Genomic DNA, 57,671 nt, shown 5'->3' with positions numbered 1-57,671 from the left:
ATGCGGCGGCCTTCTTCGGATCGCACGGGAATGTTCTGCAGGTTCGGATCGGTCGAGGCCAGTCGCCCGGTATTCGCCCCCGCGATGGAATAGGATGTATGCACCCGTCCGGTTTCGGGGTTGATGTGTTCCTGCAGGGCGTCGGTATAGGTCGATTTCAGCTTTGACAGTTGCCGCCAGTCCAGCACCCGGGCGGGCAGATCGTGTTCGGTGGCCAGGTCTTCCAGCACGTCCGCCCCGGTGGCATAGGCCCCGGTCTTGCCCTTCTTGCCGCCCTCCAGCGACATCTTGTCGAACAGGATCTCGCCCAGCTGCTTTGGTGAGCCGACGTTGAACCGCTCGCCCGCGAGCGCGTGGATTTCCTCTTCCAAAGCCGCCATTTTCTGCGCAAAGGCCCCGGACATCCGGCTCAGCGTGTTGCGGTCGACCTTCACGCCCGCGCGCTCCATGTCGGCCAGCACCGGCACCAGCGGGCGTTCGAGGGTTTCGTAGACGCGCGTGACCTTCTGGCGGTGCAGTTGCGGCTTCAGCAGTTTCCACAGGCGCAGGGTGATGTCCGCATCCTCGGCGGCGTATGCGATGGCCGCGTCCAGCGGCACGCGGTCGAAGGTGATCTGGCTCTTGCCCGACCCGATCAGCTCCTTGATGGGAATCGGCTTGTGGCCGAGATACCGTTCGGAGAGCAGGTCCATGCCGTGCCCGTGCAGGCCGCCATGCAGCGCGTAGGATATCAGCATGGTGTCGTCGATGGGGGCGATGTCGATGCCGTTGCGCGACAGGATCTTGGCGTCGTATTTCATGTTCTGGCCGATCTTCATCACGGAAGGATCTTCCAAGAGCGGCTTCAGCAGCGCCAGCGCCGCGTCCCGGTCCATCTGGCCCGCGACAAGGTCGTCGGAGGTGAACAGGTCGCCATCGGACGCGCCGCGATGCGCCAGCGGCAGATAGGCCGCCTCGCCCGGCGCGATGCAGAGCGACACGCCCACAAGACCGGCGGTCATCTCGTTCAGCCCCGTGGTTTCGGTGTCGATGGCGAGGTAGCCACGCGCCTGGGCCCGGTCGATCCATTCCTGCAGCGTCGCGGCATCGCGGATCGCGATATAGGTGGCGTCCGCGAAATCGGGCTGCTTCTCGGCCGCGTCCGCGCCATCGGGGCCTTGCGGGGCGGCGTCGGGAATGACCGGAACCTCCTGGCCCAGCGTCTCCGCGATGCGGCGTGACAGCGTGCGGAATTCCATCTCGGCCAGAAAGCCCAGCAGCGTGTCCGGATCCGGATCGCGCGCCTCCAGATCGTCGAGAGTGAACGGCAGCTCCATGTCGCAATCGAGCTGCACCAGTTTCTTCGACAGCTCGATCTGGTCGCGTTTGTCGATCAGGGTCTCGCGGCGCTTGGGTTGCTTGATTTCGCCGGCGCGGTCCAGCAGGTCTTCCAGCGAGCCGAACTCGTTGATGAGCAGGGCCGCGGTTTTTATCCCGATGCCCGGAGCGCCCGGCACGTTGTCGACCGAATCGCCTGCCAGCGCCTGCACGTCGACGACCCGGTCGGGCCCGACGCCGAACTTTTCGATCACGCCGTCGGTGTCGATCACGCGGTTCTTCATGGCGTCGAACATCTCGACCCCGCCGCCGACCAACTGCATCAGATCCTTGTCGGATGAAACGATGGTCACTCGCGCCTCGAGGTCGCGGGCCTGACAGGCCAGCGTGGCGATGATGTCGTCGGCCTCATAGCCTTCGATTTCCTTGCAGGCGATATTGAAGGCTTCGGTGGCGCGGCGGGTCAGCGGGATCTGCGGCCGCAGGTCTTCGGGCATGGCATCGCGATTGGCCTTGTACTGGTCGTACATGTCGTTGCGAAAGGTGTGGCTGCCCTTGTCGAAGATCACCGCGATATGGGTCGGTGCGTCGCGCCCGTGATCCTTGGCGATATAGCGCCGCAGCATGTCGCAGAACCCCTGCACCGCGCCAACCGGCAGGCCGTCGGATTTCCGCGTCAGCGGCGGCAACGCGTGAAAGGCGCGGAAGATGAAGGCCGATCCGTCGATCAGGTGCAGGTGCGATCCCTTGCCGAAGCTCATCTCGGGCGTCTCCTCAGGTCACGGGCATCCGTCCGGAACGCCGGGCCAGAAGCGCGCGTCCCGGACGAGATTACGTCTTGGGTGTTCCGGCGGTCTTGGCAGTCTCGGCGGTCTTCGCGGTTTCGGCGAAGTCGCGATGGATGAAGCGGGCATCGCAATAGCCGCATTCCACCCAGCCACGATCCTCGGGGATCTTGTACCAGACGCGGGGATGCCCCTGGCCCCCCTCGCCGCCATCACAGGCGACGCGGTAGCTGTCCACGATCTTGGTTTCCGGCGCGTCTTGGGGCATCGGGAGATTTCCCATTCGATTGTCTTTGCACTAAGAGCCTTATGTCGGATGAGAGACCAAGGAGCAAGACAGGCATGGCCACGGATGCGATCCGGATCGAAGGTCTGAGAAAGACCTATGGCGGGCAGGGCAAGGCACCGGCCAAGGACGCGTTGAAGGGGATCGACCTGACGGTGCCGCAGGGGTCGGTCTTCGGGCTTCTGGGGCCGAACGGCGCGGGCAAGTCGACCCTGATCAACATTCTGGCGGGGCTTGTGGTGAAAACCTCGGGCAAGGTCGACATCTGGGGTTTCGATCAGGACAAGAACCCGCGCCAGTCGCGCGCCTCGATCGGGGTGATGCCGCAGGAGTTGAATCTCGATCCGTTCTTCACACCGCGCGGCGCGCTCGAGGTGCAGGCGGGGCTCTATGGCGTGCCAAAGGGTCAGCGCCGCTCGGACGAGATCCTTGCGATGATCGGCCTGTCGGACAAGGCCGAGGCCTATGCCCGCACGCTGTCGGGCGGCATGCGGCGGCGGCTGCTCTTGGGCAAGGCGCTGGTGCACCGCCCGCATATCCTGGTGCTCGACGAGCCGACCGCGGGGGTCGACATCGAGTTGCGCCAGATGCTGTGGCAGAACGTCCGCCGCCTGAACCGCGAAGAGGGCATGACGATCATCCTGACGACGCATTATCTCGAAGAGGCCGAGGAAATGTGTGACGAGATCGCCATCATCAACCAGGGCGAACTTGTCGCACGCGACACCACGCGCAACCTTCTGGGCGAGCTGGACGCGCGGACCATGGTGATCGAACCCGAGGAGACGCCGAAGACCTTGCCGCAGCTTGACGGCGTGGAGGTCGAAACCCGCGAGGACGGCGTGCTGGCACTGACCTACCACGCGCGGGAAACCCGTGCCGAACAGGTGCTCGACGCGGTGCGACAGGCGGGCATCCGCATTTCCGACGTGCGCACCGAGCAGCCGGACCTCGAGGACGTGTTCATGGCCCTGACCAAGGGCGCACACGGCTAGCACAGCGAAGACGGGGAACACGGACGCGATGGTGGCGTCGGGTTTTTCGTTTCTCAACAGCGCCCTGCCGTGGGTGACAGGCGCGGGACAGCGCGGGGCGGCCTTGTTGCAATAGCTTGTTGCGCATGGGGTCGCACCCGGAGGCCCCGGATCAAGTCCGGGGCGGCGGTGTTGCGCGGGTGTTGGGGCGTGAGGCCCCGGATCGGGTCCGGGGCGGCGGTATGGAGCCGCTTTTGGCCTATGCCTTTGACAGCATCCGCCCCAGCCGACGGCCCGCAAGAATGTGCACGTGCAGATGCATCACGTCCTGCACGCCGTCGCGCCCGGAATTGGCGATCAACCGGAAGCCATCGTCGGACACGCCCTCGAGGCGGCAAACCTCGCCCACCGCGCGGGTGTAATCGACGATCTCGGCGTCGGACGCCTCCTGGGCGAAATGATCGTAGGACACGTAGGGCCCCTTGGGGATCACCAGCACATGCGTCGGTGCCTGGGGCTGGATATCGCGGAAGGCCAGCGAATGCTCGGTTTCGAGCACCGTGTCGTTCGGAATCTCGCCTCGCAGGATCTTGGCGAAGATGTTCTGGTCGTCATAGGTGAAAGCCATGGGGTTCCTCAGTCGGCAAAAAGGTGGTCGGTCTGCGCAATCTCCTGCGCCTTGTCGATGGGGACGCTCAGGAACTGGGCAATGGCCTGCGCATTTGCATCGGCGGAATCGATCTCGCGGATGCGCAGATGATTGTCGAACTCCGCATCGCGGATGTGGTCGCTTTCGTGCAGCATGTCGTTGCGGATCGTCGGCAGCAGCCGGGCCAGCGTTTCGGCGGGCGTACGGTCGCCCGCCAGCCCTACCCGCATGGCATGGCCGGTCAGGTAGGCGTCCGAGAACTGGCATTCCACCTCGAGGATGCGGGTCACCGCGCGGTCGCGGCAGAAATCTTCGAGCAGGTCGAGGTTGACCGGATCGAGGCAGACGATCATGCGATCCGTTTCGAAGTAGTCGAACAGCATCCGCATCAGCGCGCGGCGGTGGCGGTGGCGTTTGGACATCGTGGCCTGGATGCCGCCCAGATCGGGCAGCGCCGTGGCGTCTTCGTTGAACAGGTATTCGATGCAGGGCACATTGGTCAGCTGCCGGATCCGTTCGAGCAGGCGCTTGGCGACGTGCCATTTCTTGCACACCACGATCAGAAGCTCGCGTTCGCGCCCGAGCGAGCTTTCCGTTTCCCAGAAGCGCGGGGCGAAGCGTCGCCCGATCCGTCCCTTGCCGGTGAGGAACTTGAACAGCTCGCGCCCCTCGTTCGAGATCTGGAACTTCACCCTCTCGGCGGAATAAAGCACGCCGAGACGCCGCTTTAGGTCGTGCGCCTCGGGGCTGATCTTGCGCGCGAACAGGTAATCCTGGCTGAGCAGAACGTCGTAGTGATCGTTGTAAAAGACCGTCGGCATGCCGTAATCGGTGAACAGCAGGAAGGTCAGCGTGCGGCTGTCGATCTCGCGCTCGGGCACCAGATGGCGCACGAGGGTCTGGAAAAACGTCTCGTCCGGAATCCAGGTGGTGCGGAAAAAGCGCAGCACGTCGGGGCGTTTGCGGACAAAATCCAGCAGCGCCTCGACGGTGCGGCGACGCAGGCACCACCATTGGCTGCCGATCATCATGTCGATGTCCTGCGGCACCTTGCGGGTGATGCCCAGCCGTTTCTGTGCCTCGAACATGGCATAGAACAGCTTCTTGTTGGTGCGTTCGTTGAACCAGTGCCGGTAGATCAGCCGCTCTTCCTTCCAGCCGGTCTTGATCCAGTCGGATTTGAAGTAATCGAAGCTTTCGATGTAGTCGATTTCGCGCCGGTCGAGGAAATCATGCGCGTATTCGGCCGATTTGATCGCCATGCAATCGCCTGAAAGCATGTAGAAATGCGTGGCCCGCGGGAAGGCATCCACCGCCGAGGTCAGCGCCTCGAGCGTGGCGGCGACCAGGCTCCATTCCCCCCAGCCACACTTCACCCGCCGCCGCGCGAAGGTGACGTTGGGGTTGTCGTCCAGGGCCTTGCGGATCTTGGCATAGGCCGCGGCAGGCGCGCTCTTGTCGAAATGGATCGACATGTAGTCGCCCACAGCCGTCAGCGATTGCGCCTGACGGATGATCGCGTCCGGGTCCTTGTGACACAGCAGAATGAAGGCGATTTTTGCCATAGAAGAAACGGACTGCCCTTTTTTCGCCCGATTGTTTAGCTTGATATCCTAAACGGGCGTTGAATGAACAAGCTTTCTTTGCTTTTTTGGGCGAAAGACCGTGACACAGGCAATCACGGGTTGAAGAGGCAGCAGTAGAACATGGGGTTTCCCGGGACTTGGATGACCGAGAGCGAGAGCGTCGTTTATCGCGTCGTTCCCAAATGTGCGTGCTCGACCATCGGGCAGATCATGTACTATTCGGATCACGGCACGTTTTTCGACGGCGACATCCACGATGCCACCAAAGGCCTGCACAAATGGGCCCGCGAAGACAGCCAGGCGGCGATCAAGGCCAACGTCAAGACCCGCTCGTCCTACGCCTTCACCTGCGTGCGCAACCCCTACACCCGCATCCTGTCGTCGTTCTTCGACAAGATCTGCGGCATCCAGCGCAACGGCAAACGCTACCGGGGCAACCTCGTGCCGCTCCTGATCCAGAAATACGGCATCGAGGTCGGCGGCGATGACGGCACCGAGGAATTCGATCAGGTCAAATCCTTCCGCCGCTTCCTGCTGTTCGCCCGCGACACCATCCGCTGGCGCCGCCCGATGGAGCCGGACATCCACTGGTCGGCGATGTCGGGCCATGTCTCGACCTTCATCGTCAACGGCGGGCGCTACAACAAGATCTTCTGGACCGAGCAGTTCAACGACGGCATGCAACAGGTGCTGAGCGCGATCCCGTCGCCGCAGAAGGTGGTGCTGAAGGACGTGCCGCGCTTCAACGAAAGCGAAGGCCACGGACCCAAGCGCCTGCATCCGGTCGAGGATTACTTCGACGATCTGTCGATGCATCTGATCTACGAGATCTACAAACGCGATTTCGACCTGTTCAAGTACGACTTCGAAAACCCCGGCAACAAGATGCCCATCGGCGAAATCGACCTCGACGAGGTGCACGCCAAGCTTGGCGACTGACCGTCAGGCGCGGGCCAGCATCCCGCCCGACAACCGGGCGCGCAGCGTCGCCAGCCAGTCAAAGCCCGCACCGCGGTCGAAATACTCCGCGCTGATCCAACCGTCATAACCGCTGGCCGCCAAGGCGTCGTGAAACGCGGCCTCGTCCGGGGCGTCGGGGTCGGGTTCCGCCCGCGATCCAAGCCCCGCGATCTGCACATGCCGCGCCAGGTGGCCGTGGCGCGCCCAGACCCGTGCGGCGTCGCCATGGATCCGTGCGGCGTGCCAGACGTCGAATTGCAGACCCAGGTTGGGCAGCGCTACCCGGTCGATGATATCCGCCGCCTGATCGAAATCGTTGAGGAAATAGCCCGGCACGTCGCCCGCGTTCAGCGGTTCGATCAGCATCGTCAGATCCGGTGCCGCAAGACAGGCGGCGCGCAGATTGGCCTTGAAGCGCGCCGCCGCCTCGGGACCGCTGCCCTTGCCCGCCATCACATGGATGCGTGGCGTGCCCGTGGCCCGCGCGTAGTCGATGGCGCGCTGCATGTCGGTCGCGAATCGGGCCACCTCTCCGGGAACGGCGGCCCGGCCGCGCGCGCCGTCCTCCCAGTCATCGACCGGGGTATTGATCAACACCAGTGGCGCCCCGTTCAACGCGTGGGTCATCGCCGTCGTCGGCAGGTCATAGGGAAACAGGCACTCGACGCCGTCGAACCCCGCGGCGCGCGCGGCGACCGGACGGTCCTGCACCGCGGTGTCGAAGCGCAAGAGCGTGATGTTCGCGGCAATCTTCATGGGCAAAGCCTAGCACGGAGCAGGCGATGCGGGAATTTATGTTACGGCAGTTCGCGCGCCGGGATGATCGGGAAAAACGCGCCCGAGGACCAGAGGCCGAACCACTCGGTGCCATCGACCTCTTTTGTCGCGCCGATCTCGACCAGCCGGTAAAAGGACTTGCGGTCGATCAGCGCCTCGAGGTTGCGGCGGATCAGCACATAGGGCGACGGCTCGCCGGTCTCGGGGTCGCGCACCACCCGGATCGGATGATCGGGGCCCGCGACGGCGGTGTCGCCCACATGCGTCGTGAAGGTCAGCACCTGAGCCTCGCCGCTGCCCTCGGCCTCGAAATCGACGGCGACGAACGGCGCGTCCTCGACCGTGATGCCGACCTTTTCGACCGGTGTGACAAGGAAATAGTCGTCGCCTTCCTTCTTCAGGATCGACGAGAACAGCCTGACCAGACCCTGCCGTCCGATCGGCGTGCCCAGGTAAAACCACGTGCCGTCACGCGCGATCCGCATGTCCAGATCGCCGCAGAAAGGCGGGTTCCACTTGTCGACGGGGGGCAGCCCCCGGTCTTTCCCGGCGGCTTTTGCGGCGGCAGCAATGCCGTCAGCCGACGGCGGCACGCGATTTTGTGACGTCATAGCTTTTGCCATTTCCGTGCTGAGGAATACTGTGCCTACAACAGATAGCCGAAATGAGGAGCTTTGCCATGGCCGACACCGAAGATCTTGTCGCCGAAATCGAGGTGCTTGAGCGCAAGCTGGCCGAGGCGAAAACCGCGATCACGCGGCGGTTCATCGGGCAGGAACGGGTGGTTGACCTGACCCTGTCGGCGCTGCTCTGCGGTGGCCACGCGCTGTTGATCGGCCTGCCCGGGCTGGGCAAGACGCGGCTGGTCGAGACGTTGTCGACGGTGATGGGCCTGAACGGCAACCGGGTGCAGTTCACGCCCGACCTGATGCCGGCCGACATTCTGGGCTCCGAAGTGCTCGAGACCGGGCCGGATGGCAGCCGGGCGTTCAAGTTCATCGCCGGGCCGATCTTCTGCCAGCTGCTGATGGCCGACGAGATCAACCGCGCCAGCCCGCGCACCCAGTCGGCACTGTTGCAGGCGATGCAGGAAAAGGTCGTCACCGTGGCCGGCGAGACGCGTGCGCTCGAGGCCCCGTTCCACGTTCTGGCGACGCAGAATCCGATCGAGCAGGAAGGCACCTACCCGCTGCCCGAGGCGCAGCTTGACCGGTTCCTGGTCCAGGTCGACGTGGCCTATCCCGACCGCGACACCGAAAAGGACATCCTTCTGGCCACGACCGGTGCCGAGGAAGCCCAGGCCTACCAGGTCTTCGATGGCCCGACGCTGATCGCCGCGCAGCAGCTTCTGCGCCGGATGCCGGTGGGCGACAACGTGGTCGAGACGATCCTCGATCTGGTGCGCACCTTCCGCCCCGACGATGCCTCCGCGCCCGAACGGGTGCGCGACGTGGTGGCCTGGGGTCCGGGACCGCGCGCCGCGCAGGCGCTGATGCTGACGGTCCGGGCCCGCGCGCTGCTGCAGGGCCGCCTTGCCCCCTCGATCGACGATGTCACGGCCATGGCGCGACCGGTGCTGGTGCACCGCATGGCGCTGTCCTTCTCGGCCCGGGCGCGCGGTGAGGATCTGGGCGCGCTGATCGACGAGGTCGCCGCTGCCGCGACCCGCAGCGAGGCCGCCGCTTGACCCCTGACCTGACCCTTCGGACACGCGCCCGCGCCGAACAGGAGGCCAGCCGCCTGCCGCCGCTTCTGGCCCGCGCCGAGCAGTTGGCGGGCACGGTGCTTCTGGGCGAACACGGGCGCAGGCGCGCCGGTCTCGGCGACGATTTCTGGCAGTACCGCCCGCTGATGCCGGGCGATACCTACCGGTCAATCGACTGGCGCCGCTCGGCCCGGGGCGACGCGCAATACGTCCGCGACCGGGAATGGCAGATTGCCCAAAGCGTCATGCTTTGGGTCGACCGCGCCGCCTCGATGCGATTCTCTTCGGACGACGACATCCCGCAGAAAGCCGACCGCGCCCGCCTGCTGGGTCTGGCCACGGCGATCCTGCTCAATCGCGGCGGCGAACGGGTCGGTCTGACCGGCTTCACCCTTCCGCCCCGGCGCGGGGCCGCGCAGATGCAGCGGCTGGCCGAATACTTCTCGGACGAGGATGCCACCGACTACGCCACCCCCGAAGCGCGCGGCATGATCCCGCAGGCCCGCGCGGTCTTCATCTCGGACTTTCTCGGTGATTTCGACGCCGTCGAGGCGGCGCTGACCAAGGCCGCCGATCGCGGTGTTCGGGGGGTTCTGTTGCAGGTTCTCGACCCGTCCGAGGAAAGCTTTCCGTTCCGCGGGCGCACCATCTTCGAATCGGTCGGCAAGTCGATGGTGCACGAGACGCTGAAGGCCAATGACCTGCGCGACCGCTATCTCGCGCGGCTGGCCGAGCGCAAGGACCGCCTCGCCGGGATCGCCCGCGCGACCGGCTGGCTCTACACCTGCCACCACACGTCCGATTCGGCGCAATCGGCCCTGCTCTGGCTTTGGCGCGCGCTGGATGGGAGCCACGGATGACACTCTTTGGCAGCATCGGTTTCGCGACGCCCTGGCTTTTGCTGGGCCTTCTGGCATTGCCGATCCTCTGGCTGATCCTGCGCGCGGTGCCACCCGCGCCGATGCGGCGGCTGTTTCCCGGCGTCGTGCTTCTGCTGGGTCTGAAGGACGACGAACAGGTCAGCGACCGCACCCCGTGGTGGCTGTTGCTGCTGCGCATGCTGGCGGTTGCCGCGATCATCACCGGGCTGGCCGGTCCGGTCCTCAACCCCGAGGAAGACACCGCCGATAGCGGCAACGCGCCGCTGTTGATCGTGCTGGACGGCAGCTGGGCCTCGGCGGCGCACTGGCGTGCCAAGACGCAGACCCTGGACGGCATCCTGGCGCAGGCGGGACGCGACGACCGCGCGGTGGCCACGCTGATGCTGACACGCCCCGAAGCGGCGGTCTTTCAGGCCGCGAGCGATGTGCAGCGGCGCATCGCCGGCATGCGTCCCGCACCCTGGACCCCGGATGCCGCGCGTGGCGCGACCGCCCTTGCCGCGCTGCCGGACGGCGCATTCGACACCTACTGGTTCTCGGACGGGCTGGCCCGCGACAGCCGCGCGGCGCTGCTGGCCGCGCTCGAGGATCGCGGCGCGGTGACCGTCTTTGAAAGCCCGGCGGCGCTGTTCGCGTTGGAGCCTGCCACATTTGCCGACGGAGAGGTGCAACTGACCGCGCATCGCCTGCGCCCCGCGGGGTCGCGCGACATCCGCATCCTGGCGCAGGGCCGGGACCCGGCGGGCAACCCCGCGCTGCTGGCCGAACGCACCCTGAGCTTCGAGGACGGCGCGACCAGCGCCACAGGCCCGCTGTCCCTGCCCGCCGAACTGCGCGCCCGGATCGACCGGTTCGAGGTGGCGGCGGCGTCCTCTGCCGGGGCGGTGACCCTGCCCGATGACAGCCTGCGCCGCCGCGAGGTGGCCCTGATCGCGGGCTCGGACAACCGCGAGGGGCTCGAGCTCTTGTCGCCGCTGCACTATCTCACCCGCGCGCTGGCCCCCTCTGCCGATCTGATCGACGGCGCGCTTCTTGATATCCTGCCCGCCAATCCGGACGTGATCGTACTGGCCGATGTGGCCACCGTCGGACCCGCCGAAGAGCAGGCCCTGCGCGACTGGATCGACAGCGGCGGCATGTTGCTGCGCTTTGCCGGGCAGCGCCTTGCCGCGAGCGAGCTCAGCCGCGCCGAGGAAGACCCGCTGATGCCCGTGCGCCTGCGCGCCGGGGGCCGCACCGTCGGCGGCGCGATGAGTTGGGGCGAGCCCAAGACGCTGGCCCCGTTCGACACCGAAAGCCCGTTCTTCGGCCTGACCATTCCGGACGATGTCAGCGTCACGGCGCAGGTCATGGCGCAGCCCGACCCGACGCTGGCGTCGCGGGTGATCGCGCAACTGACCGACGGCACGCCGCTGGTCACCCGCAAGCGCGAGGGCCAGGGCCAGATCGTGCTGTTCCACGTCACCGCCAATGCCGAATGGTCGAGCCTGCCGCTGTCGGGTCTGTTCGTGCAGATGCTCGAACGTCTGGCGGTGTCCTCGATGGCCAGCCAACCCGAGCCCGGCGATCTGGCGGGCACCACCTGGACGCCGCTGCGCGTGCTGGACGCCTTTGGCCAGATCTCGGGCGCCGACACGCTGCCCGGCGTGCCGGGCGAAGACCTCGTGGCCGCACCGCTTGGCCCCGACCTGCGCCCCGGCCTCTATCAGGGCGCGGACCGCAGCCTGGCGCGCAACGTCATCCCGGCGGGCGCAACCCTGACCGCGACCACCTGGCCCGACCGGATCACCGTGCAGGGCCTCGACCGGGCCGAGGAAACGCCGCTGTCGGGCTACCTTCTGGGGCTGGCGACGCTGCTTCTGGTGGCGGATGTGATCGCCGCGCTGGCGCTGTCGGGGCGGCTGTTCGGGGCGCGGGCCACCGCCGGTATCCTTGCGGCGATGCTGCTGCTGCCGCAGGACGGGCGCGCCCAGGACGCCGCTTTGGAAGACGGCAGCGCGCTCAACTTCGCCATCTCCGCCACGTCCGAGGTTACCCTCGCGCATGTGCTGACCGGCGATGCGTCCATCGACCAGGTGGCGCAGGCGGGGCTGCGCGGCCTGTCGGACACGCTCTATTTCCGCACCTCGGTCGAACCCGGCCAGCCGGTGGGCGTGAACCTCGAGACTGACGATCTGTCGTTCTTCCCGATGCTCTACTGGCCGGTGACCCCGGATCAGGCGACGCCTTCGCCCGCCACCTATGCCAGACTGAACGGCTATCTGCGCTCGGGCGGGCTGATCCTGTTCGACACGCGGGATTCCGACATCGCGCGGTTCGGCGCAGGGTCTCCGAACGGGCGCAAGTTGCAGGATCTGGCCCGCCCGCTGGATATTCCGCCGCTTGAGCCGGTGCCCGACGACCATGTCCTGACCCGCACCTTCTATCTGCTGCAGGACTTCCCCGGCCGCTACCTCAGCCGCGATGTCTGGGTCGAGGCCGCGCCCCCCGATGCCGAGCAGATCGAGGGCATGCCGTTCCGCAACCTCAACGACAACGTTACCCCTGTGGTGATCGGCGGCAATGACTGGGCGTCGGCTTGGGCCGTCGACCAGAATGGCCAGCCATTGCGCCAGGTGGGGTCGGGCTTTACCGGCGAACGGCAGCGCGAAGTGGCCTACCGCTTTGGCGTCAACCTGGTGATGCATGTGCTGACCGGCAACTACAAATCCGACCAGGTCCACGTTCCCGCCCTTCTCGACAGGCTTGGCCAATGACCGGCACGATCATCTTCGACCCGCTGCTGCCCTGGATCGCCATCGGCGTGCTGGCCGCGCTCGCGACGCTTGGCACCGGCATCGCCGTGGCGCGCGGCCTGCGCGGCTGGGGCCTGCGCGGTCTGGCCGCCCTGGTACTGATCGCGGCGCTGTCGCAGCCGTCGCTGCAGGACGAGGACCGCGCGCCCCTGTCCGACATCGTGCTGCTGCTCGAGGATCAGAGCGCGTCGCAACAGCTTGCCGACCGCGCGCGCGTCACCGAAGATGCGGTCACCGCGCTGGCCGCCGAGCTGGCCGCCCGCCCCAACACCGAGGTGCGCCGCATCGCCGTGGGCGATGGCATCGACGATCAGGGCACGCAGCTGATGACCGCGCTGACCGACGCGCTGGCCGAGGAACCCTCGGGGCGGATCGCGGGGATCATTGCGGCCTCGGACGGGCGGCTGCACGATATCGACCGCGCGCCGGACCTGCCCGCCCCGCTGCACCTGCTGATGACCGGTCGCGCGGCAGACTGGGACCGCCGCCTGATCATCCGCAACGCACCCGCCTTCGCGATCCTCGACGAGACGTTCACCCTGACCCTGCGCATCGAGGACGATGGCGCGGCACCGGCGGCGGCGACGACCGTGCCGCTGGACATCTCGGTCGACGGCGCGCCGCCGCAGACCTTCACCGTCACCCTGGGTGTCGATATCGAACTGCCGGTGACGCTGCCGCATGGCGGGTTGAACGTGATCCAGTTTACCACCCCCGAGGCCGAGGGCGAACTGACGGATCGCAACAATTCGGCGCTGGTGCAGGTCAACGGCGTCCGCGACCGTTTGCGCGTGCTGCTGGTCTCGGGCGAGCCGCATGCCGGGGGGCGGACCTGGCGCAACCTGCTGAAATCCGACAGCTCCGTCGATCTGGTGCACTTCACCATCCTGCGCCCGCCCGAGAAACAGGACGGCGTGCCGGTCAACGAGTTGTCGCTGATCGCCTTTCCCACCCGCGAGCTGTTCCTCGAGAAGATCGACGACTTCGACCTGATCATCTTCGACCGCTACAAGCGGCGCGGCATCCTGCCCGCGATCTACCTCGATAACGTGCGCAACTACGTCGAAGAGGGCGGCGCGGTGCTGATTTCGGCGGGGCCGGACTTCGCCTCTGCCGATTCGCTTTACCGGTCGCCGCTTGGCGAGATCGTCCCGGGCGCCCCGACCGCGCGCGTGCTGGAAGAGCCGTTCCGCCCGATCATCACCGATCTCGGCGACCGGCACCCGGTGACCGCGGGGCTGACCGGCGAAGACACCTGGGGCCGCTGGCTGCGCCAGATCGAGGTCGAGCCGGAGGCGTCGGGCAAGGTGTTGATGTCGGGCGTCGGCGACCGCCCGCTGCTGGTGCTCGACCGGGTCGGCGAGGGACGCATCGCGCTGATGGCGTCGGATCAGGCCTGGCTCTGGTCGCGCGGCTATGAGGGCGGCGGCCCGCAGCTGGAATTGCTGCGCCGTCTTGCGCATTGGATGATGAAGGAGCCCGAGCTTGAGGAGGAGACGCTGTTCGCCGAGCCCAAGGGCCAGACCATGCGCATCATCCGCCGCACGCTGGAGGACAGCGTTGGCGCGGTAACGGTGACGCGCCCGGATGGCACCACCGAGGAGGTGACGCTGGACGAGGTGTCGCCGGGACGGTTCGAGGCGCTCTATGACGGGCCCGAGATCGGTCTTTACCGCCTGAGCGAGGGCGACCAGGAGGCGGTGATCGGGCTGGGTCCCGCGGCACCGCGCGAGTTCGAGCAGACGATCGCCTCGGGCGCGTTGCTGGCCCCGGTGATCGACACCATGCGCGGCGGCCTGCAACGGCTTGAAGAGGGCCTGCCGCGTATCCGGGAGGTCGGCACGGGCCGTCCCGCCGCCGGGCGCGGCTGGATCGGCATCACCCCGCGCGACGCCTATGAGACGCTGAGCGTGCGCAACGTGCCCCTGTTGCCCGCCTGGCTGACATTGCTGCTGGCATCGGCGCTGATCATCGGGGCCTGGCTGCGCGAAGGGCGGCGCTGAGAAGACGGGACGCGGGCGGTCGCAGGCGACCGCGTCGGAGGCTCTGCCTCCGAACCTCCGGAGTATTTCAGGTCCGTTCGTGAGGGGAAGGGTTCAGAGGCCCGGGCGCACCTCGACCGCGACGCGGCTCTCGTCCCAGCCATCGACCGAGCATCTGGCCCGCACGTAGACCGTCCAGACCCCGTCCGGCACCATCACCGAGGGCAGCGATCGGGTGAAGGGCTGTTCGTGCACATGCGGATGGTGCAGCAGGCGGGTGTCGATCACGCGCCCGTCTTCGTCTTCGACGCGCCAGCCGTCGGCGTAGTGGTCCCAGCCGGTATCGCGGTGGGCCAGCGTGACCGAGACGCGCCAGTCCATGCCGGACTTCGTGATCTCGACATCGCGGATGTCGGCGGGGTCGGCGGCGGCGTGGCCCGCGGCGAGTGCTGTGCATAGAGACAGGGTCAGGCGCATGTTCATACCGATCTGGTTAGCATCTGCGGGATGAAACCGGGCTCATATTTCCGTGTCTTCCGGGCGTGTGTGCAACAGGACGGTCCGGCTGGCCGCGAAAAATTCGCGCCGCACGATGACGCCCAGGGTCAGGCAGGTGGCCGCGATCAGCGCGCCGGGTCCGACCATCCATGCGGCAGAGGCGATGCCGAAATAGACCGCGCGCAGCCCGCGGTTGTAGCTGCGGGCGGCGGTGACGTTGATCTCGGCGGCCTGTCTTGCGCGCGGCAGGGCCCGCGGATCGTCCGGATCGTTCGGCACCGCGGCCATCAGCACGGCGCAGTATCCGAACAGCCGGTGCGACCAGACGAACTTCAGGAACGCGTTCACCGCGAACACGAGCAGCAGCGCGACCTTCACCTCCCAGACGACGGCGGGATCGTCGGTCAGCGTCAGGTCCTGCGCCACGCCGCGCAGCAGGTCCGCATTGCCGACCAGCGCCAGCCCGCCGCCGATGGCGATCATCGAGGCAGAGGCGAAGAACGCCGTGCCCTGGCGCAGCATGCCGATGATCTGGCTGTCGAAGACGCGCGGCTGGCGGCGCAGGAACTGAACCATCCAGGCGCGGCGATAGGCGGTCATGATCATGCCGGTCGAGGGGCGCGCGGCAGGCGGCCGCTCGATCAGGTGCGACACCCCGAGCCATGCCACCGCCAGTATCGCAAGCGCGGCCCAGTCGAGCGGTGTCAGAAACCTCAGGACTTCGGGCAGTATCACGGCTGCACCACGACAACCCAGAGGATCGCGATCACCGCGAAGACGCTGACCTCATTGAAGATGCGCAGGAAGCGGTCGCTTTCGGTGAAGACGCCGCGCCGGGCCCGCAGCACCATGCGCCCGGTCCAGCCGTAATGCGCCGCGAGACCGGTCACCAGCGCCAGTTTCCACCAGACCCAACCCGGCATCGCCAGAAGCCCGGCCAGCCAGAGCCCGGTGAGGATCGCGATCACCCCGAGCCCCAGGGAAAACCGGTAGAGCCGGATCGTCAGGTCGCCCAAAGGGCCGAAATCGCCCAGCCGCGCATATTCGCGCTTCCAGTAGATCAGCGCCCGGGGCACCGCGAAGATGGAGGTCATCCACCCCATCACGCAGAGGATGTGTATGATCTTGATCCAGGTCATGGGTCATGCTTTGCGCGATCTCGCCCTTGCGTGCAAGCGCAAGCCACGCAGCGCCGCGCCGCGGCAAGACCACGCGGTGATTCCGGGTATGGTTTTGACCGGTGGAATGCTAGATAGAAAAGGATCCAGAGGGAGGACCCGACATGCAGATGCCGACGCCCGACGCGCGTATCCTGGCCCGCAAATCCGAGATCGTCGACCGTCTGCGCGCTGTCTTGCCCGTGGATGCGGTGATCGACGACGTGTCCGAGACCCGCGCCTATGAATGCGACGCGCTGACCGCCTACAGGTGCCCGCCGCTTGCCGCCGTGCTGCCCGCCACCACCCAAGAGGTCGCGGCGGTGCTGAAGGTCTGCCACGAGATGGACGTGCCGGTGGTGCCGCGCGGTTCGGGCACGTCGCTGGCGGGCGGCGCGTTGCCGACGGCGGATTGCGTGATCCTTGGCGTGGCGCGGCTTAACGATGTGCTCGAGACCGACTACGACAACCGCTTCATCCGGGTGCAGACCGGGCGCACCAACCTGTCGGTAACGGGCGCCGTCGAGGAGGAGGATTTCTTCTATGCGCCCGATCCGTCGTCGCAGCTTGCCTGTGCCATCGCGGGCAATATCGCGATGAATTCGGGCGGCGCGCATTGCCTGAAATACGGCGTCACCACGAACAACCTTCTGGGTGTGACCATGGTGATGATGGATGGCACCGTGGTCGAGATCGGCGGCGCGCATCTGGATGCGCCGGGGCTCGACCTTCTGGGGGTGATCTGCGGGTCGGAAGGCCAGCTTGGAGTCGTCACCGAGGCGACGCTGCGGATCCTGCGCAAGCCCGAAGGGGCAAGGCCGGTGCTGATGGGGTTCGACGCCAACGAGGTGGCCGGGGCCTGCGTGTCCGACATCATCAAGGCGGGTGTGCTGCCGGTGGCGATCGAGTTCATGGACCGCCCCTGCATCCGCGCCTGCGAGGCCTTCGCCAAGGCGGGTTACCCCGATTGCGAGGCGCTGCTGATCGTCGAGGTCGAGGGGTCGGACGAAGAAATCGACCACCAGTTGAGCCTGATCATGGACATCGCCCGCCGCCACAACCCGGTGGAGTTGCGCGAAGCCAGGGATGCGGACGAGGCCGGGCGCATCTGGCTGGGCCGCAAGTCCGCCTTCGGGGCGATGGGGCAGATCAACGATTACATGTGTCTCGACGGCACGATCCCGGTGTCGGAACTGCCGCGCGTGCTGTCCCGCATCGGCGAGATGTCGAAGGAATGCGGGCTCGATGTCGCCAACGTCTTTCACGCGGGCGACGGCAACATGCACCCGCTGATCCTGTTCGATGCCAACAAGCCCGGCGACCTCGAGAAATGCGAGAGGTTCGGCGCCGACATCCTGCGCCTGTGCGTCGAGGTCGGCGGCTGCCTGACCGGAGAGCATGGCGTCGGCATCGAGAAGCGCGACCTGATGCATGTGCAATACGCGCCCGACGATCTTGAGGCGCAGATGGCCGTGAAGGACGTGTTCGATCCGCAATGGCTGCTCAACCCCGCCAAGGTCTTCCCGCTCGATGCCTCGGACGCGCGCCGCGCCCTGGCGGTGGCCGCAGAATGACGCCCGCCCGGCCCTGCGCCGGGGCCTCGCAGCAACCAGATGAGACCGCGATGAAACCGACCACCGAAGCCGACCTCAGTGATATCGTCAAAGCCGCGCGCGGACCGCTGCACCTGCGCGGCGGCGGCACGAGGGGCGGCGGCGGCGACGGCTCTCTGCTCGAAACCGGCGGCCTGTCGGGGATCTCGCTTTACGAGCCGGGCGCGCTGACGCTCGTGGCCGGGGCGGGCACGCCGCTGGCCGAGGTCGAGGCCGCACTTGCCGCCGAAGGTCAGCGCCTGGCCTTCGAACCGATGGACCACCGCGCGCTTCTGGGCACCTCGGGCACGCCGACGCTGGGCGGGGCGGCGGCCAGCAACGCCTCTGGGCCGCGCCGCATCCAGGTCGGGGCCTGCCGCGATTTCATGCTGGGCGTGCGTTTCGTCGACGGCGCGGGCACCATCGTCAAGAATGGCGGACGGGTGATGAAGAACGTCACCGGCTACGACCTCGTGAAGCTGTTCGCGGGCAGTTGGGGCCAGCTGGGCGTGATGACCGAGGTGTCGCTCAAGGTGATGCCGGTGCCCGAAACCGCCGCCTGCCTGTCGATTGCCGGTCTTGACGACAGCCGTGCCGTGGCCGCCATGAGCCGCGCGCTCGGCTCTCCCTTCGAGATCACCGGTGCGGCCCATGCACCGCGCGGCGTCGATGGCCAGCCGGTGACCATGCTGCGGATCGAGGGGTTCGAAACCCAGATGACCTACCGCGCCGGGCAGTTGCAGACGCTTCTGGCGAATTTCGGCGATATCACGGTCGAGCGCGACGCCGGCAAGCTGGCGGCGCAATGGCGCTGGGTGCGCGATGTGGAAGGGATGCAAGGCAAGCCCGGCGATGTCTGGCGCTTTTCGGTCAAGCCGTCGGACGGACCGGCGCTGGCCGCGGCGCTCGGGGCCGACGACATCCTGTATGACTGGGGCGGCGGGCTGGTCTGGGCGCGCCTGCCCGAGGGCACCGACGCGCGCGCGCGCATGGGTGGCATCAAGGGGCACGGCACCCTGGTGCGGGCAAGCGATGCCAGCGCTGCCCTGCCCCGCCAGCATCCCGAACCCGCTCCGGTGGCCGCCATCACCGGGGGTCTGCGTGCCCGCTTTGACCCGCGCGGCCTTTTCAACGCCCGGGCGCTTGCCGCATGACATCCCCGATCCTCATGGCTTTCGCGATCTCTTTCGCGGTTGGCCCGCTGCTGTTTCTGGCCTTGACCGCCCCCGCCGCCACGACGCCGCTTCTGGCCGCGCTTGCGGTGGGCACGTTGGCGATGGCGTTGCTGGGCACGACCCTGTCCCCGGCGGCACCGCTGGTCGGGCTGGCATGCCTCTGGCTGGCCTGGATCAGCGCCGTCGCCTTCGTCACCCACACGGTGCGGCGGATCTGGGACCGGACAGGCGACCGGGGATGGATCCGGGTAACCGGCGCATTGGCCACCACGGTGCCGTGGTTCGGCCTCGCCACGGCGCAGATGCTGACGCAGTAAGGACGGACATGCAGACCAATTTCAGCCCGGAACAACTGAAGGACGCCGATGTCGCGCGCTCGAACGAGATCCTGCGCAACTGTGTGCATTGCGGCTTCTGCACCGCGACCTGCCCCACCTATCAGGTCCTTGGCGACGAGTTGGACAGCCCGCGTGGCCGCATCTACCTGATCAAGGACATGCTCGAGAACAACCGCGTGCCGGACGAAAAGACCGTCAAGCACATCGACCGCTGCCTGTCCTGCCTTGCCTGCATGACCACCTGCCCCTCGGGCGTGCATTACATGCACCTTGTCGACCATGCCCGCGCCTATATCGAAGAGAAATACGACCGCCCCTGGAGCGACCGTGCGCTGCGCTGGGTCCTGGCGCGCATCCTGCCTTATCCCGGACGCTTCCGGCTGGCGCTGCTGGGCGCCAAGATCGGGCGGCCCTTTGCGCGGCTGATGCCCGATGTGCGTCTGCAGGCCATGCTCGAGATGGCGCCCAAGTCAATCCCGCCGGTATCGCCGAATGACGACCCGCAGACCTTTACCGCCAGGGGCGCGCCGAAGATGCGCGTGGCGCTGATGACCGGTTGCGCCCAGCGCGCGCTCGATACCGATATCAACGACGCCACCATCCGCCTCTTGACCCGGCTTGGGGCAGAGGTGGTCGTGGCCGAGGGTCAGGGCTGCTGCGGCGCGCTCACGCATCACATGGGCAAGATCGACGAAAGCCACGGCACCGCCGCCCGGAACATCCGCGCCTGGACCCGAGAGATGGACGGCAAGGGGCTCGATGCGATCGTCATCAACACCTCGGGTTGCGGCACCACGGTCAAGGATTACGGTCACATGTTCCGCACCGGGCCGCTGGCCGGGGATGCCGCGCGCGTCTCGGGCATCGCCCGCGACGTGTCCGAAGTGTTGATGACCCTGATGGAGGCCGCCCCGGCAGCCAGCGGACAAGAGGCGCGCGACGGTATCGCGGGCACCGATGCCGCGCCGGGTCACGGCGTCTATTCGCCCCCCAGCGGGGCGTCGGGCGGGGCACTGCGGGTGGCTTATCACGCGGCCTGTTCGTTGCAGCACGGCCAGCAGATCAAGACCTATCCCAAGGCGCTGCTGAAACAGGCGGGCTTCGAGGTGGTGGAACCTGCCGACAGTCACCTGTGCTGCGGTTCGGCGGGCACCTATAACCTGATGCAGCCCGGGATCTCGAAACAGCTCAAGGCGCGCAAGGTACGCACGCTCGAGGCCAAGACCCCCGAGGTCATCGCCGCGGGCAATATCGGGTGCATGATGCAGATCGGCTCGGGCACCGAAATTCCGGTGGTCCACACAGTCGAACTTCTTGACTGGGCGACAGGCGGGCCGAAGCCCGCGAAGCTGACGCGTTCTGATTGATCGCGGTTCATGAGATCTTAGGGATCACAACGTCACAATTTCGCCATCGCAGATGCCGATAGGGTAAGTGCGCTTTCCGGAGGTCCCGTTTGCTACGCTATCTGAGTTTCTGTGTCGCCCTGCTGATGACCCTTGCCGCGTCAGGCCATGCCCAGGGGCTGTTTTCGCTCGGGGGGCGCGACGGTGAATGGGATGCGGTCGGGCGTCTTGAGTTTCGCGGCACGGCCTTCTGCACCGGCGCGCTGATTGCCGACAATCTGGTCCTGACCGCGGCGCATTGCCTGTTCGACAGCGAAACCGGCGAAGCGGTGCGGGTCGAGGACATGGAATTTCTCGCCGGGTGGCGCAATGGCCGCGCGGCGGCCTATCGGCGCGTCCGGCGCGCGGTGGCGCATCCGGACTACGAATATTCGGCCCCGGCGGATTCCAACCGCGTGCGCTACGATCTGGCGCTGCTGGAACTGCAGCACCCGATCCGCAACACCACGATCGAGCCGTTCGCGACCGACCGCGACCCGGCCCAGGGCGACAAGATCGGCGTGGTGTCCTATGTCCGGGACGGCGTCGATGCCCCGGAACTGCAGGAACGATGTTCGGTTCTTTCACAACAGGCCGGTGTCATCGTGATGTCCTGCCAGGTGGATTTCGGCGCGTCCGGCGCACCGGTCTTTTCCTTCGAATCCGGCACGCCCCGCATCGTGTCTGTGGTGTCGGCCAAGGCCGAATCGCAGGGCAAGCCGGTGTCTCTCGGGGTCAATCTGCACGCCCAGATTGGGGACGTGCACCAGGCCCTGAACGCGCTGGCAAAGAACGCGCGTCCGCCGGGGGTGAAGACGGTGTCGTCGCCTGTCCGCTCCGAAACCGACGCCAAATTCATCCGCCCGACAGCGCGGACGACCGACCTGCCCGACTGACCAGGCCATGCGTGCCGGGTCTCGGTCCCCGCCGCGATCCGGAACGGACGGCGGTGCCGGCGCGGCCCGCCACGCCATGCCATGCTCCGACATGCGCCTTCGTGCCAGCGGGGTCTTGAAACAGAGATTGCCGCTTCCCAGATTCACTGCACCGGAATGCCGACATCGGGTTCCGGTTTCAGAAGTTGCCTGTCCCGATCGGGAAGGCACACAACATATGGTATCGCTCAAAGGAGGATAACACATGCGTAGCTTTGATATGGCACCGCTATACCGAGCAACCGTCGGCTTCGATCAGCTCGCCGACATCATGGACCGGGTCATGGCCACCGACATGACACAGCCCACCTACCCGCCCTACAACATCGAGAAGACGGCGGATGACGCCTACCGCATCTCGATCGCGGTCGCGGGCTTTTCCGAAAGCGACCTGTCCGTCGAGGTGAAGGATCACGCGCTTGTCGTGTCGGCCCGCAAGGCGGACGAGCAGGAAGACCGCACCTACCTGCATCGCGGCATCGCGACCCGCGCGTTCGAGCGTCGCTTCCAGCTTGCCGATCATGTGCGCGTCATCGGCGCGTCGCATTCCGACGGGATGCTGCATATCGACCTCGAGCGGGAGATCCCCGAGGCGCTGAAGCCACGCCGCATCGCGATCCAGAGGACCGACACGGTCGAGACGCACAAGGACGTGCTCGAGGCCGAAAAGATCAACTGATCGCCGGTCGCGACACCCGTCTGCACTGACAAAAACGCCCCGGCCATGGCCGGGGCGTCCTTGCGTTTCAGGCGGGCCCGCGCGGTCAGACCGTCAGGCAGACATACTTCATTTCCATGTATTCCTCGATGCCGTGGTGGCTGCCTTCGCGGCCAAGGCCGGACTGCTTGACGCCGCCGAACGGGGCCAGCTCGGTCGAGATCAGGCCGGTATTGACGCCGACGATGCCGTATTCCAGCTCTTCGGCAACCTTCCAGACGCGGCTCAGGTCCTTGGCGTAGAAGTACGACGCCAGACCGAAGATCGTGTCGTTGGCCATGGCGATCACGTCATCCACGTCGTCGAACTTGAACAGCGGGGCCAGCGGGCCGAAGGTCTCTTCGGTTGCGAAGGCCATGTCCTGCGTTGCGCCGGCGACGATGGCGGGCTTGAAATAGTTGCCTTCGGCGTCGTCCTCGTCCGACCCCAGGATCAGCGTCGCGCCCTTCGAGACCGCGTCGCGGATATGTTCCTGCACCTTGTCGATGGCGTCGCGGGTGATCAGCGGACCAAGGTCCACGCCGCTGTCCAGACCGTCGCCGACCTTGAGCGCGGCAACCGCCTTTTTCAGCTTCTCGGCAAATTCGTCATAGACACCCGACTGCACGTAAAGCCGGTTGGCACAGACGCAGGTCTGGCCGTTGTTGCGGAACTTGCAGGCGATGGCCCCTTCCACGGCAGCGTCTATATCGGCGTCGTCGAAAACGATGAACGGCGCGTTGCCGCCCAGTTCCATCGAGCATTTCATCACCTGATCGGCGGCCTGCTTGAGCAGGATGCGACCCACCTCGGTCGAGCCGGTGAAGGTCAGCTTGCGGACCTTGGCGTTTTCGCAGAACTCCTTGCCCACCTCGGACGAGGACGACGACGGCACCACGTTGAACACGCCCGCGGGGATGCCCGCGCGCTCGGCCAGCACACCCAGCGCAATGGCCGACAACGGCGTTTCGGCGGCGGGGCGGGCGACGAAGGCACAGCCAGCCGCCAGCGCCGGTGCGGCCTTGCGGGTGATCATCGCGTTGGGAAAGTTCCACGGCGTGATCGAGGCCGCGACGCCAATCGGTTGCTTCATCACCAGGATGCGCTTGTCGCGGGCATGGCCGGGGATCTGCTCGCCCAGCACGCGCTTGGCCTCTTCGGCGAAGAACTCGACGAAGCTGGCGCCATAGGCGACCTCGCCCTTGGCTTCCGCCAGCGGCTTGCCCTGCTCGGCGGTCATGATCTTGCCGAGGTCGTCCTGGTTTTCCATCATCAGGTCGAACCAGCGGCGCAGTACCTGGGCGCGTTCCTTGCCGGTCCAGCGCGCCCAGTCCTTCTGGGCGTCATAGGCGGCGTCGATGGCCTGGCCCACCTGCGCGCGCGACAGGTCGGCCACTGCGGCGATCACGTCGCCACGGGCGGGGTTGGTGACGTCAAAGGTGCCGTCGTCGCCGTCGATCCAGTTGCCACCCACATAGGCGCGGGTTTCCAGCAGGCTCGGGTCGTTCAGCAGGCTCGGTAGATCGGTGGTGCGGTCGAGCATTTCGCTTTCCTTTCGAAATGGTAGCGGGGATGGACCCCGGAATTCTTCGCGGTATTGTCGCGTATCAGCGACCGGAGGGACAGATGGAACTGGACGACGCATACGCCAACGCAGCCCATATACCCGACGCCGACAGCTACCCCCCGCGCTGGGCCGAGAAGGCCCGGACGATGCGGATAAAACTCGGGGCAGGCAACCGCGCACGCCTTGGCCTCATGTACGGCCATGGAACGCGGAATGCCATAGATCTGTTCCTGCCGCTGCGCCGCGCAGAAGGTCTCGTCGTCTTCGTGCATGGCGGCTACTGGCGCAGGTTCGGCCGCGAGGATTGGTCGCACCTGGCCGAAGGCCCGCTGCAGCATCGCTGGGCTGCCGCAATGCCGTCCTACGACCTTTGCCCGCGCGTGCGCATCGCCGACATTACCCGGCAGATCGCCGATGCGGTCACCGTCGCCGCGCGGGAAGTTCCGGATGTGCCGATCCGGCTTGTGGGACATTCGGCGGGCGGGCATCTGGTGGCCCGCATGCTGGCCCAGGACATGCTGCCCGACGACGTGGCCGCGCGGATCGCCCATGTGATGCCGATCTCGCCGCTGTCGGACCTTGAACCGCTGTTGAAGACCTCGATGAACGACGATTTCAAGCTGGATCCCGAGTCCGCGCGCGCCGAAAGCCCGCTGCACCAGCCGAAACCCGCCGTGCCCGTCACCGTGTGGGTCGGGGCGGACGAACGGCCCGCCTTCCTCGATCAGGCGCGCTGGCTGGCCGAGGCCTGGGGGGCCGGTCACGTGGTCGACGAAGGCCGCCACCATTTCGATGTGATCGACGCGCTTGCGGATCCCGACAGCGCCATGGTCAGGACATTGCTCGGGGCATGAGGTGCCGCGCGCTCGCGGGGTCGTGACGCCGTGGATGTCTTGCCGCGCCGGTGCAGATCGCGCAAAAGCGTAGCTGCATGGCAATCCCCGAAGGACCGAACCCCGATGGCTTACGTGAAATGGACCCTGATCGCGCTCTGGTGGATCGTGGTGCTGGCCTTCCTGCATTACACGCTGCCGCAGAACGATATCGTGCGGATCACCGACACCTACGAAAAGCGCGAGGATATCGGGGCCAACGCGATATTCTGGGCGCGCGGGGATGCCGGTGCCACGGCGCAGAACAGCCGCGACGTGTTCTTCATCCAGACCCGGCGCGCGGGCGATGACATCATGGTCTATCGCAACGAGGATACCGGCTGGGGCTGGCCGCCCTACTTCAAGTTCAACAGCTCTAACCTGCAGGCGGAAGCGGCCGATCTGCGATCCGTCGCCGAAACCCCGCGCTGGGTCGCGATCCGGCATTATGGCTGGCGCATGGAGTTCCTGTCGGTGTTCCCCAACGCCATGTCGATCAAGCCGGTGGCCGGGCCGGACGTGACCATCATCCCGGTCCGCGCAATCGTCATTCTGCTGGTGATCGCGGCGGTCTTCTGGGCCATCTGGGTCCGATGGCGGCGCTTCCGGCGGGCGCGGATCGACCCGGTCCTCGAGGATGTGGAAGACAGCTTCGATGATGCCGCAGAGGGCCTGCGATCGCGGCGCAAGCGGATGACGGACTGGTTCCGTCGGCGCTGAGCCCGCGGGCGGCCTGCCCGAATTGTTTCCGATTTCGCCATTATCACGCCGAATTCGCACCGTAGCTTGACCGTTGATGAGCCGCAGAAGGCGGCGCAACCTGGGTGCGGAGCGAGGCAGAAGCTGTGTTTGAGACATTGGCAGCGTTCAGCGTGGCCCTTCTGGGGGGAACCCTCGGGAGTGGACTGCTGTCGGACAACGCGGAGGACGCGTCAGACCCCGAGGCGGACAGCCGCGCGCCGGGTCCGGACGATGCTGCCGCCACTGCCGCTGACGCTGCCGCTGCGCATGACATCGTGTTGCCGAACATGGACAGCGCCGAGCCGTGGTTCGACGGCTTCGACCCCGAGCATGACCAGGTCGTGGTGGTCTTTCCCGATGCGATGGGCGCCGCCGCCGTCTCGGATCTGAGCTTCGATTACGACGAGGATTATGACGAGACGCAGGTCTTTCTGAACACCCCCGACGGTATCAGGCCGGTGTGCCACCTGCCTGGTGTCGCCCCCGGCGAGATGGACGCGGGCAATTTCGATTTCATGGCCGAGAGTGCCGCCAGGGCCCATCTCGGCACCGCGACCGACGCGGCATGATTGACGCAGCCGTGCGCGCCCGCCGGGGCGTCGAGGGCGACAAGGGTCAACGCTTTTGCTACGGTTTGCCGGTCTGGAACCGCGGCGGCGTCGGCCAGACCGCAAGCTAGGGGCCTAAGGACGCCATGCCCAACGCATTCGCCTTGTTGATCCTCGCGGCCTGGCCGGTCGTGACGGTGGTCCTGTTTCGGGAAATGTCCCAGAAACGGGCGCTTCTGGCGACTCTGATCGCGGGCTTTTTGCTGCTGCCCGGCCCGCAGGCGGCCTTTGACCTGCCGCTTATTCCGCCGCTGAACAAGACCAATCTTCCGGCATTGATGAGTCTGGTCTGCCTGCTCTACCTCAATCCCGACGACAGCCAGCGGCTGATGCCGAAAAGCCGCCTCGCGCAGGTGCTGGTGCTGGTCTACGTGCTGGTGCCCTTTGCCACGGCGGCGACCAACGGCGCGCCGGTCTCTTGGGGCCCGATCGAGCTGCCGCGGGTCAGCTACAAGGATGCGCTGGGCCTGTCGATGCAACAGTTCTTCACCATCCTGCCGATGCTGATGGCGCGCGTGCATCTGGCCTCGGGCGGGGCGCGGCGCGACCTGATGATGGCGCTGGTGATCGCCGCACTGGTCTATACGCCGCTGATGCTGATCGAGGTTCCGTTTGGACCGGTGCTGCATTCGGCGATCTATGGCTTTCAGCAATCGCTGGCCTTTCAGGCGATCCGGGGCGACACCTTCCGGCCCGTGGTGTTTCTGGAACACGGGCTCTGGGTCGCGTTCTTCCTGCTGACCGCGACGGCGATGGCCTGGAGCCTGTGGCGCGCCGCCGAGGAAAGGCGCCTGCGCTACTTTCTGGCGGCGATGGTACTGTCGCTCATGCTGGTCGCGATCAAGTCTTTCGGGGCGCTTTTGATGATGCTGGCGCTGCTGCCGGTGCTGCTGTTGCCGGGCCGTCGCCTTCAGGTGCGGGTGGCGCTGGGCATCGCGATCTTCTGCATCGTCTATCCGCTGCTGAAAAGCGCGGGCTACATACCGCAGGACCAGATCCTGGCGCAGATCGCACGGCTCAGCGAAGAACGCGCCTTTTCGCTCGAGTTCCGGCTTGAAAACGAATCCATGCTGCTGGAACGGGCGATGGAAAAGCCGATCTTCGGCTGGGGAAGCTGGGCGCGCAATCATATCATCGACCCGGTCACGGGTAACCTTCTGACGGTGACGGACGGGCGATGGGTGATCGCCTTCGGGGTCTTCGGCATCGTCGGGTTCGCCGCCGAGTTCGGCCTGCTGATGCTGCCGATCTACCTGCTCTGGCGCGCGGGCATCACCCGCCGCCCGGATGCCTTCGACCCATCTGCGGTGACGCTGGCGCTGCTTCTCGCGGTCAATATCTTCGACCTGCTGCCCAATGCCACGCTGACCCCGATCACCTGGCTGATCGTCGGCGCGCTGATCGGCTATGCCGAGGGGGTCGAAACCCGCGAGGTCAACTGGCGCAACCGACCCCTGCGGTGGAAGCCGATCCTATGATCCAGCCCGATCCGTCCCGCCCGCGTGTCCTTGTCATCGCCGAGGCCGCCAATCCCGAATGGGTGTCGGTGCCGCTGGTCGGCTGGTCGCTGGCCAATGCGCTGCGCGACGTGGCGGACGTGCATCTGGTCACCCAGGTGCGCAATCGCGACGCCATCCTGCGCGCGGGCTTGATCGAGGGGCGCGACTTCACCGCCATCGATTCCGAGGCGCTGGCCCGCCCGGCCTACCGCATCGCCGAGGCGCTGCGCATGGGCGAGGGCAAGGGCTGGACCATCCTGCAAGCCGCCAACGCGCTCAGCTATCCCTATTTCGAACGGCTGGTCTGGAAGGCCTTCGGGCCTGCGCTGCGGGCCGGGGACTACGACCTCGTGCACCGCATCACGCCACTGTCGCCGACGTCGCAATCGTCGCTGGCGCCGAAACTGGCGCGGATCGGCGTGCCCTTCGTGCTGGGTCCGCTGAACGGCGGGGTGCCCTGGCCCGACGGCTACGCGCATGCCCGCCGCGCCGAACGCGAATGGCTGGCCCCGGTGCGCGCGACCTACAAGCTGTTGCCGGGGCGCGGGGCCACGCTGCGCCATGCCAGCGCCATCCTCGCCGGGTCCTGCCACACCGCCGCCGAGGTCCCGCCGCGTTACGCCCACAAGGTGATTTGGTTGCCCGAGAACGGCATCGCGCCCGCGCGGTTCTCGCGTCGGGCACGGCCGGGACAGGGCACGCCGCTGCGGGCTGCCTTTGCCGGGCGGCTGGTGCCCTACAAGGCTTGCGACATGCTGATCGCGGCGGCAGCACCGCTGCTTGGGACCGGGCAACTGGCGCTTGATATCGTCGGCGACGGGCCGGAAATGTCGCGACTTCGGGCGATGGCGGCGCCGCATGGCGATGCGGTGAAATTCCACGGCTGGCAGGCGCATGACGCGGTGCAGGACATCCTGGCCGAGGCCGACCTCTTTGCCTTTCCGTCGATCCGCGAATTTGGCGGTGGCGTGGTGCTCGAGGCGATGGCGCTGGGGCTTCCGCCTCTGGTGGTCGATTACGCCGGCCCCGGAGAGTTGGTGGACGACGCCACCGGCTTTCGCGTTCCCTGCCTGCCGCCCGATGCGCTGATCGCCGCTCTGCGGGCCGAGTTGCAGCGGATCGTAGCCGCGCCAGAGCAGCTTGCCGCCAAGGGGCAAGCCGCCGCCGCACGGGTCGCGCGGGATTTCACCTGGGCCGCCAAGGCGCGGCAGGTCGCCCGGGTCTACGACTGGGTGCTGTCCGGCGCCCACCCCCCCGCGCCCGATCTTTTCGCACAAATCGCCCCGACCGAGGCGGTGCCCGCATGAGCCACCCGGCATTGTCAGGGCATTGGGACGCCGTCATCATCGGCACCGGCATCGGCGGCGGCACCATGGGCCGTGCGCTGGCCGAAGGCGGCATGAAGGTGCTGTTTCTCGAACAGGGCGCGGCGGGATTTCGGTGCGAGGAAACGCATCTGGACGTCGACACGCCCCACCGCGTGGCGCGGCTGGCGCGCGGGGCTTTTCCCGACCCGATGCGCCTGACCCTCGATGGCCACAGGACCGACCGCTTTCCCTTCGCCGGGGCCACGGTCGGCGGCTCGTCGGTGTATTACGCAGCGGCGCTTGAACGGCCCGCTCCGCACGACCTCGACAGCGTGCCCGGGCGGCCGCATCCAACCGGTGGCTGGCCTGTGCCCTATGCCGCCTTTGCCCCCTATTTCGACCGCGCGGCGCGGATCTACCGCCTCAGCGGCACCGCCGATCCGCTGTCGCAGACCCCGGACCTGCCGCTGAGAGAGCCGCCCGCCATGAGCCAGGGCGAGGCCGCCATCAGCGCAGAGCTGACCCGCGCGGGGCTGCATCCCTACCGCCTGAACACCGCCGTGGAGGGCGGCCCGGACTGCCGCCTGTGCGTCGGCCATAAATGCCCGCGCGCCTGCAAGATGGATGGCCGCTCCGCCGGGGTGGAGCCTGCGCTGGCCACCGGCAACGCCGCCATCCTGACAGGGGCCGAGGTCACCCGGCTGGACACCGAAGGCACCCGCATCACCGGCATCGAGCTGACCCATGACGGCGCGCGCCACCGCCTGACGCCGCCACGCGTGATCCTCGCGGGCGGCGCACTGGCCTCGCCGCGATTGCTGCTGTCCTCGCGCTCTGACGCGGCCCCGCGGGGCATCGGCAACGGCCATGACCTCGTCGGTCGGCACCTGATGTTTCACCTCAACGAGATGGTCGCCCTCTGGCCGCGCCAGCGCGGTGTCGTCGATGCGCCGGCCCGGTCGCTGGCGTTTCGCGACCTCTACCACGACCCCGCCGACCGCTTTGGCCTGGTGCAATCCATGGGGCTGCGCGCGGAATACGGCCAGATCGCGCAATTCCTCGATCAGGCGCTGGATCGCTACGGTCTGGGCTGGTTCCGCCGTCTGATCCGCCTGCCTGCCGCCATCGGCGCGTGGATGCTGGGGCGCGGCTTCGTCTTCGTCGGCCTGCTCGAAGACCCGGGACTGGCCGAAAACCGCGTGCGGCTCGACCCCGGTGCACCCGGCATGCTGGTGGTCGACTATACTATCCCCGACGCGCTGCATGCGCGCCGACGCGCCTTTCGCCGGGCGCTGAGGCGACGGCTGAAAGGCGTTCGGTCCCTGCTGCTGACCTATTGGCCAGAGCTGAACTTCGGTCATCCCTGCGGCACGCTGAGGTTCGGCACCGATCCCGCGACCTCGGTCCTTGATGCGGACTGCCGCCCGCACGGGATGACCAACCTCTGGGTCACCGATGCATCCTTCATGCCCAGCGCCATGGGTGTGAACCCAAGCCTGACCATCGCCGCCAACGCGCTGCGGGTCGCCGACATCATCCTGGAGGACCGTGCATGACCAGCCTCACCCCCGACGAGGGCCGCATCATCGTGACCGGCGGCGGTTCCGGCCTCGGGCGGGCGATGGCGCGCGGATTTGCAACGGCGGGCTTCGACGTGACCGTCTTCGGACGGCGCGCCGACGCGCTGGGGGAAACCGCCCGGGGCGTGCCCCGCATCAGCGCCCATCCGCTCGACATTGCCCGGCCCGAGGACGTGGCCCGCGCCATCCGCACCATCGCCGCGCAGGGCCCGATCGCAGCGCTGGTGAACAACGCCGCGATCTACCCGCACGAGGATTTCCTGACCGGCGATCCGGGGACGATCCTGGACGCGGTCGCGATCAATCTCGGCGGCACCGTCACCTGTTCGTACGCGGTCCTGCAGGACATGGCGTTGCGCGGGCGCGGACGCATCGTCAACGTCGCGACCTTCGCCGACCTGAACCCGTTGCCCGGGTCGGCGGCCTATTCCGTGTCCAAGGGGGCGCAAAGGATCTTTACCCGCGCCCTGATCGCCGAGGTCGGGGACCGCCTGCCCGGCATCGTCATCTCGGACTGGATCCCCGGCGCGCTCCGCACCGACATGGGCCTTGCGGACGGCATCCCGCCCGAGGTCGCGGCGGGATGGGGCGTCGCCCTGACCCTCGCCGCAGACAGAAATCTGACAGGTGTCACGTTTGAGAGGGACCGCGAAGTCCTGCATCCCGTGAGTTTCAAGCGGAAGGTCTTCAACACGCTGACCGGGCAGACCCCGCGCCCGCGCCGAATCACGGAGCGCGGCGTTGCCTGAGCGCGGCGCGCACCTCGCCCGGCAGGATCGCGGCGCAGGCGGCATAGCGCCCGGCCAGCCGTCGCGGGTTGCCGAAAAGACGCCAGACCCATTCCAGCGCCAGCGCGCGCATCCATTGCGGCGCACGGGTCTGGGACCCGGCGAAAAAATCGAGCCCCGCACCGATGGACACGAACCCCATGTCCGGCGCGATCCCGCGACCGAAGGCGGCAAACCGTTCCTGCTTGGGCGCGCCCAGCGCAACAAACAACAGACGCGCGCCGCTATCCGATGCCCGCGTGACGATGTCGCGCGCCGCCGTGCCCGCAGGTTCGAAGCCCATCGGCGGGGCCTCGGCAAAGACCACATCGAGGCCCGGTACCTGCCCTTCGAGATGGGCCTTGGCGGCCTGCAACGTCGCATTGGTGCTGCCGACAAAGCCGACCTTGACGCCCAGCGCCGCCGCGATCCGGCAGATCGGCAGGATCGCGTCAGAGCCGGGCACCAGCGACAGATCGTGCCCCGCCAGCCGCGCCAGCCAGACGATCGGGTTGCCGTCGGCGCTGACCAGGTCATGCGCGGCATAGGCGGCGCGGAATTCCGCATCGTCGCGCAGTTTCACCAGATGATCGAGGTTGATCGTCGCCAGCGCGAAGCCCGTGCCCGCGCGCATCCGCCCGCGCAGATGCGCGTCGAGCGCGGCCCAGTCGCGAACGCTGACCGGGATGCGGGTCTCGCCCGCCGCGAATGTCATGGCGCGTGTCATGGATCCGCTCATAGCATCCGGCGCGCATCCGGGGGAGTGGGCAGCGCAGACAGTCGGCCAACTGCGGCGCGGTTGCGTCAGCGGACGCCGGAAATGACCACGCAGAGTTCCAAACCGCGCCGCGTGGCGGCCATCATTGCATGATCAATGCCATCTGCGCAGTGCAACACGCAAGGACACGGGCATGAAACGAGTGGCCTACCTGACCGGGCATTATCCGCGCGCCTCGCATACCTTCATCGAGCGCGAGGTCGCAGGCCTGCGCGCGCTTGGCCATGACGTGCGCACCTGTTCGATCCGGCGCACCGCGGCGTCCGACCTGTCCGGACCCGACCAGAGCGCCGAGCAGGACCGGACCTGGCACGTCATCGAGGCGGCAAGATCCCCGGCCCGGCTGATCGGCGCGCATCTGCACTATCTGCGCCGCGCCCCGAAACGCTGGGTGCGCGCGCTGGGGCTGGCCCTGCGCACCTCGGCGGATGGGCCGCGCGCGATGCTGTGGCAGGTGTTCTACTTCCTCGAAGCCGCGGTGCTGGCGCGCCATCTGGAAGACCAGGGCGTCGCGCATCTGCACAACCACCTTGCCTCGCAATCGTGCAACGTGGCGCTGCTCACCTCGGCGCTGTCGGGCATCCCCTATTCCTTCACGATCCACGGTCCGGATACCTTCTTCGAGGCCCCGCGCTGGCATCTGGGCACCAAGGCCAGGCACGCGGCCTTCGTCGCCTGCATCTCGCATTTCGCCCGGTCGCAGCTGATGTGCTTTGCCGATCCCGCCGACTGGGACAAGCTGCGCATCGTGCATTGCGGCATCACGCCGGAAGAGTACCGCAGCGGCGCGTTTCAGGGCACGCGGCTGCTGTTCGTCGGTCGCCTTGTCGGGGTCAAGGGGCCGCGCCTTCTGCTCGACGCGTTGCTGCGGCTGTCCACCGCGCATCCCGACGCGACGCTGACCTATGTCGGGGACGGTCCGGACCGTGCCGCGCTTGAGGCCAGGGTGCAGGCGGCGGGTCTTGGCGACCGGGTGCGGTTTCTGGGCTTCCGCCCGCCCTCGGAGGTCGCAAGCGCACTGGCCGAGGCGGATGTCTTCTGCCTGCCCAGCTTTGCCGAGGGCGTGCCCGTGGTCCTGATGGAAGCCATGGCCGCCGAACGCGTGGTGGTCAGCACCCGGATCGCCGGCATCCCCGAACTGATCGAGGATGGCGTGACCGGGCGTCTGGTTCCGCCCGGCGACCTCGACGCGTTGACCCAGGCCCTGTCAGAGTGCCTGTCGGATGCCGATGCAAGCCGCAACATGGGCCGGGCCGCGCGGGCAAAGGTCAAGCACGACTTCAACGTCTCGATCGAGGCGGCGAAACTGTCCGAACTCATCGAGGCGGTGCCATGACGGCGGTCGACATCGTCCTGATCGGCCGCAACGAGGCGTTGCGCCTGCCCGCCGTGCTGATCGCGGCGTCGGGCACCGGCGCGCGGGTAATCTATGTCGATTCAGGCTCGACCGACTTGAGCCGCGAGATCGCGACCGCGCGCGGTGTCACCACGGTACCGCTGGACATGTCGGTGCCGTTCACCGCTGCGCGGGCGCGCAATGCCGGGGCTGCGGCGCTGGTCGATCCCGCGCCCTTTCTCCATTTTCTCGATGGCGATTGCGTGCTCGAACCCGGTTGGATGGACGCTGCGCTGGCCTTCCTGCATGCCCATCCCGATCATGCGCTCGTTACCGGCTGGATCGCCGAGGAACGCCCCGACGTTTCGGTCTACAACCGCCTGATCGACTGGGAATGGCACGCCGCCCCGGGCCGGATCGAGGCCGCAACCGGCAACATGCTGGTGCGTCGCGCCGCGTTCGAGGCGGTGGGCGGCTTCGATCCGCGCTTCATCGCATCCGAAGAGGAAGAGTTCTGCACCCGCCTGATCGCGGAGGGCTGGGCGCTGGAACGGCTGCCCCGGACCATGGCGCGCCACGATGCCGACATGACACGGCTTGGACAATGGTGGCGACGGACCGAGCGCGCGGGCCACGGGCTGGCGCAGCTTGGCCGCACCCACCCCGGGCGCGGGGTTGCGGAACGGCGGCGCGCCTGGGTCTATGGCGGGGCAATTCCGCTGACCGCGCTGGTCCTGTTCGCGCTGGCGCCCTGGGCCGCGCTGCTTGTGCTGCTGGCCTACCCCTGGACGTGGTGGAACGGCTATCGCGCGCTGAGACGGGACGGTATCGCACAGGGCGATGCACGAAAATTTGCGGCACTCTTCACCTTGGCGAAACTTCCGACGCTTATAGGTATGTTGCGGTATCACCTGCGCAGGCTCGCGGGACGCGACATGACCCTGATCGAATATCGCGGACCCGGGGGCTGAGCGGGCGGTATTGCGTCGCGAGCGTCAACAATGCCCGCGATTTCACCCAATTTTGAACAGATTTCGGTGTTCTACACGGGGCAAGACAGTCAAGCAGTCTCATCGAGTGACAGGCAAAGCAATGAACGGTCGCAGAACAGGACACCGCGCCAGCGCCCCGTTCCCGGTACCAGGGATGGGTCAATGAGTGCTGAGCGCGTCTTCCGCCGGAAGAACCGGCCCGATCGGGACCCCGACGCCGACCGCGCAGCTTCGGTCGCCGCTCCTTCCGCTGTGCCCGAGCCCCCCTCTGACGCGGCACCCAAGGTGTTCCGTCGGCGTCACGTCCCCGCAAGGAAGACGGTCGCGAAGGGTCCGCATCCGGTGGCGGTGGCCGTGCGGATCCCCGAAGATACGCACCCCGAGGGCCTTCCGCCCTGCGCCGAACAACCGCCGACGCCGACTGTTACCGCCCAATCCAAGGTATCGCGCGCGGCCTTGATGGCCCTGGCCGACGACCTCGACGATGGCTTCGGTGGCAGCGATGAAGCCGATGACGCGCGGGTCACAAGGAACGGCACTGCCCAGGACGTGTCGACCGTGTCAGACACCGCCAAGGACGCCGCGCCCCCCGACAGTGCAGAGGACCAGTCCGAAGCCGCCGCGCCGCTGACGCTGGACAATGACCTTTGGGAAGGGGTCGTCGCGTCTGACGTGACCGATCCGACGCCCGAGCCCGAGGATGCGCCCGCCATCGACCCCGAGATTGGGGCAGAAGGCGCGGACCGGATCGCTGACGAGGACCCCGCAATCGTGGCAAGCGATGTCACGCCGGAGCCTGCTCCAGAGCCAGAGCCTGCGCCAGAGCCTGCACTGGAAGACCCTTCCGAACCCACGGCGAAGATCGACATTCCGGACCACGCCGCCCCCGAAAATAGGCATCCCGCCCCGGTTGCCACGCCGCTGCGCCGGATGCGCGGGGCAGGTCATGGCCCGGACTTGAAACGCGCCCGACAGCCGGTTGCCGTCACGGCCGCCGGTCCCCTGCAGGCACACGATGGCATTGCGGACAGCGCCGCTGCGCCCGAAACCCCGGTCATGCCGGTCGACGACGTGGAAAACGTTTTTGCGCTGACCGACGACCTTCCCGAGTCCGGTCAGGACCCGGAGACCGCCCGTGCGCCCGACGACGCGGAACCAACCGAGGAAGGCGTTCGTCCGGCCCCGCACCCGGTCCCGCTGTCGATGAACACGCAGGTATCGGTCACCCCCGAGGCTTTGTCCGAGACCTTGCTGCTAGCGCCGAAATTCGCAACCGAAGAGACGCCGGGGCAGGTGACCGGGACGGCAACGGACCCCGGACCAGAGTCCGAGCCCAAGGCACCGATCGCGGAGCCTGCTCCGCCCGACGCGCCTGTCGTTGAAACGGTCACATCGCCCCTGCCGAAGCAACCGGCCACCGACGTGCAGGCACACGAAGCCGCTGATGCGCCGGTTGTCCCGGCGCGCCCGACTGACGCCGCGCGGCAGCCCCCCCGGGCCGACGAACGCCCGACTGCCCTGCCGGACGCCGAACCCGATGCGCACCCGTCCCCCGCGCCCGACGCGGCGGGTACCGGTGCCGCATCGCCGTTGCCGGTCGAGACGACGTCGTGGTCCCGGCTCGATCCGGTGATCATCGACGAACGTGTGCTCGACCGGCACCGGGTCATTACCGCGACGCGCTACGATCCGGCCCATGCGGCCTTCGACGTGTTGCGCACCCGGCTGTTGCAGGCGGTATCCGAGCGTGGCTGGTCGCGGATCGCGATCACCTCTCCGACCAAGAACTGCGGCAAGACCTTCACCGCCGCGAACCTCGCGATCAGCCTGGCGCGGCAGGAAAACTGCCCGACGATCCTGTTCGATACGGATCTGCGCAACCCGTCGCTGGCCAAGACGTTCGGCGTCTCGGCCCCGGGGTCGATCGCGCGGCTGTTCCAGGGCAAGGTCAGCCCCGAAGATCATCTGCGCCGCCTTGGTCCCAATCGTTTCCACGCCGGGCCGAACCTGGCCTTCGCCTTCAACGACGCGCCCGAGGCCTATGCCTCGGAGCTGCTGCAGGATCCGCGCACCGCGCAACGATTGCGCGAGATCGAGGACCGGTTCGCGCCCAAGGTCATGCTGTTCGACATGCCGCCTGCCCTTTACGGCGACGACGTGCTGGCGATGCGTCCGCTGATCGACGCGGTCATCCTCGTGGTGGGCGGCGGCCTGACGACCGCGAACGAAATCCGCGAAGTCGAGAACCGTCTTGGCACCGAAACGCCGCTTCTGGGTGTGGTGATGAACCGCGCCGAAGGCTCTAAGGCACGCCAGTACGGGTACTGAGGGCGACCCTCACGCGCGCCTTGCGCTCACTTCACCATCAACGCGATCCGCCGCGCGCAGTGGCGCATGGCGTCCGCTTGCCTGACCGTGCCCCGCGCCCGTCGCCAAGGGGCGGCCTGCCGGTTCAGGCTACGGGTTCAGGCGACGCGGCAGGAACCTGTTCCAGAGGCCCGGGTCCACCAGCTTGGTCGCCCCGTACCAAAGCGCCGCCAACGCCCCCACCAGCAGGGCCAAAAGGCCCCCCCGCCGGGTCCAGCGCCCGGCAGCCGAGCCACGGCGCTTGATCACGGGCAGGGAAATCACCGGCTTGATACCGAGTTGCCGTTCCAGTTGTGCGGCGCTGCGGATGGCCGGGTTGAACAGCTCCAGCAAGTAACCGACGCTGAGTGCCATGACCCCGCTGAACAGCGCGCCAAGCAGCGCAATCGACTTGCGGCTGCGCGAGAAGGAATATTCCGCCGGCACTGCCTGCTCCAGCACCTCGAGCCGTTCGGACTGATCCTGCACTTCCATGATCTGCTCGAACTCCGCATCGCCGCGCTGTTGCACGATGCTGGAATACTGCGCCTGCAATCCCGACAGCCGCCGTTCCAGCACACCCAGATCGCGAGCCACATCGGGCGCGCGCGCAATGGCGGCCTCGATCTGGGTCATGCGCTGGGCGATCAGGCGCTTCTGGTCTTCCAGCAATTCGACCCGCTGGGCCAGCACCTCGTCCCGCACCCGGGCGGAGTTGGACTGGACTTCGGCCAGCTGTCGGTCGATCTCGAAGGCCGAGGTTTCCAGCGCCGCCATCTGTGACCGCAGCGCAGCGACAGAGTCCGGCAGCGCGATGTCATTGGCCCGGCGAAACTCTGCGATTTCGGATTCGACCGCGGTGATGCGCTCTTCGATTTCGCGCGCCTCCTCGTCGAAGAAGGTCAGGGCATCCTGGGCGCGGCGCAAATTGCGGACGCGCGACTGGTCGATTGCCGCGGCCATCATGCCGTTGGCCAGCGCGGCGGCGGTTTCGGGGTCCTCCCAGACCACCTCGATGATGATCGCGAAGGGGGCCACCGTCGGCGAAAACGCGAAATTGCCGCTTTCGGCGCGCACCGAGACCGCGTTGCGCAGCACGATCAGGCGTTCGTCGCGGCTGGGTACGGGACCGCCGGGAACCGCGGGTTTGAACGCGCCGACCGCTTCGGAAACCTGCAACAGCGACGCGGTCGAGGTCATCCTCTGGCGGATCAATTCGATCCGGCGCACCGCCTCGTCGCTCATGCGGCGACCGCTGTCGGGGTCGGGGATGCGCGGGCTTTCGATCTGGACCGCAGCCGTCGACCGATAGAGCTTGGTCTTGTTCAGCGCGATGAACACCGAGGCAACGCAGCCGATCAGCACGATCAGAATCATGATCGGAAGTCGCCGCCGCAGCGCGGCAAGCAGTTCATTGCGGCTTTGGAATTGTACCATGTCTTATCTCCCGGCCTGCGGCAGCGGACCCTGGGATCCGGGCGTTTGACGCCGTGCCTGTGCGGTTGACGAACCCATGAATTCTACAGGTTCGGAAGGATTGGCGCGACCGTTTCCGCGCCACGGCCCGGAAACACTCTGTTGCGCGGATCGGAACTGGCGCGTCAATGCTGCCATCCTGATCCCGCCTCCGTGGTGCGCAAGACCGAGAGCGACAGGCACATGCCGTCGCCCGTCCACTGGCTGACCGGAATGATATCGCCTTTGGCAAACGGCGGCACCGGCCGCGAAAAGCGCAAGCTGCGGCGCAGAGTGTCATAGCGCAGCCCCTCGAACCCGAACAGCGTCCGGGTCAGCGGGTATTGCGCCTTGTAGGCCGCCTCCTTGGCGGAAAACAGCTGCCGCGCGGCAAGCCGCCGGTCCGGGCCGATGCCCGCGATCTCATCTTCCCGGCCGATCTCGTGGACGATGTCTTCGGGCACCGGATCGTAGGGCTCGATGTCGACCCCGAGGCTGGCGATGCGGTCGGCGCGGGCGACAACGGCAATGCAGGCGGTGGCCGAATGCGACAGCGACCCGACAATGCCCGCGGGCCAGACCGGCGCGCGATCCTCGGCCATGGGGATCGCGACGGGCGGATGGCCAAGCGTCGCCAGCGCCTCGCGGGCGGCCTGACGACCGGCGGCGAACTCCGCCCGGCGGCCCGCGACGGCGCGCGAGACGGCGGCTTGCTCGATCGGGAACAGCGGCGCGGTGGCCTCTGCCGGGTCGACCACGGCGACGGCCACGCCTTCGGGCCAGGCATCGCCCAGGGACCGGATCATCGCGAGAAGCTTGAGTGACGGCATCGCGCTTACCCTTGTGCCCGCAGCCGCATTTCGCGCCGCTTGGCCATGGCCGCACGCCGCGCATCCGCCCGTGTGTTGCGGATCAGGGCGGGTTCGGATGCCACGGTCGCCGCGACCGGTTCGCGCTGGACGGTGCGCGTCGCTTCGGGCTGGGCCGGCCCCGGTGCCTCAGCCGGGGCCTCGCCGCGCAACTCGGCCACGCGCCCGGCCATCGCGGCCAGCACCGGAAAGCGGAACACATCGGTGATCGAAAAGCCCTTGATGCGCATCCCGTCGCGGATCGCCCGGTGCAACTCGACCGCGAGCAGCGAATGACCGCCCAGCGCAAAGAAGTTGTCGGACGCCGTGACCTGCCCCAGACCGAGGATTCCTGCCCAGAGATCGGCAAGTTCCGCCGTCAGCGCGCCGGATGCCGCGTCTTGCCTGCGCGGTGCCGGAGCAGCGGTGGTGGCGGGCGCGGTTGCTGTGGCCTGCGGGGCCGCAACGGGCGCGCCGGGTTCGGGCAGCGCGGCCCGGTCGACCTTCTTGTTCGGTGTCAGCGGCAGCGCATCAAGCGTGACAATCCGCGCGGGCACCATATGGGCGGGCAATCGCGCCGCAAGCGCCGTCTTGATCGCGGCTTCGTCCCCCGGCGTGCCGGTGACATAGGCCAGCAGACGGTCGGCGCGCACGGTCGCGGCGGCCTGGGTAACGCCGGGCAGCGCCTCGATCCGGGCCTCGACCTCGCCCAGTTCGATGCGCATGCCGCGCAGTTTCACCTGCCCGTCCGCGCGCCCGAGGAAATCCAGCGTGCCATCCGCGCGCCGCATCACCCGGTCGCCGGTGCGGTACATGCGCCCGTCGGCGAAGCGGTCGGGGCGGAAGCGTTCCCCGGTCAGGTCGTCGCGCCGCCAGTAACCGCGCGCGACCCCCTGCCCGCCGATCCACAACTCGCCCGGCTGGCCGATGGCGCAAGGTGCCGCGTCGTCGTCCAGTACGTAAAGCCGGGTGTTGGCGATGGCAGCCCCGATCGGCACCACGCCGGGTACGGCGGTCGCGGGGCCAACGGCGGACCAGATCGTCGTCTCGGTCGGCCCATACATGTTGAGGACCTGCGCGCGCGTCACGCGGCCCAGCGCGGCGACCAGCGGGCCGGGCACCGCCTCGCCGCCGAGAAAGATATGGTCGAGCGTGGCCAGCGCCGCCTGCGCGCCCTCGTCGGCCATCATCAGCCGCATCAGCGACGGCGTGCATTGCAGATGCGTCGCGCCGTGCCTGCGGATCTGGGCTGCGACCGAGAAGTCATGCGCGTCAGGCACATCCTCGCCCGAGACGCGCGCCACCACCTCGGCCAGCGGTTTCAGCCCGGCCAGCACCGTGTCCGGCGCGATGCCGTAGTCGATCAGACACGCCACTTCCTTGACGCCGATGGCCTTGAGTTCGGCGATCCGCGCCTCGGCGTCATCGACCGTGCCGAACAGACCGGACTCGTTGAAGTACCGCTCGAACGCGAAATCGAGGATGCCTTCCAGCTCGTCCTCATCCAGCCCGCCCAGATCGATCTGATGCGGGTTGTCGATGCCCTTGGGCTTCTTGAACGCCGGGAAGGCCCAGGCGTATTGCTTGATCAGCCCCGCCGCCGAACGCAGGTAATCCTTCATCGGCGCGCGGGCGACCTCACGCGCGGCATCCCGGGTATTGTCGAGGTAGGTGTGCAACATCACGCAGACTTCGCCCGCTTGCGGGTCAAGCCCCGCTTCGGCGCGGGCGGCGCGGTAGATCGCGATCTTCTCGCCCACTTCCTCGACGCTTTGGCCCAGCAGATGCGTCAGCACATGCGCGCCCAGACGTCCCGCCTCTTTCCAGGTTTCGGGATTGCCCGCGGTGGTGACCCAGAGCGGCAGCTCCTTCGACACCGGGCGCGGCTGGGTGACAACCTCGTGCAGGCTGCCATCGGCGCGCGGGAAGCCGACCGGCTCGCCGCGCCACAGGCGGCGGATCTGGTCGATGGCGTCGATCATCGCGCGCTTGTTGTCGGGCGGCGCATTCTCGGGGCGCAGGACAAAATCGTCAGGCTGCCATCCGCTGGCGATGGCAAGCCCCGCGCGCCCATCCGTCAGGTTGTCGATCACGGCCCATTCCTCGGCCACGCGGGCGGGATGATGCAGCGGTGCCACGCAGGACCCCGCGCGCACGCCGATCCGGCTGGTCACACCGGCCACCGCGGCGCCGGTGACCGACGGGTTAGGATAGGGTCCGCCAAAGGCGTGAAAATGCCGCTCGGGCGTCCAGACCGCGCAGAACCCGTTTGCATCGGCGAATTTTGCGCCTTCCAGCAGCGTGCGATACTTGTCGCGACCGGTGCCATCGTCGTTGCCCCAGTAATACAGCGACAGGTTCATCCCCGAGGTGCGGCGCGGCCCCGAAGAGACGCCGGAGGCCACGTTCTCGGACGCCATCACCACCTTGAACCCGCGCGAGACGGCGTAGAACAGCTCGAGCACGGAAATGTCGAAATTGAGGCTGGTGACCGCCAGCCAGGTGCCGCCCGGGTCGGGCACCACGGCATCCATCGCGGTAAAGAAGTTGGCCACCTGTGCGTGTTCGATCATCACGCCCTTGGGTTTGCCGGTCGAGCCGGAGGTATAGATCAGATAGGCCAGCGTGTCCGGCGCAGGCTCGAGGCCCGGACGCTCTGCCGGGACCGAGAAGAGCCGCGTGTCGGTATCGAGCCACAGCTCTGCCGCCGTGTGTCCGGGCAGCGCCCGCGCAATGGCGCTTTCGGTGACGATGATCGCCGCCCCGCTATCGGTCAGGTAGTGGCTCTGCCGTTCGGTGGGATAGGAGGGATCGAGCGGCAGGTAGGCCGCCCCTGCCTTCAGCACACCCAGCGCGGCGGCCATCAGGCGCGGACCGCGCGCAAGGTGCAGCGCGACGGTGCGGTCTGGCCCGGCGCCCATCTCGCGCAAGAGATGCGCGATGCGATTGGCATAGTCGTCCAGCGCCCGGAAGCTCAGCGTGTGATCCTCGAAGACCAGCGCCGTGGCATCGGGGGTCGCATCGACCTGCCGCTCGAAGCGGTCGATCATGCTGCGATCGGCAAGCGCCGTCTCGGTCGCGTTCCACGTTTCGAGCACGCGCGCACGTTCGCCATCCCCCATGATGGGGGCGGTCGCCGCAAGCCCGTCATGGGCGGCCAGTCTTTCAAGCCGCGCCACCAGCAGCGCGGCGGTCTCGCGGTCCATCGCGCCTGTATCGAAATGCAGGCAGGGGGTCGCGCCCGTCTCGACCGTCACCAGCGCGCCGGGCATGGCACCCGCGGCATCGCTGAGCGCGAGCTCCGGCGGCGTCATGCGGCCAAGCCCGGGCAGGCGCAGGAACAGATCGCGCGCCAGAGGCCCCTTGTCACGGGCATGGGCAAGACGGGCATGCAGCGCCTCGCGAAGGTCCGCGACATGCCCGGAAAGATCGGTGGCGATGGGCAGCCACGGCAGCGACAGGCCCGAGACGGCCCGGTCGCGCACACCGGGCGTCAGATAGGCGATATGGGCGCGGCCCTCGGGGGCCAGACGCGCGGCCAGCATCGCCAGGGCCGCCGCCGGGTCGTCAAGATCGCCAAGCGGCAGGCTGTCGGTCTGCCCCGAAGGCTGTCCGAAGCCCGGCAACCGCGCCGGGGAATAGCCGTGAAGACGGTCGCACCACCATGCCTCGGCGCGGGCAAGGTCCGACAGGTCGTCCTCGGCGGGCACAGGAAAGACGTCGCCCACCCGGGGCAGCGCGAGGTCCGCAGCGTCGAGCGGCGTCAGCGCGGACAGGCGGATAGCGCCGTCGGCACAGGCAACGGTAACACCGTCCGCATCGCCCGACAGCACCGTACCGGGCGCGCCATCCCCGGCCACAACCTCGGCACCGCCAACTGCAAGAAGACCCGACGCCGTACGGAGCTTTGGCAGCGCCACGGGATTGCGATAACCGCCATGATCGAGCGCCCGCACGACCCGCGCAACATCCGTCGCGGGAACGCTGAAATCCAGCACGCCGTGACGTTCCGGGCGCGCGGCGCGGCCGAAGTAGCTGCGCTCCTCGGGGTCCTGCGGAAAGCGGTCGGGGGCACCGGCATCAAGCGCGTCGACCACCGCGTCGAAGCTGTCGAGCGCGGCGGCAAAACACTTCATGTTGAGCGTGAGCGCGGTATCCTCGGCGCCGATCTCGACCGACCGGGCGACGAGGATGTCGCCGCGATCCACCCCCGCCTCCATCATGTGCCAGGTGATGCCGTGGCGGGATTCCCCGTTGAGCAGCGCCCAGACCGGCGCGTTCAGCCCGGCATAGCGCGGCAGCGGGCCGTCATGGAAGTTGACGCCGCCTTTCGCGCCCAGCGCCAGAACGGCGGGCGGCAGCATGTCGAGGTTGGCCACGCTGAGCACCCAGTCGGCGGCATAGGGTGCCAACCGGTCGGCAAGGCCCGGCCCCGGATCGACCACCGGCAGCCCCGCCGCCTCGGCCCAGGCGCGCACATCGCCGTCGCGCGAGGCGCAGGCGGTCAGGCGGTGCCCCGCGCGCAACAGCTTGTCTCCGGCTTCGCGGGTCAGACGGTCATTGCCGATGAGGATCGCTGAAAACATGAGGTCTACTCCGCAGGGGAGGAACGCGGGCGGGCGACAAGGGTGTCGCGACGCTCGGTCCGTTGAAACAGGGAACGGGCGGTGTGGCGCAGGAGCTGCCGGAGCGTACCCGGCGGATCGAGCCGTGGCGCGCCCATCGCGCGCCGCAGCTTCCAGACGCACAGACCCGCGGCCCGCGCCACCGACGCCGCGAGGGCATAGGCACGGCCATGGCTCAGGGTGAAGTATCGCCAGCGGCTGTCGAACCAGTAATCGGGCACGCGCTGCCAGCGTTTCATGCCGGTCGAGACCGAGCCCTCATGCTCGACCCGGCTTTCCACCAGGTAGGTCGCGGTCCAGCCAACCTTCCGCGCGCGAAAGAAATGCTCGGTCTCTTCGTAGTAGAGGAAAAAGCCGTCATCGAGCAGGCCGACCTGGTCCAGCATGTCCTGCCGCATCAGCATCGACGCACCCGCCAGCCAGTCCACCGCCCGGGTCTGCGTCAGATCGGTGAAGGGCACGCGGTAGTTGTGCAGCGCCCGGGTGATGATGCCGGTCCGCGCCGTGCCCTCGAACTCCGACGCGATGGTCGGGAAGCGAAAGGCCGAGATGTGGATCGGCATGTCGTCGGAATAAAGCTGCGAGCCGGCGAAGCCGTCCTTCGGATGCGTCTCAAGGTGGTCGACCAGCACGCGCACGGCGTCCGGTTCGGGGAAGGCGTCGGAATTGAGGATATAGACGTAGTCCGGGCGCGCGCCGTCGCTGCGGCCGGCGCGGATACCGGCGTTGTTTCCAAAGGCAAATCCGCCGTTCCGGCCCGACTGGACGACCCGGATCGGCACCGGCCAGCGACGCCCGGTCACCAGGTCGCGCAACGCGGCTTCGGAGCCATCGCCGCTGTCGTTGTCGACCAGCACGATCTCGGCATCGAGCCCGTCCAGCGCACGCGCCAGCGCTTCTGCCGCGCGCGCGGTCATGTCGGCGGTGCGCCAGTTCAGCAGCACTGCAAGAAGCTTGATGCCCGGATCCGTCATTCGGCGGCCCTGGTGCGGGAAAAGGGCAGCACCGCGCCGCCCCGGTCCGGGCGCGTCACGTCGCGCAACGACTGCCCGAGGGCAGCGGCGAGCACCCGGACGTTGGGTTCAAGCACCATCGAATCGTGATCGCCGGGCACCTCGACGACCTCGAGGTCGGGCGCGTGCCCCCCCCAGTCGTTGTCGGCGGTCAGGTAGGCGCGTTCGTCGTTCACCAGCCGGCCGTTCGCCACCCGCCATTTCGCGCGCAGCGGCGGGCGGAACAGCGCCACGTGCCCGGCATAGGGCTGTACGGTGTAGTCGGCGACAGCGGCCAGGAAGGCGGCCTCGATTTCGGCGTTGTGGAAGTTGTCGGCGGTCTCGGTCGCGCCGGTGGCGCGGCGCTTCTCGAATTCCCAGCGGATGCGGTTACGGGCCCAGATCACCGGATAGCCGATGCCCTTGCGGCGCAGTTCCTGCAGCTGGATCGCGGCCCGGTCCACCGCCAGAAGCGGACGTTTCCGCGGCAACGGCGTATCGAGCATGGCCACGATCGCAACCGTGTCCCCGAGCGCCGTCAGCTGTTGCGCGATCTCGTAGGCGATGATGCCGCCCCCCGAGAAGCCGCCGACACAATAGGGGCCGTGGTGCTGGACCTGCTTCATCTCGGCGATGTAGTCGCGCGCGGCATCCGCGATGCTGCGATGCGGGTCCTCGTCACCGTAGAGCCCCTTGGCCTGAAGCCCGTAGAACGGCCGGTCACGGCCCATGAGCAGCGCCAGGTGCCGCAGGTTCAGCACGTTGCCGAACATGCCCGCCACAAGGAAGAACGGCGGCTTCGGTCCCGGCTCGCCTTCATGCATCGGCACAAGGTGCGAAAAGCGGCGTTCGGGCCGGGTTTGCGCCGGGGCCGCGCGATCGGGTGACGCCTTGTCGGAGATGCCCGCCTTTTCGGCGATTATCGCGGCACAGGCGCGGATGGTGGGGGCCTCGAACAGGATCGAGATCGGAAATTCCACGCGCCAGGTCTTTTTCACCATCGAGAACAGCCGCACGGCGATCAGGGAATGCCCGCCCAGATCGAAGAAGCTGTCATCGATGCCGACATTGCGCACGCCCAGAAGCTCTTCCCAGAACCCGGCAAGGCGCTTTTCGATGTCGGTCTCGGGCGCGGCAAAATCATCGTCGAGCACGGGGCGGTCAAAGCCCTGCATCCGCGTTGCGGGCCGCGCCGCAAGATCGGCCTGACGCCGCAGCGCATCGACGCTGACCGGGCTGACCGCGACCACGGGCCGACCCATCGACAGCGCGCGGCAGAACGCCTCTGCGCCCTCCTCGAGGCGGATGCCCTGGCTCAGGTTGTGTTGCAGCAGCTCTTCGCCCGGTGACAAGGGGGCGCTGGCGGAATTGGAATCGGTCTCGATCTCGGCGGGTGTCAGACGCGGCGGGCGCGCCAGTTGCGCAGCATCGTCCAGGCGGCGGATCGCGAAACCCGCGATCTCCATCACCACGGTGCCGTCCGGCGCCGCGAGGGTGACATCGAAGCTTGCGCTTTCGCCGCGCGACGACGCGCCTTCGGACGGGCGCACCCAGCTGACGATGCGGTCCGGCAGCGGCCCCCAGACCGTGACGCGGCCATAGGACAGCGGCACCCAGAGATGCGCGTCGTCATAGCCGGGGATCAGTTCCATCGCCCAGCCGGTCGCGATATCGAGCAGGGCGGGATGGATCAGGCAAGCGTCATCCCGCGCCGCGTCTGCGAGCGACAACTCGGCCAGGCCTTCGCGATCCGACAGCGCGCGGGAGGTCAGGACCCGCCAGCGCGGGCCGAAGTCGAGATGCGCCTCCTGCCCGGTCGTCAGCGTCGTGCCGGAAGGCGCGGTTTCCGGCGCGCCCAGCCGGTCGCGGATCGCGGGCAGGTCGATGCGGGGCGCGGGGCCCAGGGCACGCAGCGCGATCTGCGCCTCGGCAAAGCGGGTGCGCCCGGTCTTGCCATCGGCGCGGGCGTCGCACAGCAGGTCAAGCCTGTAGCCCGCGTCGGTGCGTTCCAGCCGCGTGGTCACGCTGCGCTGGCCCGCCTCGGGGACGGTCATGGCGCGCAGAAACGCGAGATCGCGGATCTCGAAGGCCTGCCCCTCATGCGCCGCGTCAAGGGCATGCGCGGCCAGCGTCACCGAGGCGGTGCCCGGCAGCAGCGCCAGACCCGAGGCGGTGCGGTGTTCACCGATCACCCAATCGTCGGTGGTCAGGCGCGTCTCGAAGACGCGGCGGCCCTTCGCGTCGAAGGACATGGTGTCGAGCAGCGGGCGCGCCTCCGGCACCTCGGGCACGTCTTCGACAGCGCCGGTGCGGCGGGCCAGCGCATCGGCGGCCATCCCGGCCTCGGCCCAGATGCCCCAGTTGATTGCAACGACGCGGGTCTTGCCCCCCGCCCGCGATGCCGCCAGCGCGTTGAGGTATTCGTTTGCGGCCACGTAGTCGAGCTGACCGGCGGCGGCGGCCATGGTCGAGACCGAAGAGAAATAGGCGATCCAGTCGGCGCTGCCATCGGGGAACAGCGTGTCGATCACGTCCGAGCCGTGCAGCTTGGGCGTGAAGATTTCCTCGACATCGGCGGGGTTGAGCGCGAGGAACGGCTGGTCCGACAGACGGCCCGCCGCATGGATCACGCCGGTGATCGGGCCGAAGCGGTCCTCGGCGGCGTCGCGGACACGGCGCATCGCGCCCTCGTTACAGACATCGGCGGTGGCGACCATAACCTCGGCCCCGGCGTCTTCCAGGGCCGCGACGTGTGCGATGGCGCGGCGAGCGGGGTCTTGCGGCGCGTGGCGGCGGGTGTATTCGGCCCAGTCCTCGCGCGGCGGCAATTCGGTGCGCGACACCAGCACCAGTTTCGCGCCATTTTTCGCGGCGGCCAGACCCAGCGTGCGGCAGATGCCGCCGAAGCCGCCGGTCATCAGGATGGTGCCCGCAAGCGCCACGTCGGGCGACGCGGCAAGCGGTTTGTCGATCAGCGCACGCTCGAACCGGCGGCCCTGCCGGATCGCGGCTTCGCGCTGTCCGGGCGGGGTGATCAGTTCTTCGGTGATCTGGCGGGCCAGCGCGTCGGTCGCCAGGTCCGCTGCCCGCCGTGCCGATGCGGCCTGCCAGAAAGCCACGGGCACCGCTTCGGGCAGCACCACGTCGAGGGACGACAGCGTCAGACCCTCGGCCTCGCGCGGGATGACCCGCACCGGCCCCGCGATGGTGGCCTTGACCGGATAGGGCAACGCCTCGTCGCGGACGCGCACGGCGCCGTTGGTGATCACATCGATATGAACGTGGGACAGCCCCTCGTCGACCAGCGCCTGCGACAGGAACAACAGCGCATAAAAGCCCTGTTCCTGCAGACGGTGAAAGAAGCTCGACCCCGGGCGGTGCGATTCGTCGCGGGTAACACCCCAGAAATGCGCGATGCGGCTGGGCGTCAGACCGCGCGCGGCCAGATCCGGCAGCAGCAGGTCATAGCCTTCGCGGCCCCGTTCCGGCGCGATGCGGTAGGCCGTGTCCGAGATGCGCGCGAAGGTGTCGCCGGGGCGCACCTCGATCACCTTGTGACCGGCGGCGCGCAGCGGTGCGAAGGCACGCTCCGACAGGCCCGCATCATCGGCGAAGACAAGCCAGGTCTCGGTCGCCAGTTCGCCGAGATCATGCTCGATATCGACCGCCACCTCGGCGGACCGGGGTCGCCAGATCGGCACCGCGCCCCAGTCTTCCATCGCGTCGGCGCGGGCGGGATAGCGCGCGGATGTGTCCAGGGTCGCGCTGCCGGGTTCGATGAAATAGGGCGCATGCTGGAACGCGTAGGTCGGCAGCGGCACCCGGTTTCGGCGCGCATCGCCCCAGATCTGGTCCCAGTCGATGGCCACGCCAAGCGCCCAGAGGCGGCCCATCACTTCGTGGAAATAGCGGTCGTCGGCGATGGCATCGTCGCTGTGGCGCAGCGAGGGCACCACCCGGTTCGCACCGATCTGCGGTTGCAGCCGCGCAAGCGACGACAGGGCATGGCCAGGGCCGACCTCGAGCAGGACGCGGTTCGCAGGCTCGGCAAGGGTGGCGACGCCATCGGCGAACCGCACGGTGTTGCGCAGGTGATCGACCCAGTAGTCGGGGCTGGCGGCCTCTTCGTCGGTCAGCCAGGTGCCCGTGCGGTTCGAGACGATCGGGATCTGCGGCGGTTGCAGGTCAAGCCCGGCCAGGTAGTCGCGGAAGGCGGGCAGGATCGGCGTCAGCATCCGCGAATGCGCGGCGACGTCGATGCCGATGCGTTGGCATTCGATGCCCTGCGCCTTCAGCCGTTTGGCCAATGCGTCAAGGGCTTCATCCGGCCCGGTCGCCACGCTGAGCTGGTTGGCATTGACCGCCGCGAGATCCAGATCGGTGCCCAGATGTGGCGTCAGCGCCGCTTCGGACATGGCGACCGACAACATGCCGCCGCGCGGCACGGAATCGAACAGCGTGCCGCGCAGGTGCACAAGACCGATGGCGTCCTCGAAGCCGAAGACACCGGCAATGCAGGCGGCGGTGTTTTCGCCCATGGAATGCCCGATCAGCGCCGAGGGCGTCACGCCCCAGCTTTCCCACAGCTTGGCCAGCGCCACCTCGGTGATCAGGATCAGCGGCAACTGCACCGAGGGCCTGCGCAGGGTCTGCTCGGCCTCGGGGCCGGGCTCTGCCAGCCATGCGTCGCGGGGGTCTTCGGCGGTCAGGGTCGACAGATGATCGAGCCCGCGCGTCATCCAGTCGGCAAAGACCGGTTCGGTCCGGTAAAGGTCATGGGCCATGCGGGGGTATTGCGCGCCGCCACCGGGAAACAGGAACGCCACATCCGGCGCAGCCAGTGCCTTGTGCGTGTGAACCCTGTAGCGATCACCCGATTCGAGCAGTTTCGCAGCCTCCGCATGGGTTTCGGCCACGACGATGCGGCGCTCTGAAAACGGCTCTCGCCCCTGTTGCAGCGTGAAGGCGACATCGGCCAGCGGCTGGCCCGGATGACCGCGCAGATAAGCGGCGAGGTTGTGGGTATTGCCGTCCAGCGCGGCCTTGCTGCGGGCAGACAAGGTCATGATCTGGAACGGAAAGTCCGGCTTTTCAGAGGCCTGCCGCGCGGGCGCTTCTTCAAGGATCACATGCGCGTTGGTGCCGCCGACACCCAGGGAATTGACCCCCGCCCGGCGGGGATGATCGTGGCGGGGCCAGTCGCGCAGCGTGTCGTTCACCCGGAAGGGCGACGTCTCGAAGTCGATGGCGGGGTTGGGGGCCTCATAGCCCAGACTTGGCGGCATTTGCGCGTGGTGCAGTGCCATCGAGGTCTTGATCAGGCTCGCCACTCCCGCCGCCGTATCGAGATGGCCGATATTGGTTTTCACCGACCCGATGCGGCAATAGCCCTGCGCCCGGGTCGTCTCGCGGAAGGCGGCGATCAGGGCGGAAACCTCGATCGGGTCGCCCAGATAGGTGCCGGTGCCATGGCATTCGACATAGTCGATGGTGTCCGCGGGCGTGTTGGCAATGGCCTGTGCCTCGGCGATGGCGGCGGCCTGGCCGCCCACCGATGGTGCCAGGTAGCCCGCCTTGTCGGCCCCGTCGTTGTTGACAGCCGTGCCCTTGATCACCGCCCAGATGTGATCGCCATCGGCGATGGCGTCCGCCAGTCGCCGCAGCACCACGACGCCCGCGCCCGAACCGAAGACCGTGCCCTGCGCGCGGTGATCGAAGGCGTGGCATTGACCGTCGGGCGACAGGATTTCGTTTTCCTTGTAAAGATAGCCCCGGCCTTGCGGCAACTCGATGGTCACGCCGCCGGCCAGCGCCATGTCGCATTCACCATTGAGCAAGGATTGCGCCGCATAATGGGTCGCAACGAGCGAGGTCGAGCAGGCGGTCTGCAACGACAGGGAGGGACCCTTGAGATCGAAAATGTGGCTGACCCGGGTGGTCAGGAAATCCTTGTCATTGCCGGTATGGCGCAACAGGAACATGCCCGTGCTGTCCACGAGGTCGGGATTGGAGCAGAGGTTGAAATAGAAATAGCTGCCCATGCCGCAGCCGCCAAAGACACCGACCGGGCCGGGAAAGTTTCGCGGCACGTGGCCCGCGTTTTCCATCGCCGCCCAGGCAACCTCCAGAAAACGGCGGTGCTGAGGATCGAGGATCGCGGCTTCCTTGGGCGAAAACCCGAAGAACTCGGCATCGAACATCTCGAACCCGTCCAGGCGCGCGGCATAGGGGACGTAGTCCTTGCGCCGCAACATGCCCACGGTTTCGCCCGCATCCAGCAGGTCTTCCTCGGACAGCTTGCGGATCGACGAATGACCCGCGCGCAGGTTGTCCCAGTATTGGGCGATGGTCTCTGCACCGGGCAAATGCGCCGCCATTCCGACAATCGCGATGTCGGTTGCACTGATCGGCGGATCTGTCTCCGGGTTTGTCATGACGATGATCCTGCTGCTCCTGTCAGGATGGGATATATGGGAAATGCGGGCGAATTTTGGCAACCTTAAGGTAACATAGCCGATAGGGACGGGTTTCTGCCGGGGCCCGTTGTCACATCACCCCGGCGGCAAGCGCCACGATCGCGCCGCGATGCACAGTGAACAGCACCGCGGCCACCAGAAGACCCAGCGCCGCAAAAAGCGCATCATGCAACGGGTCCCACGCGCCGGACTTGCGCGACAGCCACACGGTCACCGGATAGGACAGAAGACCTGCCATGCCCTGCCCGAGGATCGCCCCCAGCAGGCCCGCGGTTTGCAGGCCGACATAGACGCAGGTCAGCAGCGCGGTGGCTCGAAACAGGACGAGGATAAAGAAGTTGCGGCTGTCGCCCACGGCCAGCGCCGACTGGTCATAGGTCAGCGCGATGATCTGTGGAATCCACATCACCGCCAGCAGCACGATCACCGGACCGGCCTCCTGGTAGCGGTCATCGTAGAGGATGCCGACCAGCCAGAGCCCCGCCAGACCCATCACCGCGATGATGGTTAACAGGATCGCTGTCACCACCATCCGCATGCGCCGCAACTTGAGGAAGTTCGCGCGGCTCTCGCCCGGCGGGGCTTCTCGGTAGATCGGGATCAGCACCTTGCCGGCCACCATCCGGCCCAACATGTTGGGGAACGACGCGAGGAAGTAGCCGATGTTGTAGACCCCGAAAGCGCCCAAGGTCAGAAACCGGCCGATCAGGATGCGGTCGCCCTGGCTGACGAAAAAGCCCGCGATGGTCGACAGGAAAATCCACTTGCCGAACGAGGTCAGCTCGCGCGCGGCGGCGCGATCCCATTGCAGGCGGTCGGGATGGCCCGGAAGATACAGCCAGTTGAACGCCACCCCGATGACCGAGGCCAGAACGCCCGAGATTACCAGCGCCCAGACCGATTGCATCCACCACGCGAGCGCGATGGCGATCACCACGCCCAAGCTTTGCGAGATAATGTCGAGCATCGACACGCGGCCCAGCAGCAGATGCCGGTGCGCCGTGGCGACGCGCATCGGGTTCACGCCCATCACCACAAGACTGAGCGCGGCGACGGGCAGGATCTGGATCAGCTGAGGCGCGTCGTAGAACACCGACAGGGGCCAGGCGATCAGGCAGGCAAACGCCCAGAGCAGCAAGCCCCGCACCACCTGAATGGTGAAGGCGGTGTTGAGAAAGCGCGGCTCCTCGCCGCGTTTGTGGCTCATCACCGCCTGCATCACGCCGGTATCGGAAAAATTTGTGAGGCCCTGAATGATGACGGCGACCAGCGCCATGAGGCCGAAGGCTTCGGGGAACAGCAGGCGCGTCAGGATCAGGTTCGAGCCGAGCCGGATCAGCTGGCTCGAGGCGAAGGCCCCGGTCGTCCAGATCGACGAGCGCGCGGCGCGGGCCCCCAGCGATGTACCGCGCAGGCGGGTCATTGCGAAAACGCTCATCTGCCGCGGCTCCAGGTGCCGTTTTTCGGCATCATGCGGGCGCAAAGATTGACGCCGGAATAGACCGCGAACCCCAACGGGTCGCGGGCCGCAAGCGCGCATTTGCGTGACAGCGGAAAGGGGCGGTCATCGTCGTTTTTCACGAGGTCCGGGTGCGACGCGGCGATTTCGGCGACGCCCCGATCCTGCCGGGCCCGGACCCGCACCAGGTTGCGCAGCCCCGACACCACCGGCCAGTCATAGCGGCCCGGCACGGCCAGGCGTTCTGCGGGCGCGAATTGCAGGCGCACGAAGGTATCGTCGGAAATCAGCGCCGGAAATGCGCCCCAGCGGGCGCGTCCCGTTGCGTTGACCGCGAAAAGACCGCAGCCCGGCACGCAATCGGACATGAAGGGCACCTTGGCCCAGATCCGCGCGTAGGCCCGACTGGCCGCATTGTCGGGTGCCGTGATCGACAGGGTTCCGGTGACGAACCGCGGTGCATCGACCGCCAGGGCATCGGCGATCTGCGCCAGAAGCTGCGGCGCGACGGTCACGTCGGCATCGAGGTAAAGACGGGCATCCGCACCGGCCGCCGCATCGCCCGCATTGAGCGCGGCAGGCTTGCCCGCCACCGGGTGCGCGATCACCGCGAAAGGCCAGCCGCGCGCGGCGAATGCGGGGGCATGGCCCTGTGCGACCGCTGCGGTGGCATCACGGGATCCGTTCTCGACCACGATCACCTCGGGCGGCAGGGGGCGCGTCCAGTCCGAGGCGAGGATCGCTTCGAGGCACGCGCCGACCTGCCCTTCCTCGTTCGAGGCGGGCACGATCACGCTTAACTCTGCAGTGCGATCTTTCATCGCGTGGTCAGCTCTTCCCGGTTCGGCCTTGCTGCCGGACCTTATCCAACTCCGCGTGCTGTGACAGTGAAACATGGCCAAAGCATGGAGCGCCGGTCAGGGAATGGTCAGACGCGTGCCGGGTGTGTCCTCGAAGCGCAGCTCTTCCACGTTGGTCATCAGGATCCGCCGCCAGCCCGCCTGCGCAAGGGTGCGCCCATCGGGGGTGTCGGTCAGGGTGTAGTCGCGCCGCTGGCCCGGAAGGATCACCGTGTCGGTGCCCGGACCGCCGTCGATCACATCCGCACCGCCGCCCGACCGGATCAGGTCGTCGCCCGCACCGGCAAGGATCACGTCTTCTTCCGGTGAGCCGCCGATGTCGTCCGCCGCATTGGTCCCCGCCGCCAAGGCGCCATTGGCAAACACGCTTTCGGGGCGCATGTCTGGCACCGGCGCGGTCACGTTGTAGCGTTGCAGCGCATCCCAACGCGGTGTTTCGGCGCTCAGATGCGGCAGAGCGCCCCAGATGCCGAACTTCGACGGCACCGCCACATCGACGAACGCGTTGAACAACCGCCCGCCTGCCGCCGTCCAGCCCGACAGCAGCGACGTGTATAGCGCGCCCATTTCGTCCGAACTGGCAAAGGCGGTCAGGAAATCGGTCAGTTGTTCCTCGTCAAGATCGGCACCGACCGCTGTCAGATGCGAGCCGCCTTCGTACATGATGAGGTCGAGCCCGGCATTGGCGGCGGCTTCGGCGTGATACGGGAAAATCTCGTCTACCAGTCTGCGGATCGAGTCCTCTTCGATGATCTTGGCCAAGGGCGCGAATGCGGTGGTGAAGCGACGTTCGCGCACGAACTCGCGCAGCGCCACGCGGGAAAGACCCTGCGCCCGACCGTCGGCCTCGGCCCTGGCTTCGGATGCATCCAGAAGGTCGCGCAGCCGCTCGGCGTTCTCGTCCTTTGCCTCGTGGAAGAAATACCCGGTCACCGCATAGGCATCGAAGCTTTCCTTCGGCATCCGGCCGAGGCCCAGAAAGGCCAGCGGCGCGTTCAGTGCCTGCTGTTCAAGGCCAAGCCAGCCCGTATGGGTGGCAAAGACGCGGGTCAGGCGGTCGGTCGCCGCCGCGCCGAAGACCTCGGTAAACATGTCCATGACCTGCGCCGCGCGAAAGCCGTAGTATTGCGTGCGCCCATCCGCCGTTTCGCCCCAGATCCGGGTCGCCTGATCGTTGGCCCACAGACCCTGCTGGAAGACACCGTTCCAGACCTCGTTGGAATATTCCACATGGGCCTTCAGGCGCGGATCGAGCGTGTCGCGCACGGTTTCGGCAAAGCGCCGGACATAATCGTCATCGGCCTGGTGCGGCAGGGTGAACCACGGGTCGGCACCGATCTCGTTGGCCAGGCGGATCATCACCGGCAGCGGCACGCCCCATTCGGAATAGGTCGCATCGGTGATGCGCGGGCGGTCGTCCCAGCCCGAGACGGTTGAGTTGTTGGTCTGCATCCAGTCCATGAACCGCACCAGCCGGACATCGGCGATGCGGCGCAGCCAGTCGGGGTTGAAGATCGCACCGGCGGCGTGCAGCGCGGCGTGGTCTTCCTTGTAGATCGCGATGTTGCGGATCGGGTCGTCGGGATCAATCTCGTCGATCGATACCCCCACCGCACCGGGTCCGGGGCTGTAAAAGAACCGCAGCCTGCCCGGTTCGGTCGCCACGCGCCGCGCATTTCCCGCCAGCGACAGGTCGCCCTTGCCGTCGAATGTCAGGATGTAATAGCCGCGCAGATGCGTCGCGTCTTCCTGCTGCGCGGTCAGCAGCAGCGCCTCGATGCGTTCGGCATTGTCCGGAATCGACAGCGGCCAGCCGTCCTTGTCGATATGCCCGGCCGCCCGCAATTCGTCCGCGGTGATGCCCCCCCAGCGGCCCGGCAGATGACCGACCCAGGGGCGCGACGTCTTGAAAAGATCGATGAACGGGTGCTGGGTCGTCCAGTCGGTGATGCCGTTCAGCCCGATGGCCAGTGCTGGCGCGTCGGTCTGAACCAGCGCGGGCCGGGCCGGGACAGGGGCCGCGGTGTCCACCGCGATCTCGTCATCCGTCGCCGCCGCCACCGGCAAGGCCAGGCAAAGCGCGAGTTTGAGAACGGCAATTCGAATGGGTGTCAGCACGGCAATCTCCGGTTGCGGGGTCGGCCCCCGGGGACGACCCTACGTGTTTTTCCCGGGCAGGCAATTCAACGCTTTGGTGAGGATCCCCGGGGGCAGATCCCGGTGGACAAGGCACATGGACGCGTCGCGCGCCAACACTCCGTCGGAACAGTCGACCTGTCGCAAAGACATTGGAAGCTTGCGTAAAACTTTGCCGACATTTGCTCAGGTCACCTGTCCCGCGTTCATCAATTTCCAAGTGTTCTGCCGCATCGTCTGACGCAGGAGGTGTCCGGTGCCCGCATATATTTCGGAAGTCGACTACAAAAATTCGTCAGCCAACGACTTCGTCGAGATCGCAGCCACGTCGGGTGCCGACATGTCCGGCTACTCGGTATATGTCTACAAGGGTGAAGGGGTGATCTTCGACGGCCCGCTGTCGCTGGGCAGTTCGGTTTCGACGAACGACGGCAAGGATGTCTACGTTGTCGACAGTGCAACACCGGAATTCGCGGGCTTCAACAACCAGTATGCGGTCGCCCTGGTCGACGACCTTGGCAATGTCGTGCAGTTTGTGTCGTTCCACGGCAACAGCGTCACGGCGACGGAGGGCCCGGCGAACGGGCTGACCAGTACCGAAATCGGAACGGCCGACACCGGCGAGACATTGCAGTCCGACGATGGCGGCAGCAGCTACTACGCCCAATCAAGTCCCAACAAGGGCACCGTTCCATGCTATGCCACAGGCACCCTGATCGACACGCCGGACGGACCACGCGCGGTCGAAACATTGCAGGTCGGCGATCTGGTCGTGACGCTGGATCACGGCCCGCAGCCGATCCGTTGGATCCGCAGCAGCGACCATGCGCTGCATGAGGTCGGGAACGATGCAAAGCCGGTGCTGTTTGGCGCCGGGGCCCTCGGGCACGGGTTGCCCGCGCAGGGTCTGATCGTGTCGCCGCAACACCGGATATTGGTCGGCGGTCACGGCCAGCTGGATGGCTGGTTCAAGTCCGAACGCTTTGCCCCGGCAAAATCCCTGACGGCGCTGCCGGGCGTCCGGCACATGAAAGGCAAACAAACTATTACCTGGATACATTTCGCCTGCGATCGGCACGAAGTCGTGACCGCCAATGGCTGCCTGTCGGAATCGCTATTGCTTGGGCCGATGGTTGCAAAAGGGCTGACGGCGAAGGAGCGCGTTGCGCTGAGCAATATCTATGGCGCGACATTGTCGCCTGACGACGCGCTGAACGGTCCAGCCGCCCGCGCGTGTCTCAGCGTCGGCGAGGTGCGGCAGCATCTTGCGACGTGCAGGCAAGACAAGCGACGGCGCACCGCGAACGACATCGCGAAATGGGACCGTGACGTCGCAATGGCGCATTACGAAGCCGAGCGTCTGGGTGGCGCAACGCCGGTGCCCCGTAGCCACCGCGCGCTCGGCGCGGCTTGAACGATCAAAGGCGCTCAGGCGCCGGTTGCCCGGGGTTTGGGCGTTGGTTGATTTGGGGTTTTGGTTGCGGGAGTAGGATTTGAACCTACGACCTTCAGGTTATGAGCCTGACGAGCTACCGGACTGCTCCATCCCGCGACATTTTTTCGGGCTACCGCTTGCGCTGCTTGAGCCCTGGTTGTTCGGGCTACTGCTTGCGCTGCTTGAGCCCTGGTTGTTCGGGCTACTGCTTGCGCTGCTTGAGCCCTGGTTGTTCGGGCTACTGCTTGCGCTGCTTGAGCCCTGGTTGTTTGGGCTACTGCTTGTGCTGCATGAGCCCGGGTTGTGTGGGCGGTGCGTTGGTTTGCGGTTGCCCTGATATCGCGACATTTGTGTGTCGCGGGTCCTGAGATCGTTTCGAGAGATACGGGTTGATTTGCGCTACCGCGTTGCTGCTTGAGCGCGGGTATTTTTCTGGGTTTTGCTAGGTTTGGCGGCGACCTACTCTCCCACGTCTTGAGACGCAGTACCATTGGCGCGACGGCACTTAACGGCCGGGT

42 protein-coding genes and 1 tRNA gene (1 of these 43 running past the window's edge) are annotated in these 57,671 nt (G+C 67.2%); 23 read left to right on the top strand and 20 right to left on the bottom strand.

Translation table 11 applies throughout. The features are described 5' to 3' along the window. Both polA and ACXYMN_RS17920 read right to left on the bottom strand, forming a co-directional pair. A protein-coding gene (gene polA, locus ACXYMN_RS17925; protein WP_459015214.1) for a DNA polymerase I crosses the window boundary here: on the bottom strand, positions 1-2,078 show its 5' portion. The gene continues 724 nt to the left of window position 1, outside the view; 2,078 of the gene's 2,802 nt are visible here — the first part of the coding sequence; it begins with the start codon at positions 2,076-2,078; its stop codon lies beyond the left edge, outside the window. A gap of 70 nt (positions 2,079-2,148) precedes the next feature. Continuing rightward, positions 2,149-2,370 (bottom strand): zinc-finger domain-containing protein, encoded by a 222-nt coding sequence (locus ACXYMN_RS17920; protein ID WP_459015244.1) that lies wholly within the window; start codon positions 2,368-2,370, stop codon positions 2,149-2,151. 74 nt (positions 2,371-2,444) lie between these two features. On the opposite strand from ACXYMN_RS17920, the gene ACXYMN_RS17915 reads away from it, so the two are divergent. Next, positions 2,445-3,383, top strand: a complete 939-nt coding sequence (locus ACXYMN_RS17915; protein ID WP_459015212.1) for an ABC transporter ATP-binding protein — start codon at positions 2,445-2,447, stop codon at positions 3,381-3,383. Positions 3,384-3,621: 238 nt separating this feature from the next. Here ACXYMN_RS17915 and ACXYMN_RS17910 read toward each other — a convergent pair whose 3' ends face one another. Further along, on the bottom strand, positions 3,622-3,990 hold the full coding sequence (locus ACXYMN_RS17910) for a histidine triad nucleotide-binding protein (protein ID WP_459015210.1): 369 nt from the start codon (positions 3,988-3,990) through the stop codon (positions 3,622-3,624). 8 nt (positions 3,991-3,998) lie between these two features. Continuing rightward, on the bottom strand, positions 3,999-5,576 hold the full coding sequence (locus ACXYMN_RS17905; protein ID WP_459015209.1) for a DUF5928 domain-containing protein: 1,578 nt from the start codon (positions 5,574-5,576) through the stop codon (positions 3,999-4,001). A 141-nt stretch (positions 5,577-5,717) separates the two neighbouring features. On the opposite strand from ACXYMN_RS17905, the gene ACXYMN_RS17900 reads away from it, so the two are divergent. Further along, positions 5,718-6,536, top strand: a complete 819-nt coding sequence (locus ACXYMN_RS17900) for a sulfotransferase family protein (RefSeq protein WP_459015207.1) — start codon at positions 5,718-5,720, stop codon at positions 6,534-6,536. Positions 6,537-6,539: 3 nt separating this feature from the next. On the opposite strand, the gene ACXYMN_RS17895 is transcribed toward ACXYMN_RS17900, so the two are convergent. Both ACXYMN_RS17895 and ACXYMN_RS17890 read right to left on the bottom strand, forming a co-directional pair. After that, entirely contained in the window at positions 6,540-7,313 is a 774-nt protein-coding gene (locus ACXYMN_RS17895; RefSeq protein WP_459015205.1) for a hydroxypyruvate isomerase family protein, read from the bottom strand. Positions 7,314-7,354: 41 nt separating this feature from the next. Further along, a complete protein-coding gene (locus ACXYMN_RS17890; RefSeq protein WP_459015203.1) occupies positions 7,355-7,945 on the bottom strand; it encodes a DUF1285 domain-containing protein in 591 nt (196 codons plus the stop codon). 68 nt (positions 7,946-8,013) lie between these two features. Here ACXYMN_RS17890 and ACXYMN_RS17885 point away from each other — a divergent pair, with 68 nt between their 5' ends. The 4 genes from ACXYMN_RS17885 to ACXYMN_RS17870 are packed head-to-tail and all read left to right on the top strand — an operon-like array spanning position 8,014 to position 14,718. Next, positions 8,014-9,021, top strand: coding sequence for an AAA family ATPase (locus ACXYMN_RS17885; RefSeq protein WP_459015201.1), 1,008 nt, complete (start codon positions 8,014-8,016; stop codon positions 9,019-9,021). Continuing rightward, positions 9,018-9,899 (top strand): DUF58 domain-containing protein, encoded by an 882-nt coding sequence (locus tag ACXYMN_RS17880; RefSeq protein WP_459015199.1) that lies wholly within the window; start codon positions 9,018-9,020, stop codon positions 9,897-9,899. Before ACXYMN_RS17885 ends, ACXYMN_RS17880 begins: the two co-directional genes overlap by 4 nt. Next, complete coding sequence (locus ACXYMN_RS17875) at positions 9,896-12,676, top strand: DUF4159 domain-containing protein (protein WP_459015197.1); 2,781 nt, start codon at positions 9,896-9,898, stop codon at positions 12,674-12,676. The genes ACXYMN_RS17880 and ACXYMN_RS17875 overlap by 4 nt, the downstream gene beginning before the upstream one ends. Continuing rightward, a complete protein-coding gene (locus ACXYMN_RS17870; RefSeq protein ID WP_459015196.1) occupies positions 12,673-14,718 on the top strand; it encodes a hypothetical protein in 2,046 nt (681 codons plus the stop codon). Before ACXYMN_RS17875 ends, ACXYMN_RS17870 begins: the two co-directional genes overlap by 4 nt. A 93-nt stretch (positions 14,719-14,811) precedes the next feature. Here ACXYMN_RS17870 and ACXYMN_RS17865 read toward each other — a convergent pair whose 3' ends face one another. The 3 genes from ACXYMN_RS17865 to ACXYMN_RS17855 are packed head-to-tail and all read right to left on the bottom strand — an operon-like array spanning position 14,812 to position 16,334. Beyond that, on the bottom strand, positions 14,812-15,180 hold the full coding sequence (locus ACXYMN_RS17865; RefSeq protein WP_459015194.1) for a hypothetical protein: 369 nt from the start codon (positions 15,178-15,180) through the stop codon (positions 14,812-14,814). Between the two features lie 36 nt (positions 15,181-15,216). After that, positions 15,217-15,930 carry a DUF599 domain-containing protein gene (locus ACXYMN_RS17860; RefSeq protein ID WP_459015192.1) on the bottom strand — a complete coding sequence of 238 codons (714 nt, stop codon included), beginning with the start codon at positions 15,928-15,930 and terminating at the stop codon, positions 15,217-15,219. Beyond that, positions 15,927-16,334 carry a CopD family protein gene (locus ACXYMN_RS17855; protein ID WP_459015190.1) on the bottom strand — a complete coding sequence of 136 codons (408 nt, stop codon included), beginning with the start codon at positions 16,332-16,334 and terminating at the stop codon, positions 15,927-15,929. The genes ACXYMN_RS17860 and ACXYMN_RS17855 overlap by 4 nt, the downstream gene beginning before the upstream one ends. A 143-nt stretch (positions 16,335-16,477) precedes the next feature. On the opposite strand from ACXYMN_RS17855, the gene ACXYMN_RS17850 reads away from it, so the two are divergent. The 6 genes from ACXYMN_RS17850 to ACXYMN_RS17825 all read left to right on the top strand — a co-directional run bounded on the left by ACXYMN_RS17850 (position 16,478) and on the right by ACXYMN_RS17825 (position 22,456). Next, a complete protein-coding gene (locus ACXYMN_RS17850) occupies positions 16,478-17,926 on the top strand; it encodes an FAD-linked oxidase C-terminal domain-containing protein (RefSeq protein WP_459015188.1) in 1,449 nt (482 codons plus the stop codon). 50 nt (positions 17,927-17,976) lie between these two features. Further along, positions 17,977-19,098: an FAD-binding protein gene (locus ACXYMN_RS17845; protein ID WP_459015186.1), complete on the top strand. Its 1,122-nt coding sequence runs from the start codon at positions 17,977-17,979 to the stop codon at positions 19,096-19,098. Further along, the gene (locus ACXYMN_RS17840) at positions 19,095-19,436 is read left to right on the top strand and encodes a hypothetical protein (protein WP_459015185.1); all 342 of its coding nucleotides are present in this window, start codon (positions 19,095-19,097) and stop codon (positions 19,434-19,436) included. Before ACXYMN_RS17845 ends, ACXYMN_RS17840 begins: the two co-directional genes overlap by 4 nt. Before the next feature lie 8 nt (positions 19,437-19,444). Beyond that, positions 19,445-20,824 (top strand): glycolate oxidase subunit GlcF, encoded by a 1,380-nt coding sequence (glcF, locus tag ACXYMN_RS17835; protein WP_459015183.1) that lies wholly within the window; start codon positions 19,445-19,447, stop codon positions 20,822-20,824. Positions 20,825-20,913: 89 nt separating this feature from the next. Then, the gene (locus tag ACXYMN_RS17830) at positions 20,914-21,738 is read left to right on the top strand and encodes a trypsin-like serine peptidase (protein WP_459015181.1); all 825 of its coding nucleotides are present in this window, start codon (positions 20,914-20,916) and stop codon (positions 21,736-21,738) included. A 244-nt stretch (positions 21,739-21,982) separates the two neighbouring features. After that, entirely contained in the window at positions 21,983-22,456 is a 474-nt protein-coding gene (locus ACXYMN_RS17825; RefSeq protein WP_459015180.1) for an Hsp20 family protein, read from the top strand. 85 nt (positions 22,457-22,541) lie between these two features. Here ACXYMN_RS17825 and ACXYMN_RS17820 read toward each other — a convergent pair whose 3' ends face one another. Next, positions 22,542-24,017, bottom strand: coding sequence for an NAD-dependent succinate-semialdehyde dehydrogenase (locus ACXYMN_RS17820; protein WP_459015178.1), 1,476 nt, complete (start codon positions 24,015-24,017; stop codon positions 22,542-22,544). 83 nt (positions 24,018-24,100) lie between these two features. On the opposite strand from ACXYMN_RS17820, the gene ACXYMN_RS17815 reads away from it, so the two are divergent. The 7 genes from ACXYMN_RS17815 (at position 24,101) to ACXYMN_RS17785 (ending at position 31,397) form a co-directional block, all read left to right on the top strand. Continuing rightward, positions 24,101-24,895 (top strand): alpha/beta hydrolase, encoded by a 795-nt coding sequence (locus tag ACXYMN_RS17815; protein ID WP_459015176.1) that lies wholly within the window; start codon positions 24,101-24,103, stop codon positions 24,893-24,895. Positions 24,896-25,000: 105 nt separating this feature from the next. After that, complete coding sequence (locus ACXYMN_RS17810; protein ID WP_459015175.1) at positions 25,001-25,633, top strand: DUF1523 family protein; 633 nt, start codon at positions 25,001-25,003, stop codon at positions 25,631-25,633. Between the two features lie 125 nt (positions 25,634-25,758). After that, positions 25,759-26,223, top strand: coding sequence for a hypothetical protein (locus ACXYMN_RS17805; protein WP_459015173.1), 465 nt, complete (start codon positions 25,759-25,761; stop codon positions 26,221-26,223). A gap of 125 nt (positions 26,224-26,348) precedes the next feature. After that, positions 26,349-27,740, top strand: coding sequence for a hypothetical protein (locus tag ACXYMN_RS17800; RefSeq protein ID WP_459015172.1), 1,392 nt, complete (start codon positions 26,349-26,351; stop codon positions 27,738-27,740). Further along, positions 27,737-29,068 (top strand): glycosyltransferase family 4 protein, encoded by a 1,332-nt coding sequence (locus tag ACXYMN_RS17795; RefSeq protein ID WP_459015170.1) that lies wholly within the window; start codon positions 27,737-27,739, stop codon positions 29,066-29,068. The genes ACXYMN_RS17800 and ACXYMN_RS17795 overlap by 4 nt, the downstream gene beginning before the upstream one ends. Then, positions 29,065-30,624 carry a GMC oxidoreductase gene (locus ACXYMN_RS17790; RefSeq protein ID WP_459015169.1) on the top strand — a complete coding sequence of 520 codons (1,560 nt, stop codon included), beginning with the start codon at positions 29,065-29,067 and terminating at the stop codon, positions 30,622-30,624. Before ACXYMN_RS17795 ends, ACXYMN_RS17790 begins: the two co-directional genes overlap by 4 nt. Then, entirely contained in the window at positions 30,621-31,397 is a 777-nt protein-coding gene (locus ACXYMN_RS17785) for an SDR family oxidoreductase (RefSeq protein WP_459015167.1), read from the top strand. Before ACXYMN_RS17790 ends, ACXYMN_RS17785 begins: the two co-directional genes overlap by 4 nt. Here ACXYMN_RS17785 and ACXYMN_RS17780 read toward each other — a convergent pair. Beyond that, positions 31,375-32,142 carry a WecB/TagA/CpsF family glycosyltransferase gene (locus ACXYMN_RS17780; protein ID WP_459015165.1) on the bottom strand — a complete coding sequence of 256 codons (768 nt, stop codon included), beginning with the start codon at positions 32,140-32,142 and terminating at the stop codon, positions 31,375-31,377. The genes ACXYMN_RS17785 and ACXYMN_RS17780 overlap by 23 nt on opposite strands. Positions 32,143-32,326: 184 nt before the next feature. On the opposite strand from ACXYMN_RS17780, the gene ACXYMN_RS17775 reads away from it, so the two are divergent. The 3 genes from ACXYMN_RS17775 (at position 32,327) to ACXYMN_RS17765 (ending at position 36,849) form a co-directional block, all read left to right on the top strand. Then, a complete protein-coding gene (locus ACXYMN_RS17775) occupies positions 32,327-33,529 on the top strand; it encodes a glycosyltransferase (protein ID WP_459015164.1) in 1,203 nt (400 codons plus the stop codon). Further along, complete coding sequence (locus ACXYMN_RS17770) at positions 33,526-34,500, top strand: glycosyltransferase family 2 protein (RefSeq protein ID WP_459015162.1); 975 nt, start codon at positions 33,526-33,528, stop codon at positions 34,498-34,500. Before ACXYMN_RS17775 ends, ACXYMN_RS17770 begins: the two co-directional genes overlap by 4 nt. 183 nt (positions 34,501-34,683) lie before the next feature. Beyond that, positions 34,684-36,849, top strand: coding sequence for a CpsD/CapB family tyrosine-protein kinase (locus ACXYMN_RS17765; RefSeq protein WP_459015160.1), 2,166 nt, complete (start codon positions 34,684-34,686; stop codon positions 36,847-36,849). A gap of 129 nt (positions 36,850-36,978) precedes the next feature. Here ACXYMN_RS17765 and ACXYMN_RS17760 read toward each other — a convergent pair whose 3' ends face one another. From ACXYMN_RS17760 to ACXYMN_RS17725, 8 genes are all read right to left on the bottom strand, one after another. Beyond that, positions 36,979-38,304 carry a GumC domain-containing protein gene (locus ACXYMN_RS17760; RefSeq protein ID WP_459015158.1) on the bottom strand — a complete coding sequence of 442 codons (1,326 nt, stop codon included), beginning with the start codon at positions 38,302-38,304 and terminating at the stop codon, positions 36,979-36,981. 164 nt (positions 38,305-38,468) lie between these two features. Further along, positions 38,469-39,152, bottom strand: a complete 684-nt coding sequence (locus ACXYMN_RS17755; RefSeq protein WP_459015156.1) for a 4'-phosphopantetheinyl transferase family protein — start codon at positions 39,150-39,152, stop codon at positions 38,469-38,471. 5 nt (positions 39,153-39,157) lie between these two features. Continuing rightward, positions 39,158-43,756: a MupA/Atu3671 family FMN-dependent luciferase-like monooxygenase gene (locus ACXYMN_RS17750; protein WP_459015155.1), complete on the bottom strand. Its 4,599-nt coding sequence runs from the start codon at positions 43,754-43,756 to the stop codon at positions 39,158-39,160. A gap of 5 nt (positions 43,757-43,761) precedes the next feature. Then, positions 43,762-44,769, bottom strand: coding sequence for a glycosyltransferase (locus tag ACXYMN_RS17745; protein ID WP_459015153.1), 1,008 nt, complete (start codon positions 44,767-44,769; stop codon positions 43,762-43,764). Continuing rightward, positions 44,766-51,221, bottom strand: coding sequence for a type I polyketide synthase (locus ACXYMN_RS17740; protein WP_459015151.1), 6,456 nt, complete (start codon positions 51,219-51,221; stop codon positions 44,766-44,768). Before ACXYMN_RS17740 ends, ACXYMN_RS17745 begins: the two co-directional genes overlap by 4 nt. Positions 51,222-51,333: 112 nt before the next feature. Then, a complete protein-coding gene (locus ACXYMN_RS17735) occupies positions 51,334-52,701 on the bottom strand; it encodes an oligosaccharide flippase family protein (RefSeq protein ID WP_459015149.1) in 1,368 nt (455 codons plus the stop codon). Further along, positions 52,698-53,543 carry a glycosyltransferase family 2 protein gene (locus ACXYMN_RS17730; protein ID WP_459015148.1) on the bottom strand — a complete coding sequence of 282 codons (846 nt, stop codon included), beginning with the start codon at positions 53,541-53,543 and terminating at the stop codon, positions 52,698-52,700. The genes ACXYMN_RS17735 and ACXYMN_RS17730 overlap by 4 nt, the downstream gene beginning before the upstream one ends. A gap of 96 nt (positions 53,544-53,639) precedes the next feature. Next, complete coding sequence (locus ACXYMN_RS17725; RefSeq protein WP_459015146.1) at positions 53,640-55,700, bottom strand: calcium-binding protein; 2,061 nt, start codon at positions 55,698-55,700, stop codon at positions 53,640-53,642. A 274-nt stretch (positions 55,701-55,974) separates the two neighbouring features. On the opposite strand from ACXYMN_RS17725, the gene ACXYMN_RS17720 reads away from it, so the two are divergent. Continuing rightward, a complete protein-coding gene (locus ACXYMN_RS17720) occupies positions 55,975-57,132 on the top strand; it encodes a Hint domain-containing protein (protein WP_459015144.1) in 1,158 nt (385 codons plus the stop codon). A gap of 61 nt (positions 57,133-57,193) precedes the next feature. Here the strand turns inward: ACXYMN_RS17720 and ACXYMN_RS17715 are convergent. Further along, positions 57,194-57,270: transfer RNA gene (locus tag ACXYMN_RS17715), tRNA-Met, on the bottom strand. Positions 57,271-57,671: the final 401 nt, after the last annotated feature.

It is taken from the genome of Roseivivax sp. CAU 1753 (genome assembly GCF_054482575.1).
This window is presented reverse-complemented; position numbering and strand designations above follow the sequence as displayed.

Coding starts and splice junctions, on each gene's coding strand:
- ACXYMN_RS17875 (WP_459015197.1), top strand. CDS start 9,896: ATGACACTCTTTGGCAGCATCGGTTTCGCGACGCCCTGGCTTTTGCTG.
- ACXYMN_RS17775 (WP_459015164.1), top strand. CDS start 32,327: ATGAAACGAGTGGCCTACCTGACCGGGCATTATCCGCGCGCCTCGCAT.
- ACXYMN_RS17740 (WP_459015151.1), bottom strand. CDS start 51,221: ATGACAAACCCGGAGACAGATCCGCCGATCAGTGCAACCGACATCGCG.
- ACXYMN_RS17845 (WP_459015186.1), top strand. CDS start 17,977: ATGAAACCGACCACCGAAGCCGACCTCAGTGATATCGTCAAAGCCGCG.
- ACXYMN_RS17735 (WP_459015149.1), bottom strand. CDS start 52,701: ATGAGCGTTTTCGCAATGACCCGCCTGCGCGGTACATCGCTGGGGGCC.
- ACXYMN_RS17910 (WP_459015210.1), bottom strand. CDS start 3,990: ATGGCTTTCACCTATGACGACCAGAACATCTTCGCCAAGATCCTGCGA.
- ACXYMN_RS17800 (WP_459015172.1), top strand. CDS start 26,349: ATGCCCAACGCATTCGCCTTGTTGATCCTCGCGGCCTGGCCGGTCGTG.
- ACXYMN_RS17905 (WP_459015209.1), bottom strand. CDS start 5,576: ATGGCAAAAATCGCCTTCATTCTGCTGTGTCACAAGGACCCGGACGCG.
- ACXYMN_RS17755 (WP_459015156.1), bottom strand. CDS start 39,152: ATGCCGTCACTCAAGCTTCTCGCGATGATCCGGTCCCTGGGCGATGCC.
- ACXYMN_RS17850 (WP_459015188.1), top strand. CDS start 16,478: ATGCAGATGCCGACGCCCGACGCGCGTATCCTGGCCCGCAAATCCGAG.
- ACXYMN_RS17855 (WP_459015190.1), bottom strand. CDS start 16,334: ATGACCTGGATCAAGATCATACACATCCTCTGCGTGATGGGGTGGATG.
- ACXYMN_RS17750 (WP_459015155.1), bottom strand. CDS start 43,756: ATGTTTTCAGCGATCCTCATCGGCAATGACCGTCTGACCCGCGAAGCC.
- ACXYMN_RS17820 (WP_459015178.1), bottom strand. CDS start 24,017: ATGCTCGACCGCACCACCGATCTACCGAGCCTGCTGAACGACCCGAGC.
- ACXYMN_RS17760 (WP_459015158.1), bottom strand. CDS start 38,304: ATGGTACAATTCCAAAGCCGCAATGAACTGCTTGCCGCGCTGCGGCGG.
- ACXYMN_RS17865 (WP_459015194.1), bottom strand. CDS start 15,180: ATGAACATGCGCCTGACCCTGTCTCTATGCACAGCACTCGCCGCGGGC.
- ACXYMN_RS17780 (WP_459015165.1), bottom strand. CDS start 32,142: ATGACACGCGCCATGACATTCGCGGCGGGCGAGACCCGCATCCCGGTC.
- ACXYMN_RS17765 (WP_459015160.1), top strand. CDS start 34,684: ATGAGTGCTGAGCGCGTCTTCCGCCGGAAGAACCGGCCCGATCGGGAC.
- ACXYMN_RS17840 (WP_459015185.1), top strand. CDS start 19,095: ATGACATCCCCGATCCTCATGGCTTTCGCGATCTCTTTCGCGGTTGGC.
- ACXYMN_RS17890 (WP_459015203.1), bottom strand. CDS start 7,945: ATGACGTCACAAAATCGCGTGCCGCCGTCGGCTGACGGCATTGCTGCC.
- ACXYMN_RS17915 (WP_459015212.1), top strand. CDS start 2,445: ATGGCCACGGATGCGATCCGGATCGAAGGTCTGAGAAAGACCTATGGC.
- ACXYMN_RS17825 (WP_459015180.1), top strand. CDS start 21,983: ATGCGTAGCTTTGATATGGCACCGCTATACCGAGCAACCGTCGGCTTC.
- ACXYMN_RS17900 (WP_459015207.1), top strand. CDS start 5,718: ATGGGGTTTCCCGGGACTTGGATGACCGAGAGCGAGAGCGTCGTTTAT.
- ACXYMN_RS17885 (WP_459015201.1), top strand. CDS start 8,014: ATGGCCGACACCGAAGATCTTGTCGCCGAAATCGAGGTGCTTGAGCGC.
- ACXYMN_RS17795 (WP_459015170.1), top strand. CDS start 27,737: ATGATCCAGCCCGATCCGTCCCGCCCGCGTGTCCTTGTCATCGCCGAG.
- ACXYMN_RS17870 (WP_459015196.1), top strand. CDS start 12,673: ATGACCGGCACGATCATCTTCGACCCGCTGCTGCCCTGGATCGCCATC.
- ACXYMN_RS17815 (WP_459015176.1), top strand. CDS start 24,101: ATGGAACTGGACGACGCATACGCCAACGCAGCCCATATACCCGACGCC.
- ACXYMN_RS17730 (WP_459015148.1), bottom strand. CDS start 53,543: ATGAAAGATCGCACTGCAGAGTTAAGCGTGATCGTGCCCGCCTCGAAC.
- ACXYMN_RS17895 (WP_459015205.1), bottom strand. CDS start 7,313: ATGAAGATTGCCGCGAACATCACGCTCTTGCGCTTCGACACCGCGGTG.
- glcF (WP_459015183.1), top strand. CDS start 19,445: ATGCAGACCAATTTCAGCCCGGAACAACTGAAGGACGCCGATGTCGCG.
- ACXYMN_RS17785 (WP_459015167.1), top strand. CDS start 30,621: ATGACCAGCCTCACCCCCGACGAGGGCCGCATCATCGTGACCGGCGGC.
- ACXYMN_RS17920 (WP_459015244.1), bottom strand. CDS start 2,370: ATGCCCCAAGACGCGCCGGAAACCAAGATCGTGGACAGCTACCGCGTC.
- ACXYMN_RS17745 (WP_459015153.1), bottom strand. CDS start 44,769: ATGACGGATCCGGGCATCAAGCTTCTTGCAGTGCTGCTGAACTGGCGC.
- ACXYMN_RS17770 (WP_459015162.1), top strand. CDS start 33,526: ATGACGGCGGTCGACATCGTCCTGATCGGCCGCAACGAGGCGTTGCGC.
- ACXYMN_RS17790 (WP_459015169.1), top strand. CDS start 29,065: ATGAGCCACCCGGCATTGTCAGGGCATTGGGACGCCGTCATCATCGGC.
- ACXYMN_RS17810 (WP_459015175.1), top strand. CDS start 25,001: ATGGCTTACGTGAAATGGACCCTGATCGCGCTCTGGTGGATCGTGGTG.